We start from the raw sequence: 57,179 nt of genomic DNA on the forward strand, positions 1-57,179 counted from the left end.
CCTGTACGAGGAGTCGCGTGGCCGCGAGACGTGGTTGCAGGCCTCGTCCGAGGTGACCACGAGCCTGCTGTCCGGCGCGGACCCGCGCGAGGTGCTGTCGGTGGTGGCCGCCCGCGCCCGCGAGATGAGCGACGCCGACCTGGTCCAGCTGCTGCTGCCCGACGCGAGCGGGCGGGCGCTGGTGGTGGAGGTGGCCGAGGGCGAGGACGCGGAGAGCATGCTGGGCACCACGCTCGACCTGGCGACCACCCTCGCCGGCGAGGTGTTCACCCATGCGGAGTCGCGGTCCAACCCCGACATGAAGAGCGCCCCCTACCCGGGCTCGCCCCTGCGGCGCCTCGGCTACGGCCCGGGGCTGTTCGTGCCGCTGGGCAACGCGCCGGCCGTGCGCGGGGTGCTGGCGCTGGCCAAACGCAGCGGACGGCTGCCGTTCAGCGGCGCGCACCAGCAGATGCTCCAGGCTTTCGCCGGTCAGGCGGCCATCGCGCTGGAGCTGGCCGAGGCCCGGCGCGACGCCGAACGCCTCGGCCTCCTGGAGGACCGCGACCGGATCGCCAGGGACCTGCACGACGTGGTCATCCAGCGGCTGTTCGCGACCGCCATGACGTTGATGAGCACGCTGCGTCTGGTGGAGCGGCCGGAGGCGGGCAAACGACTGCAACACGCCATCGACGAGCTGGACGGCACGATCAGGCAGATCCGCTCGTCCATCTTCGCCCTGCAAGGCTCGCACGACGACGCCCCGGCCAGCCTGCGCGGCCAGATCGTGGACCTGGTGGAGGGCGCGGGCAGCCACCTGGGGTTCATGCCGGGGCTGCGGATGGAGGGCCAGATCGACACCGTGGTGACCGAGCCCGCCGCCGAGCAGCTGGTGGCGGTGCTGCGGGAGGCGCTGTCCAACGTGGTCCGCCACTCCCACGCGACGCGCGCGGAGGTGTCCGTCGAGGTGTCGGGCGGCGAGCTCACCCTGGTCGTCACGGACGACGGCGTCGGCGTGGGAGAGGCAGGCCGCCGCAGCGGCCTGCGCAACATCGAGGAGCGGGCGGGACGGCTGGGCGGCACCACGGAGCTGGAGTCGCCAGAGGAGGGCGGGACGCGGCTGCGCTGGCAGATCCCCGTGTGAGCCCGTGTGAGCCCTGTGCGAGCTGCGTGTGAGCCGCGTGTGAGCCGCGTGTGAGCCCGCCTTTCAGATCGTCTTGTGCAGCCGGCGCGCCTCCTGAAGCACCCGGCTGGACCCCTTGCGCCCGGCCAGCTCCGCCAGCCCGGGAACCTCCCCTCGCGCTCCCGCCAGGACCGCGGCCCGCACCGCGACGCTCAGGAACTCGCCCAGCCCGGCGCACGCCCTGTCTCCCGTCTTGGGCAGGAGCGGCGGCAAGGCCGTCGCGAACGCCCGCCACACCTCGGCGTGCGCCCCATCGTCGACCAGGTCGGCCAGGGAGGCGGCGATGCGCTTGAGCGACAGGCCCCCGTCCTGGATCAGGTGCGCGATCGCCCAGCCGAAGTCGTCGGCCGGGAACTGGCCGCGTACCGCCAGGACGGCCAGCGCCTGCGCGGCGGCGGCGCGCTGGGCGGGACGGGGATGGCCGAGGAAGGCGGCGATGGCGAGCGCGGTCGCCCGGCCCACCGGGCCGTCGCCGTGGGCCAGGGTCACGAGGGCCTCCGCGCGGGCGCCGCTGCTCTCGCTGAGCCACGACAGGCACTGCACGAGGTACTTGGCCACGACCTCGCGATGGGACGGCATGATCGTCGGCCACCACGCGATCTCGTCCGGGTAGGAACAGCGCGCGTTGTCGAACCGTACCGAGCACAGCTCGCTCAGCCAGCCGGGCAGGCCGCCGGGCGCCGGACCGGGGCCGGCGCCGCAGGGCCGTCCCGGCTCGTTCCGCACCGCGGGGCCGGGCAGGGCGCCGTCGCGCAGCCAGACCGCCAGCCGCCGCCCGGCGTCGGTCGGCAGCTTCTCCGCCCGTACGATCAGGGCCTCGTCCACCTCGCGCGGCAACCGGAGCAGCGCCTGCCAGAAGTCGGCGTCGAGCGGCTCGGCGTCGCCCAGGCGTTCCATCCGGTCGAGCAGGGTCTCGGGATCGACGTGCCCGGTGGCGGCGGTCGGGGTGGCCAGCAGCACGGGGATCGTCTCCTCCCGCTCGAACAGGTGGATGATCTCCCGCAGCCGGCGCAGGACGATCGCCTGAGGCAACACCTCGCGCTGCTCGTAGGGCTCCTGGCGCTCGGCGATCGCCGCGGTCAGGCGGCGGCTGTAGTCGGGGTAGACCAGCGCCAGGACGCAGCGATGCAGCAGGTCGCGGGTGGTGCGGTCGTTGCTCGCGTAGGCGGCGCCCATGGGGTTGTCGGGGTGGCCGTAGAACCCGCGCCAGTGCGGCGCCAGCAGCGTCACGACGGCCTCGCGCTCCCGGTGGCTCAGCTCCACCAGACCGGCCATGATCCGCTCGTACTGGCCGGGCTCCTCCGGCCAGTACAACATGAGGAACTCGGCGGCAAGCTCCGCCGCCGACGCCAGGGGCTGGGCGAGCCGGGGCAGCGAGGGCGCGGTGAGCGCCGCGACGGCGAGCGGCTCCGGCGGCGCCACGTCCGCCAGCGGGCCGTAGGCGGTGGCCAGGCGTTCGCGGGCCTCCTCCGGCAGGCGGGCGGCCGCCTCGCGGACGGCGTCCCTGGCGGCCTCGTCCGCGTGCGGGGCCAGCTTGACCGCCAGCCGCACCGCGCGGTCGCGCAGCGCGGGCAGGTCCGCTTCGAGCACCTGCGCCAGCGCCGCCACCGCCGTTCCGCCTCTGGACGGGGGCGCCGCCGCGAGCCACCGCACGGCCGCCGTGACGTACTTCTTCTCCGGCCGGAACACCAGCGCGCCGATCGCCTCCGCGAACAGCTCGTCGTCCAGCGCCCCGGCGGCCTCGGCGCGGCGCAGCTCGTCCAGGGCGAGCTGCACGAACGGCGAGGCCCCTGACGGCAGCAGGCGCACGAAGTCCAGCACCGGGATCTCCGCCACCGAGGTCTCCAGGAGCCGCCACAACGTGACGAACGGCATGATCCCGGCCGCCTCGCCACCGGCCATGAACCGGCTCGCGCAACCGCCGACCAGCGCCTCACGCGGCACCCGCCCCGCCCCGGCCAGCGCCACCAGCTCGCCGATGATGCTCAGGCCCGTCCCGGACGCCAAGCCGCCCGAGTGGTCGCGCGCCAAGCCGCCCAAGTGGTCGGGCGCCGAGCCGTCCGGTCGGCCGCTCAGCCGGTCGGGCGCTGAGCCGTCCGGTCGGCCGCTCAGCCGGGTCGCCTCCCGCTGCTGCCGTCGGCTCTCCTCCTCGTCGGCGATCAGCGCGTCGGCCACGCCCTGGGCCGAGAACAGCCGGGGCAGCAGCCGATCGAGCAGCGGATCGTCACCGAGCACGGGCCGGCCCCCATCCAGCCGGTGCCGCGCCGCCATCCGCCACGCCCAGCAGGCCACGAACCCGTCGCTCTCCGGCGGCTCGACCCCGGTCTCGATCACCAGGGCGGCGGCCAGCTCCCATCCGGGCGCATCCCGCAACCGCATCCACTCCGGGCCCGCCGGCGGCCGCACCCGCCGCACGAGCCGCGCGGCCAGGTCGCGCCGCCACGCCTCCGGACGATGCCGCAGCACCGACATGACCAGCGCGGCATCGGCCGCCGGGTCGCGCACCTCGCGCAGCTCCCGCCTGCTCAACCAGGCGGCCACCTGCGCCGCCCCGCTCATGCACGCCGCTCCGGCGAGCCGGTAGCCGGTGGCCAGCCCGCCGAGCCGCTCCCTGATCTGCCACCGGGAGGCGCCGTCCAGCCGGGCGGTCAGGTGGCCGGGCACCTGCGCGGCCACGGTCCGCCGGTCGGCGTCGTCCAGGCCGGTCAGGTACTCGGCCAGGCCTGCCTCGTCGCGGGAGGTGATGCGGCCGAGGACCTCGTCCCACGGGTTCACGCGACCGCCACCTCGCTGTCGGAGCAGGTGGGGAGGGGGTGCGCGGGTAAAGAAACGATCATGGGCGGCAGCCTACCGGCGGGCACCGACGATTACGCGGGGCGATCGCCCGAGCGGGCAAACACTCCTTGGCGGGCTCTTCGTGCCGCCGTGACTCCCCGCCCCAAGCATTGCGGCGATCCTAAAGACGTCGGGCATATCCGAACATCGGGGGATTTCTGATGGTCACGCTCGCCGCCCTGCTCCTGGCAGGCACACTCGCCGCGACGAACCCCGCACCCTCTCCGGCCGCCGCCGCACGGCAATTCTCCTGCGGCACCTCCTCCGGAGGGCTGGGCATCGTCGCCACCAGCACCAAGGACCAGGCCGCCGCCTGCTCCACCGCCGCGCAGGTGGCGCACGGCTGGCACCAGCAGGTCGGCCCGGCCGACGGTCAGGTGCCCTTCACCGTCGCCGTGGGCGGGTCCGCCTGGGACTGCCAGGAGACCGTCGTGGACTTCGGCGAAGTGGACGGTCACGGGCAGTGCGTCAAGTCAGGCGATCCGAAGGAGACGATGAAGCTCTTCTCGTAAGGCTTCTGCGCCTCGTGCGCCTCGTGCGCCTCCTGCGCCTCCTGCGCCTCCTGGGCCTCGTGCGCCTCGCGAGGCCTCGCGGTCATGCGTGTCAGGCGGTGCTGGTCTCCGCGCCGCCGCCGCCCGTCTCGCGCAGGTCCGCGAGGCTCAGGCCGAGCGTCTCCAGCAGGTCCGTCAGCTCGTGCAACTGGTAGTAGCCCGGCAACCTGCCCACGGCCGCGCCACGCCGGGTCACCAGGTACCACACCTCGCCCGGCCGCACGTCAGGAGCGATCATGCGGACGAAGATCCAGTGCGGGTTGCCAGGGACGACGTCCACCGGCTGGATGCGCAGGCCGCCCGGAGCCTCGAAGTAGCGCGACACGGGTCATTCCGGCGGTGAGAAGCGCGGCTGACCGGCCAGCTTGATCTCGCGCAGGTCGTCGTCGGCCTGCTCGGTCGCGGTGTGGAGCTTGCGGACGGCCACGCGCAGCTCGTCGAGCGTCAGGCCGTCGTCGAGGGCGCCGAAGGCCTCCCTGACGGGCGTCAGCGCTGCCTCTATCGCCTCGTGCTGCTCATCCATGAGCCGACGTTACGTCACGACGCCCTCTTCGTCACCTGACGCACCCGGCTCGGCGAGGCTGATCGACCAGCCGTGCGGGGCGACGGCGCCGCGGAGTGCGCGTGAGGAGGCGTCGCAGTCCAGCACCACGGCCGCGGGATCGGCGGGCAGCTCGACGTCGTCGAGGTTGAGCGCGAGGTCGAGCGCGGCGCCGTCCGCTTCGAGCGTGATGACGTACTGCCGGTTGCGCAACACCCGGGCGCGGCTGCGGGCGCGGTGCAGCCACGGGTGGCGGCGGCGCAGCCCGAGAAGCCGCCGGTACAGGTCGAAAACCTCCGCGCCGGACGGCGGACGCGGCGCACCGGAGGGTGGGTGCGGGGTGCCGGAGGGTGGATGTGGCAGGTCGGTGGGTGGGTGCGGGGTGCCGGAGGGTGGATGTGGCAGGTCGGTGGGTGGGCGCGGGGGGAACTCGGGCCGGATGGCGTCGTCGCCGCCCATCCGCTCCTCCTTGACGGCGCGGAACCCGAACTCGTCGCCCGCGTAGACGGTGGGCGTGCCGCCGAGCACCGCGAGGAGGGCGACGGCGTGCGGCAGGTGACGGGGGTCGGTGATGCGGCTGGCGATGCGGGTGACGTCGTGGTTGCCGACGAAAATGGCGGGTGCGAAGGTGGCGAGCATGGCGTTGTGCCGCTGCAGCGCCCAGTCCAGCTCGAAGAAGTTCCCGTCCTCGATGCTCGACCAGACGGCCTTCCACAGCTCGTACTGGGTGACCGTGTCGGCGGAGCTCTCGGCGACGAACGCGGCGTAGTCGCCGTGGATGACCTCGGCCTCGAACCAGACGTCCGGATGGCTGCGCCGCACCTGCGCCAGGACGTCCGCCCAGAATCCGGTGGGAACGCTGTAGGCGGCGTCCAGACGCCACGCGTCGGCGCCCCGGTCGAGCCAGTGCCGCATGACCTTGACCACGTACGCCCGCACGGCCGGCTCGTCGTGGTCGAGCGTGACGAGCTGGTCGTGCCCCTCGAACGTGCCGAGCGCGACCCGCCCCCGCCCGTCCGGGACCTGGCGGAACCAGCGCGCCCCGTCGCCGCCGGGGCCCTGCCGCAGCGCGTCCTGGACGAGTGGGTGGTGGCGGCCGAGGTGGTTGAAGACGCCGTCGAGCTGGAGCCGCAGCCCCCGCTCCTTGGCCGCGTCGGCGAGCCGGTCGAAGTCGGAGTCGTCGCCGAGGCGCGGGTCGATGGCGAAGTGGTCGAGGGTGTCGTACCCGTGGCTGCTGGAGGCGAAGATCGGGCCGAGCGCGACGCCCGACGCGCCGAGCGTCACGGCGTGGTCCAGCCAGTCGATCACCCGCAGCAGCCGGTGCTCGCCGGGGCGGGCGGGGCCTTCCGGCGGCTCGGGGAAGGCGCCGACGAAGCCCAGCGGGTAGATCCGCCACCAGATCGTGTGCCCGGCCCAACGCGGCTCAGGCGTCACCGGCCACTCCACTCCGGCTCGGCGCGTTTCAGGCGTCACCGGCTGCTCCACTCCGGCTCGGCGCGTTTCAGGCGTCACCGGCCGCTCCGATCCGGTCGAGGAGCGGGGCGGTGCCGGAGAGGAGGCGCAGCTCGTCCGGGCTGAAGTCGTGGAGGGCGGCGGCCAGCCAGCGGTCGCGCAGCGCCATGTCGTGCTCGAACGCGGCCCGTCCCGCCGCGGTGAGCCGCAGGAGGCTGCGGCGGCCGTCGTCCGGGTCGGCGATCCGCTCGATCAGGCCGTCCCTGGCTAGTTCGGCGAAGACGCGGGTAAGGGACTGCGGGTGCTGGCGGGCGTCCCGGCTGATCCTGGACGGGGTGCTGTCGCCTTCGCGGGAGAGGTGGCTGAGCACCGCGATCTTGTTGTTGCTGAGCGCCGACCGGTCGCGGTCCACGCGCAGGCGGCGGGCGAGCCGCAGCACCGCGGCGCGCAGCCGCGGCGCGACCGCCTCCGCAGTGGGTCCCTGGTCCATACTTATTACGCTATCACTTACTAAATGGCGGAAATCCAGGTGCGGCGGGTCCGTGTCCCGGGGGACGATGGCCGCGCCTGGCTGCGGCAGCCGGCACCCCCTGGGGGAGGAGCGTGCCATGAGCGCCAACGGATCCGCAGGCCCGGAGGTCCGGGTGAGCTCGGGAAGACTGCGCGGGCGGACGGAGGACGGCGTGGCCGTCTTCCGCGGAGTGCCGTTCGCCCGCCCGCCGGTGGGCGCGCTGCGGCTGGCCGCGCCGGCGCCGGCCGAGCCGTGGGACGGGGTGCGCGAGGCCGCCGCGTTCGGCCCGCCGCCGCCCCAGTCCAGGCTGCTGGGCGCCGCCGCCCCGGACGACGACGACGGCGACTGGCTGACCGTCAACGTGTGGTCCCCCGACCCGGGCGCGGCGCGGCTGCCGGTGATGGTGTGGATCCAGGGCGGCGGCTACATGTACGGACGCTCCGGAGACCCGCTCTTCGACGGCCGCGTCCTCGCCCGGGACGGCGTCGTTGTCGTCACCTTCAACTACCGCGTCTCCGCCGAAGGCTTCGGGCACTTCCACGGGGCGCCGGCCAATCGCGGGCTGCTGGACCAGGTGGCCGCCCTGCGCTGGGTGCGCGACAACATCGCGGCCTTCGGCGGCGACCCGGACCGGGTCACCGTCTTCGGCGAGTCCGCGGGCGCGGGCAGCATCGCGGCGCTGATGGCGATGCCCGCGGCGGCGGGGCTGTTCCGCGGGGCGATCGCGCAGAGCGTGCCAGGGCTGTTCTTCTCCGCCGGCCTGGCCGCCGGGATAGGCGCCGCCGTGGCCGCCGAGCTGGGGCTGCCCCCGGTCGCGGGCGACCTGGCGGGACTGTCGCCCGAGCTGCTGCTCGACGCCGGGGACACGGTGGCGGACAAGATGGCCGGCCGTCCTGAGTGGGGACGGGCCGCGTACGTGCAGACGCCGTTCGCGCCGGTCGTGGACGGCGAGGTGTTGCCCGCGACCCCGTGGCAGGCGCTGTCCGGCGGGGCCGCGCGTGACGTGAACCTGGTCGTGGGGCACACCCGCGACGAGTACCGGCTGTTCATGGCCATCAAGGGAGAGCTCGGCCAGATCACCGCCGAACAGGCGGCCACCGCGCTGCGCGAGCTGGCCCCCGACCCGGACGCCTACCGGGCCGCCCACCCCGGGGTGGGGGAGGAGGGGCTGTACGAACTGGTCCACTCCGACTGGATGTTCCGGATGCCTTCCGTCCGGCTGGCCGAGGCGCACGGCAGGGCCTACCTGTACGAGCTGACCTGGCCCGCCCCCGGCATGGGCGGCGAGCTCCTCGGCGCCTGCCACGGGCTGGGCCTGCCGCTGACGTTCGGCAACCTGACCGCCGGCGCGGCCGGGCTGCTCATCGGGCAGGAGCCGCCGCCGGGCGCCGCCGAGCTGTCGGCCCGGGTGCGCGCGGCGTGGACCTCCTTCGCCACCACCGGAGATCCCGGCTGGCCGGTGTACGAGCCGGGGCACGGGAGGGCCTGGATCATCGGGGACGAGCCCGCCACGGCGGCGTACCCGGAGGAGGGCTCCCGCCGGTTGTGGGCGAGGCACGCCTTCGAACCCCTCACTCTGGAGGTGCGCCCGCCTTCGGGAGGAGGGCTCAGGGGTTCCCGTTCTCCAGGATGAGCGGTTCGAGCCACCGCGACATGTCGCTCACGACCGGTGACGCTGATCCTGATGGGCTCGGCCACCACGCTGATCGGCGTGCTGCCGACGTACGAGTCGATCGGCTACGCCGCGCAAGGGCGGTGGCGGCACGTGGGTGCAGCAGGGCTCACCGGCCGGGTCCTGCACCGGCATCTCCGTCGCCTGCCAGCTCTGCGGCACGACCATCGGCGGCTCGACGCCGCTGGTGGCGCAGTGGCTGCTGATCCAGGGCGGCGGCAGCCACCGGAGCGTGGTGCTGCTGCTCACACTGGCGTGCGTCCTGGCGCTCGCCCGCCGCACGGCGCACGATGATCGTGAGAACGCCGCCACGCCGTCCGCAACCGATGAGGCAATCCGTGCAACTCGACGCCATCTTCACCAACGGCCGCTTCACCACCCTCGACCCGCACCGTCCCACGGCGCACACGATCGGCGTCTTCGCCGGCCGTGTCGCCGCGCTCGACGAGGAGGTCGCGCACTGCACCGCGCGGCAGGTCCACGACCTGGGCGGCGCCCCTGCCGTGCCGGGGTTCAACGACGCACACCAGCACCTCAGCATGCGCGGCAGGCGGCTCCTGGAGCTGGACCTGCGCGCCGAGGCCGCCCCCACCCTGGACGCCCTCTACGCGGCCGTCGCCGAGCGCGCCGCCGAGCTGGAGCCGGGCGCCTGGATCCACGGTGCCGGCTACGACCAGAACAAGCTGGGCGCCCACCCGGCCGCCGAGGCCCTGGACGCGGTCGCGGGTGGGCGGCCGGTCTGGCTCGAACACGTCTCCTGCCACATGGGCGTCGCCAGCACCGCCGCGTTCGAGCTGGCCGGCTACCCCGGCCGCCTCGGCGTGCCCGACCCGGACGGCGGCCACGTCGAACGCGACGCCGGCGGCCGGGCCACCGGGCTGCTCCAGGAACGCGCCCAGCCCCTCGTCACCGGCGTCTTCCGGCCCTCGCCCGTCGAGGAGATCGTCACCTGGATCGCCGCCGCCGGCGCCCTGGGGCTGTCGGAGGGCCTGACCAGCTTCACCGAGCCGGGCATCGCCGCCGTGAACGACATCGGGCACGGCCCGGTGGACCTGCACGCCTTCCAGGTGGCGGTCGAGCGCGGGCTGCTGAAGGTCAGGGCCACGGTCATGCCGTACCTGACCGTCCTGCACGACCTCGGCGTGTTCGAGCCCGGTAACACGTGGTTCGGGCTCGACCTGGGGCTGCGCAGCCGGTTCGGCGACGACCGGCTGAAGGTCGGCGCCACCAAGGTCGCCACCGACGGCTCCCTCATCGGGCGGTCCGCGCACATGTGCAGCGGCTACCACGACGAGCCGGACAACTCCGGCTTCCCCCTGTTCGACCCGGACGAGCTGCGGCACATGATCGTCGAGGCGCACCGCTGCGGTTGGCAGGTCGCCGCGCACGCCATCGGCGACGCCGCCATCGACCTCGCGCTCGACGCCTTCGCCGCCGCGCAGGCCGCCCATCCGCGCGATGACCCGCGCCATCGCGTCGAGCACTTCGCCGTCGCCAGTGACGCCCAGGTGGAGCGGCTGGCCGGGCTCGGGGCGGTCGCCGTCCCGCAGGGGCGGTTCCTGACGGAGATCGGTGACGGGATGATCGCGGCGCTCGGGCCCGAGCGGGCCGCGCGCTGCTACCGGATGCGGAGCCTGCTGGACGCCGGAGCGGTCATGCCGGGCAGCAGCGACGCGCCCGTGGCGCACGGGAGCCCGTTGCTGAACATCCACGACATGGTCAACCGGCGGACCGCCTCCGGCGCGCCGCTCGCTCCCGGTGAGGCGCTCACCGCCGAGCAGGCGTTGCGGGCCTACACGATCGGCTCCGCGTACGCCGAGCACGCCGAGGACCGCAAGGGGACCTTGGCGCGCGGCATGCTGGCCGACTTCGCCGTGCTGTCGGACGACCTGCTCGCGGTCGCGCCCGACCGCATCGCGAGCCTGTCGGTGGGGGCCACGGTCATCGGCGGCGAGGTCGTTTTCGACGGCGGCGCGCTCACCTGACCGGCGGGGACGCGCTGCGTGGCGACGGCGGCACGCTCACCTGACCGGCGGGGACGCGCTGCGTGGCGGCGGTGGCGCGCTGCCCGACCGGCGGTGGCGCGCTGCCTGGCCGATGCGCGGGCATCCCCGTTCAAAGGCGGGTGGCGGCCGTCACGAACATCGGCAGCGCCAGGAACAGCCGCCCGAGCCGCCCACGCTCCCGCTGCTCGGCGAGCCACCCTTCGGCCTGCGCGTCGCTGATCGCCCCGGCCGCCCGCGCCTTCCCCGCGAGGTCGGCCAGCACGGGCACCATCGTCGCGTCCGTGGACACCCAGGTGTGCACCTCGACGGTGACGTCCCCGAAGCCCGCGTCGAGAAGCAGGTTACGGCTTCGTCGCACGACACGCGGGCAGGCGACCAGGTCAGCCCGGGCGTGCACGATGGCCCGGGTCAGCGCGGCGTCGCCGGAGTCGATGACGATGGTGTCCCAGTCCTGCCCCGCCAGCACGATGCGTCCGCCGGGCGCGAGCACCCGCCGCGCCTCCGCGACCGCCCGCGCGGGGTCCTGCAGCACGTGAAACACCTTGTCGGCCCGGTAGCCGAGCAGCTCGCCGCCGGCGAAGGGCAGCGCGTCGGCGGTCGCCACCCGGAAGTCCGCGCCGGGCCAGCGTTCGCCCGCCACGCCGATCATCCGTTCGTCGGGGTCGATACCGAACGCCCGCACCCCCCGTTCGGCCATCTCCGCCGCCGCCCGCCCCGACCCGCACCCGACGTCCACCACCGCCGCCCCCGGCGTGAGGCCGAGCAGCTCGTAGGAACGCGCGCGCAGCTCGCCCGCTCCGGGCAGGTTGTCCGCGAGGTCGAGCAGGGCGATGAGGGCGTCCGTATCCGCGCTGGTACGGCCCGTTGTCTGGTTCTTGTCCACACCGGGGATGCTGCTCCTTCAAGTCGGCTTGAAGTCAAGCGCACTCTCGAACTGACCAATCGGACCCATTTGGTCAGAATGTCTCGTAGGCTGGCGGGTGAACCTAGAGAGGGAGTCGTCATGGCAGACACGCGCAGGGGCGGCAGGGCGCTGGTGGTCGGGCTGGGCATCGCGGGCATCGCCACCGCGCTGCGGCTGCGCCAGATCGGCTGGGAGCCGGTGCTGGTGGAGCGGGCGGCCGGCCGCCGCTCGAACGGGTACTTCATCATGTTGTTCGGCACCGGCGTCGCCAGCGCCAGGCGGCTGGGGGTGCTGGACGCGATCGGCGACCGCAGCAACAACGGCCTGACGTCGTACGAGGTCGACCGGGCCGGCCGCCGCCGTCCCGGCATGAGCCCCGCCAACCTGCCCGGCGCCCCCCGCCAGCTCCTGCGCGGCGACGTCGAGCGCGGGTTGTTCTCCGCGCTGCCGGACGACGTGGAGATCCGCTACTCCACGGTGCCCACCCACCTCGCCCAGGACGCCATCGGGGCCGAGGTGACCCTGCACGACAGCGCGGCGGGCACCAGCGTCACCGAGCGGTTCGACCTGGTGGTGGGCGCCGACGGGATGCGCTCCACGGTGCGCAGGCTGGCCTTCGGCCCGGAGGAGTTCCTGCACCCGCTGAACTACATGATCGGCGCCACCGTCCTGGACGGGCCGGTCGAGGGCTTCGCGCAGAACGAGGGGCTGGTGCTCGCCGAGCCCGGCCGCTCGGTGTGGACGTTCCCGTTCTCCGACCACGCGCCAGGACTGCTGTTCTCCTACCGGACGAGCGACATCGACGCCGAGTTCAGCCGCCCGCCGATCGAGTCCATCCGCGCCGCCTTCGGCCCGCAGCCTGCCGGGCCGCTCCTGGAGGAGCTGATGGTGCGCTTCGAACAGGCGCCGGAAGTGCTGTTCGACTCGGTGCACCAGGTCAGGATGCCGCGCTGGCACCGGGGCCGGGTCGTGCTCATGGGCGACGCCGCTTGGTGCCTCACCCTGTACTCCGGCATGGGCGCCTCCAGCGGCATCGCCGGCGGCGAACTGCTCGGCACCATGCTCCAGCGGCACGGCGCCGACCTGCCCGCCGCGCTGCGCGCCTGGGAGGCGCAGATGCGGCCGTTCATCGGCTACCAGCAGGACAACATCCTGTCCATGCGACGGCTGTTCACCCCGGACGACCGCAGGGAGCAGCTCCTGCGGACCGGGATGTTGCGCCTGATGCGCGCTCCGGGCATCGGCAAGGCGATGGGCAGGATCATGGCCAAGGACATGCGGGCCAAGAACGCCGACGTCGCCGCCGCCTGAGCAAGCCGCATCCTGAGTGCGCCGCCTTACGTCGCCTCACGTCGCAGCCTGACACCCGCAGCCCCCCACCGCGGTCGTCTCAGAGGCGGTTGGCCTCGCGGGCGGCGGCGCGGGCCTCGCGGGCCCGGCCGAGATGCCTGAGCTGCCTGGAGACCCACGTCAACGCGTCGCGGAAGCCTTCGCGATAGGCGTCCGGCTCGTGCACGTACAGCGGGCGGAGCACCTCGGCGGCCTCCTCCGCCGAGGTCAGCGCCTCGTCGTGGCGGCCCAGGTGGCCCAGGGCCACGCCGTGGTTGTAGAGGCTGCGGGCGAGCGCGGCGGGCGGGCCGGTGTCCCGGCGGTAGAGGCCGATCGCCTCCTCCAGCGAGGCCACGGCGTCGTCGAACCGTTGGAGGGCCAGTAGCGTCCAGCCGAGGTTGTTGAGCGAGGAGGCGAGCTGGAGGCGGCGGCGGTCGTCCGTTCGCGCCGCGATCCGGTGGAGGTCCGCCGAGCGCTGGAGGGGTTCGACGGCCTCGCCGTACTTGCCGAGCCGGGACAGGACCAGGGCGAGGTTGTGCAGCGCGGAGGCGGTCACCGCGTCGCCGGGCCCGCGCTGCGTCGGCTCGCCTTCTGCGGGGACGATGGCCTGCGCCGCGCCGATGGCTTCCCGGAACCGGGCGGCGGCGGCCTCCAGCCGCCCTTCCCGCATCAGCCGCAGGCCCTCCTCATTGAGCTCATCGGCGCGCGCCTCGGAGACATCGCGCTCGTCGGCCCGCGGCTCCGCGACGCGCTCCGGCGGGTCCGGCTGCGCCTCCGTGGCGCGGCTCGGCGGGTCCGGCTGCGCCTCCGTGCCGTGGTCCGGCGGGTCCGGCTGCGCCTCCGCGACGCGCTCCGACCGGTCCGGCTGCCCCTCGGAGACGCTGCGGAAGCCGGTCTCGGTCACGGTGTAGCCGCGCTCCCGCAGCAGGTCGTCCACGAAGGCGAGGTAGTCGGGCCCGGTCTCGCAGACGTGGCGGTAGTACTGAGCGGCCAGCTCCTCGTACGGCCGGGCGTCGTCGCCGCGCCCCATCTGGTGCAACTGGTGGATGAGCGCCACCAGCCCGGTCCAGTGATCGACGGCGTCCTCCGTGGTGCCCGTCTCGATGAGCGGCCGGCGCAGCTCCATCGCCTCCGTGAGCGCTTCGAGCGCCTCGGTGGCGCGGCCCGTGTCGCCCAGCTCGATGCCGAGGTGCTCCAGGGCGGAGGCGAGCTGGAGGCCGGAGCCGTGCCGGCGGGACAGGGCGACGGCCGCGCGGAGCGACAGGAGGGCCTCGTCGTGCTGGCCTGTCCCGGCGAGCTGGTTGCCGAGGTTGATCAGCGCGGAGGTGAGGCTCATGGTGGGCGGGTCGGGGGCGCGGGCGCTGAGCGCGCGCAGGACGTCCACGGCCTCCTCGGCGATCGGGACGGCGTCGGCCCTCCTGTCCGACAGGCCGAGGAGGAGGGCGTAGCGGTCCAGCGCCGTCCCCAGGCCCGGCAGGTGCGGGCCGGGATCGTCCGCGGCGAGCCGCCGGTACGCGTCCACCGCCTCCTCCGCCTGGGCGAGCTCCTGCGCCAGGAGCTCGGGAGGTTGAGGCACACGGCGACACTAACATCCCGCCCCCGCGAGACCCGACCAGGCCGGACTCGGCGAGGCGCGGCCAAGCCCGGGGCGCCCGTGGGCAGCGGTGGGGTCGTCCCGGCCCGGTGGCTGCTCGGCCGGGGTCCGTCGCGATGACCTCGGAGGCGAACAGCTCCATGGCGCCGAGCCTCCGGTCCTGGGCGGGGCCGGAGGGGTGGCGGAGAAGTCGCGCACCACCACACCGAAGCTCATGTCCGTGCCCGTCGGTGGAAGAAACGCGGGCGTGTGCCGCATCGTCGCACGGATCGGGCGGGCCGGACGGTGCGCACGCGCCGCCCGGCCCGTCTGCCGGGCCGGAGGCGCATGCGTCTCAGGGGGTTAGGAGATCGGGGGTCACGCGTAGAGGAAGTAGTAGCGGTAGCGGCCCTCCCACTCGCAGTGGAAGGAGTCCCACCAGCCCTGCGTGATGCCGTGGTTGCCGATCCGCTGGCACTCCGAGTAGTCCCTGAACACGCCGGCCAGCCGCTCGGCGTGCGCCGGCGTGGCGCCGATCGTCAGGGACACTCCGAGGGCCAAGACGGCCGAGACGAGAACAGCGCGTGCCTTTCGCATTCGTCCTCCTGCTGCTGGGGGGTTCATGACGCTGGACATTATCACTCACCCCGCGCCAGGAAGATTGTCATGGCCGTGTCGGTTCCCGCAAGCCATTCCGCGGTCCGAAAGTTTCACTCCCGCGTTTCCCGCGAGCCGCAATTTTTCCGGGGCGACTTTTGCGCCCGAAACGTACGTTTCATCCCCCTTTTCCGGTTGGCTTGGAACGCTACCAAGAAACCTTTGACCAGCCTCACTTACGTGTCATATCGTCTCCCCGCCATATCGATGTGAGCCGCGACGCTCAAGGCACGGGGGCCATGGCCAGCGGCGACCATCCGACCAACGGAGTCGCACCATGCAAGCTCGAATCCGCAAGGCACTGATCGTCGGCGTGGCGATGTCCATGCTGGCCGCCGTGGGGGTGTCGGCGGCCTTACCGCAGCCGGCGCACGCCGCGCAGGTGATCACCGACATCTCGTACGCGCCCGCACAACCGGCCGGCAGCAGGGGGCATCTGCTGGACCTGTACCTCCCGTCAACGGGCGTCACGCCCCGCCCGCTGCTGATCTGGCACAAGGGGTCCGCCTGGACGAGCGACGACGGCAAGGCCGCCGCGGACGAGATCGCGGCGGTCTTCGGCCCGCTGGGCTTCGCGGTGGCCGGCGTCAGCGTCCGCCCCAGCAGCCAGGCCATCTTCCCGGCCCAGGTGCACGACATCAAGGCCGCCATCCGCTGGCTGCGCGCGAACGCCGCCACCTACGGCCTCGACCCCAACCGCTTCGCGATGATGGGCGACTCCTCGGGCGGCTGGCTGACGGAGATGGCCACCCTGTCCGGCGGCGTCGCGTCGCTGGAGGGCACCATCGGCACCACCGGCGTCTCCAGCGCCGTGCAGGTCGGCCTGGCCTTCTTCTCCCCGACCGACTTCCTGCAGATGAACGCGCAGAACCTGCCGACCGGCGGGCTGGATCACAACTCGCCGGCCTCCCCTGAGTCGCTCCTGGTCGGCTGCCCGATCCAGACCTGCCCGGCCACCGTGGCGCAGGCCAACCCGATGACCTACGTGGACGGCAACGACCCGCCGCTGATGGTGCTGCACGGCCAGGCCGACTTCCTGGTGCCGCACGGGCAGAGCGTCCTGCTCTACAACCGGATCAAGGCCACGTGCGGTGACCTCACCTTCGTCTCGGTGCCCGGCGCGGACCACATGAGAGCCCAGGTCATGGACCCCGCCCACTTCGGCGCGGAGACCGTCTACACCACCACCGACTGCACCGAGACCGTCCGGACCGGCACGCTCAACCCCACCTGGGCCAACTTCGCGACCTTCCTGCGCAGCGGGCTCAAGATGGGCACCTCCTGCGAGGTCACCTACTCCACCGGCGCCTGGAACGGCGCCTTCAACGGCAGCCTGGTCATCAGGAACACCGGCACCACCCCCATCAGCGGCTGGGCCGCGACCTGGACCTGGTCGGGCAACCAGCAGATCACGGGCGCCTGGAACGCCACGGTCACCCAGACCGGCACCCAGGTGACCGCGCGCGACGCCGGCCACAACTCCTACATCGGCCCAGGCTCCAGCCAGAGCTTCGGCTTCTCGGCGACCGCCACCGGGTCGAACCCCATTCCCGCCCAGTTCCAAGTGAACAACCTGCCCTGCACGAGAGTGACCCTCTGACCCGGCGCGCCGGGCCGCCCTGAATGGCGGCGGCCTGGCGCCTTTCCCGATCGAATAATGTTCTACGAAAGCGGAAAGACGTATTTCCGGAATGCATGACGTTCCGTCGGGACCCGATCACCGAATGTCGCCGCCGCGATTTGTGCACGCACATATTGCCTCACTCGGCGAGCCGCCCCTATCCTTGCCCGTGACGGCTCGCCGGCTCATTTCACGTCCTTTTCCCCGACCGGCCGGGAGCCGCGCGATATCCCGCAGCCCGAAATAAATCGGATAAGCCGCCTGCCCACTGTCACAGAAGGCCGTTGTCCGCGTTCGGCGATGAGTTAAGGGGACGTGTGCGTACATCCAACATGTTCGTCAGGAGCCTCGGCGTCCATGTGCCCGAGAGCGTGAGCGTCGAACAGGCGGTCCGCGAAGGCTGGTACCCGGCGGCGGAGGCCGAGCGGTTCCAGCAGATCGGCGCCGCCGTGGCGGGCGACATGCCCGCGCCGGAGATGGCGCGGCTGGCGGTCCTGGACGCCTACGGACGCTGGGGCGAGTCCTCCCCGCGCGACCTCGACCTCCTGCTCTACCCATCGGTCTGGCACCAGGGCCCGAACGGCTGGCAGCCCCAGCACTACCTGCAGATGCACCTGCTCGGCGGGAACGTGCCGGCGTTCGAGATCCGCAGCGGCTGCGTCGGCATGATCAGCTCGCTCGAACTGGCCGCCAGCTACCTGCGCGCCGACGACAGCAGGCAGACCGCCATGGTGGTCTCCTCCGACAACCACGGCACCCCGCTGGTGGACCGCTGGCGGATGACGCCGGGAGCGCTGATCGGCGACGCGGCAGCCGCGCTCGTCCTCGGCAAGGAGTACGGCATGGCCGAGCTCCTCTCGGTGAACGCCACGGTGATCCCCGAGGCGGACGCGGTCAACGACGGCGCCTACCCCCTGTTCCCCCCGGACGCCACCGTCGGTGTCGGCCTGAGCTTCGGCGACCGGCACGAGGAGTTCCGCCAGCGGCTGCTCAAGGCCCAGGGCACCGGCATCCACCTGACGATCCAGAAGACGATGATGCAGCAGGTCGAACAGACCCTGGACGAGGCCGGGATCGGGCTCGCCGACATCACCCGGGTGGCCTTCCCGCACGGCCGCCGCGAGGACCTCGACGGGCAGATGTCCTGGCTCGGCATCGAGGAGGACCAGACCACCTGGGACTACGGGCGGCGCGTCGGCCACTGCGGCGCGGTGGACCAGTTCATCGCCTTCGAGCACCTGCTCGCCACCGGCGGGCTCGTCGCCGGCGACCACCTGCTCATGGTCGGGTTCGGCTCCGGCACGTCCGTCGCCGCGGCGGCGTTCAAGATCCTCTCGCCCACCCCCGTGACGAAGGGGGTGCACCAGTGAGCGACCTCACGCGGCGGCTGGTCGTCTTCATCCAGGACAACCTCGTCCTCGACGGCGACGACATCCAGGTGGACGAGACGACCCCGCTCCTGGTGTCCGGCCTGCTGGACTCCCTGCGGACCGCGCGGCTGCTGAACTTCCTGCGCAAGGACCTCGGCGTCGCGATCCCCGCCGCCAAGCTCGACCCCGACAACTTCAAGGACGTCGTGACCATCGTGGCGATGGTCCGAGAGCTCGAATCCGTCTAGCCGGGGCGAGGGCAGAAGTCATGCGGTACGCGGACACGTACATCAGCGGTGTGGGAGCCTACCTCCCGCGCACCGTCGTCAGCGTCGAGAAGGCCGTCGCCAAGGGCTGGTACCCGGCGGCGGAGGCCGAGCTGCACAACCTGGCCGGGGCGGTGGTGGCCGGCGACGTACCGGCCCCCGAGATGGGCCTGCACGCCGCGCAGAGCGCGCTCAAGCGAGCGGGGCGCGCGCCCGGCGACATCGACCTTCTCCTGTACGCCTCCACCTGGCACCAAGGCCCCGACGGCTGGCCCCCGCACTCCTACCTGCAACGGCACCTCGTCGGCGGCGACGTCCTGGCCACCGAGATCCGGCAGGGCTGCAACGGCATGTTCATCGCCATGGAGCTGGCGGCCGGCTACCTGGACGCCGCCCCGAGCCGGCAGGCCGCCCTGCTGGTCGCCGCCGACAACTACGGCACCCCGCTGATGGACCGGTGGCGGATGGGCCCCGGCTACGTCGGCGGCGACGCCGCCAGCGCGCTCGTGCTCACCAAGGAGCCGGGCTTCGCGCGCCTGACGTCCGTCTGCACCACGACGGTGGCCGAGGCCGAGGAGCTGCACCGGGGCAGCGAGCCGCTGTTCCCGCCCGGCGTCACGGTCGGGCGGCGGATGAGCTTCGCGGCCCGCAACGAGCAGTTCCGGCAGCAGGTCATGCCCAGGGGCGAGGCCACCGCGGCGCTGTTCAACATCCAGCGGGCGCTCATGGAGATCGTCGAGCGGGTGCTGGACGAGAGCGGCATCGCGGCGGGCGACCTCACCCGGGTGGCGTTCATGAACTACTCGGAGGAGATCGTCGAGCAGCGCTGCATGGCCCTGCTCGACCTGCCCATGTCCCGCTCGACCTGGCACTACGGCCGCACCATCGGCCACTGCGGCGCCAGCGACCAGGTGCTCTCCCTCGACCGCCTGCTCGCCGCCGGGGAGCTGGGCCCGGGCGACCACCTGCTGATGCTCGGCACCGGGCCGGGCGTGACCGTCTCCGGCGCCGTCATCAAGATTCTCGACACTCCTCGTTGGGCCTGAACCGAAGGGAACGAACGCTGATGGCCGACAGCCCGCGCGCAGCCCAGGCGGAACCGGTGGCGGTGGTCGGGATCGGATGCCGGCTGCCCGGCGACGTCCACTCGCCGGACGAGTTCTGGGACCTGCTGTGCGCAGGCCGGAACATCACCCGGCCGCTGCCCGCCGACCGCTGGCGCCACTACGAGAACCGCAGCCCGGAGGACGCCGCCGCGCTGCGCGACGCCGTCCGCGAGGGCAGCTTCCTGGACGACATCGAGGGCTTCGACGCGGAGTTCTTCGGCGTGTCGCCGCGCGAGGCCGAGCTGATGGACCCGCAGCAGCGCGTTCTCATGGAGACCGCGTGGGAGGCGCTGGAGCACGCGGGCCTGCCGCCGCACGAGCTGGCCGGCACCGACGCCGGGGTGTTCGTCGGGGTGTGCACCGCCGACTACGGCAGCCGCCTGCTGGAGGACCTGCCCCAGGTCGAGGCGTGGACCGGGATCGGCGCCGCGACCTGCGCCGTGGCCAACCGCATCTCCTACTCCCTGGACCTGCGCGGGCCCAGCATGGCGATCGACACCGCCTGCTCGGCGTCGCTGGTCGCGCTGCACCTGGCCGCGCAGAGCCTGCGGCTGGGCGAGAGCGACGTCGCCCTCGCCGGCGGCGTCAACCTGCTGGTCACCCCCGGCCAGACGCTCACGCTCGGCATCGCGGGAGCGCTGGCCCCCGACGGGCGGTCCAAGTCGTTCGACGCGTCGGCCGACGGCTACGGGCGCGGCGAGGGCTGCGGCGTGGTCGTGCTCAAGCGGCTGTCCGACGCGCGGCGCGACGGCGACCGGATCCTCGCACTCGTCGTCGGCAGCGCCGTCAACCAGGACGGGCACACCAACGGCATCATGGCGCCGTGCGGCCAGGCCCAGGAACACGTGATGGCCCGCGCCTGCCGGCAGGCGGGCATCGCGCCGTCCACCGTCGACTACGTCGAGGCGCACGGCACCGGCACCCGGCTGGGCGACCCGCTCGAAGCGGGCGCGCTGTCCGCCGTGTACGGTGCGGGGCGGCCCCCCGGCGACCCGTGCCTCGTCGGCTCGGTCAAGTCCAACATCGGCCACCTGGAGGGCGCCGCCGGCATCGCCGGCGTCATCAAGGCGGTGCTCGCCCTGCACCGCGGCGAGATCCCGCCGAGCGTGCTGACCACGCTCAACCCGGCCATCCCGTGGGACGCCTCGGGCCTGCGCGTGGTGACGGGCCGCACGCCCTGGCCGCGCCGCGACCACCCGTGCCGGGCGGGCGTCTCCAGCTTCGGGTACGGCGGCACCGTCGCGCACATCGTCCTCGAACAGGCCCCCGCCGCCGCGCAGACCCCGGCGAGCGAGCCGGCGGGGGAGCGGCTTTTCCCCCTGTCCGCCACCTCGGAGAAGGCGCTGCGGCAGTACGCGGGCACCCTGGCCGACCGCCTCGGCGCGCTCGACCTGGCCTCGGTGGGTCACACGCTGGCCCTGCGGCGCACCCACCTGACCCGCCGCGCCGTCGTGATCGGGTCGGATGCCGGCGAGGTGGCGGCCGGCCTGCGCAGGCTCGCCGACGACGTGCCCGCCGAGACCGTACTCACCGGGGACGTGCTGCCCGACCTCGGCCCGGGGCCGGTGTGGGTGTTCGGCGGGCAGGGCTGCCAGTGGCGCGGGATGGGCCGCGAGCTGATGGCCGTGCCGGAGTTCGCGTCCCTGCTCGACGAGCTGGAGCCGATCTTCGCCGAGGAGATCGGCTTCTCGCCCCGCCAGGTGCTGGCCGACGGCGACCTCGACACGATCGACCGCGTCCAGACCATGATCTTCGTGATGCAGCTCGGCCTCGCCAGGCTCTGGAACGCTGCCGGGGTGAGCCTGAAGGCCGTCATCGGGCACTCCGTCGGCGAGATCGCGGCGGCGGTGACGGCCGGCGCGATGACCGTCGCCGACGGCGCCCGCCTCATCTGCCGCCGCTCCCGGCTGCTGCGCCAGGCCGAGGGCAAGGGCGCCATGGTGATGGTGGACCTGCCGTTCGAGGAGGCCGCGGAGCGGCTGGCCGGCCGTGCCGACCTGGTGGCGGCGATCTGGTCGGCGCCCGGCTCCACCGTGCTGTCCGGCGACGTCGCCGCGGTCGAGGAGGTGGTCAGCGAGTGGCCCGCGGAGGGCATCGTGGTGCGGCGGGTGGCCTCGGACGTCGCCTTCCACAGCCCCCAGATGGGGCCGCTGGCCGTCGAGCTGGCCGGCGCCACCGCCGACCTCGCGTTCGGCGCGCCCCGCATCCCCATGTACTCGACCGCGCTGCCCGACCCCCGCGCGACGCCCGTCCTGGACGGCGCGTACTGGGCGGCCAACCTGCGCGACCCGGTGCGCCTCGCCGCCGCCACGACGGCCGCCGCCCAGGACGGCCACCGCGTGTTCCTGGAGATCTCCCCGCACCCCGTGGTCGCGCACTCCCTCGCCGAGACCCTCTCGGAGCACGGGTACGAGGACGTGTTCGTCGGCACGTCCCTGCGCAGGAACCAGCCGGAGCACTCATCCTTCCTCGTCGCAGTGGGCACCGCGCACTGCCACGGCGTCGAGGTCGACTGGCGCCGGCTCCACCCGTCCGGCGGCCTGGCCGACCTGCCGCCGTACGCCTGGCAGCACCGCCGCCACTGGCGGGACGGCTCAGGCGAGGACGGCAACCGCGGCCACGACGTGCACTCCCACACCCTGCTCGGCGCTAGGACCAGCCTCGCCGGCAGCCAGGCCAGGATGTGGCGGACCAGCCTCCAGGACGCCAACCGGCCCTACCCGGGCAGCCACGCCCTCAACGGCGTCGAGATCGTGCCCGCCGCCGTGCTGGTCAACACGTTCCTGCACGCGGCCGAGGACGTCATGCTGACCGGCGTGGAGATGACGCATCCCCTGATGACCGCGCAACGCCGCCAGATCCAGGTGGTGCACGAACCCCCGGCGGTCCGGATCGCCGCCCGCACCCCCGGCGCCGCCGGCGAGCCGGAACCCGCCTGGCTCGTGCACGCCACCGCGGACCTGGCCGCCCCCGGCCGGCCGGCGCTCGACACGCTGCCGGACGACGACGCGCTCACCCTCATCGACCCCGGCTTCGTGCTCAAGCGGCTGGCCGGCGTCGGCGTGCCCTCGACGGGCTTCGACTGGACGATCGAGACGCTGCTGAGCGGCGACGGCGCGCTGCGGGCCACCGTGCGCACGCCGGACGCGCGCGGCTGGGCGCCGGCGCTGGATGCGGCGATGTCCGTCGCGCCCTGCGCCTTCCCCGGCGACCAGGTGCTGCGCATGGTCGTGCACATCGACGAGGTGCTGCTGACCGGCACACCGCCCGCGACCGTGATCATCGACGCGGCCGTGGACCCGGCCGCCGACGACACCGTACGCGTGCTGCTCGCCGACCCGCACGGCCGGGTGCTGGGCCACCTCACCGGCCTGCGCTACCCGGTGATCGACGCGCCCACCCCTGTGGGGGAGGACCTGCACGAGCCCGCCGAGTCGTTCGCCGGGCTGTCACCCGAGGCCCTGCACGAGCGCGTCCTGCCCGACGTCCGCGCGGAGACGGCAGCCGTGATGGGGCTGGCGCCCGAGGACCTGGCGATCCGGCGGCCCCTCGTCGAGCAGGGGCTGGACTCGGTGATGACCGTCATGGTGCGGCGGCGGCTGGAGAAGCGCTTCGGGTGCCGGCTGCCCGCGACCCTGCTGTGGCAGCAGCCCACCATCTCCGCCATCGCCGCCTACCTGGTGGAACTGCTGGCGGCGGCGCGGCCACGGGCGGCGGAGGCGGCGGCCGACAGCGTGCCCGTGGTCGGCGGATGAGCGTCCCTCAGGCCGCCGGGTACGTCGTCCTCGAAGCCCACCCGCCGGATTGAGGGATATACAGCCGGTGACCGCCCGACTAGCCTGTGTCCGTGCGGATGCGGCGTGCGGATGCGGCGTACGGAGGCGGCATGACGGGGCAGTCGCGGATCGGGCTCGCGGAGACCCTCGGCCAATTACGGGCGGAGCTGGCCGAAGCGCAGGCGGGGGGCGCGGACGAGCGCCTGCGCTTCGAGATCGCCGAAGCCGAGGTGGAGTTCCAGGTGGCGGTGTCGCGTGAGGCGACACCCGGCGGGAAGATCAAGTTCGAGGTGGTCGCCGTCGGCGGGGTGGAGTTGGGCGCGGACGGGAAGCTCTCGAAGGAGACGACCCACCGGATCACCCTGAAGCTCGCCGTCAAGGACGGCGCGACCGGCCGCAACGCGGAGGTGACGGACGAGACCGCCCGCCGCTGGGGCGGCTGATGGACCGGGCCTGCCTCGCCGACGTCCGCGCGGGCACGCTCGACGAGGTCGTACGCTCCGGCTCCGGCTACCGGATCGGCCCGAGCCTCATCCTGACCGCGCGGCACAACGTCGTGGCCGACGGCGTCGCGCTGCCGAGGATCGTGGTGCTGCTCGGCCATCCGAGGGACCGGCCGCCCACCCGCCATGACGCGACCCTGCTGGACTGGCACGCCCCGGACGGCGCGGACGTGGCGCTGCTGCGCATCGACGCTCCCGTGTCGCCGGCCGCTCCGGCGCGCTGGGGCCGGATGACCGGCTCCGACCCGGTCGGCTACACCGGCTGGGGATTTCCGCGGTTCGCCGGGTACGGCACCGGCGACCGTCAGGTGGAGCAACTCTCCGGCATGATCAACCCCGACTCGATCGGGGCCGGCGGCGGCCTGCCCGTCGATCAGCACGCCTTCCCCGACACCGGCGGGCACCCGTGGAGCGGGGTGTCCGGGGCCGCGGTGTTCGGCGCGTCCGCCGGGCTGCTCATCGGCGTGATCGTCTACGACGACACCGCGTTCGCCAACCGCCGCCTGCACATGATCCCCGTGACGGCGTTCCTGCACGACCAGGACTTCGGGCGGCTGATCGAGGACGACACCGGCCTGCGCCCCGAGATCGAGCCGGTCGAGCTGCACGACCTGTTACGGGGCCGGCCGATCGAGCCCCGCGCCGGAACCCCCGGCTCGCTGCTCGCCGCCGGCCAGGAGACGGTGCCGTTCCACGGCCGCGGGGAACTGCTCGACGAGCTGGCCCGCTGGCGGGACGACGACCGGCCGTTCTCCATCAAACTGATCACCGGCGAGGGCGGGCAGGGCAAGACCAGGCTCGCCGGAGAGCTGCTCCGCCGCACCCCCGAGCACTGGATCACCGGCTTTCTCGGCTCCGCCGACGACGACGCGGCACGCGTGCTGACCCGCGGCAACCATCCGGCCCTCATCGTGGCCGACTACGCCGAGGCCACCTCGCACCGCGTCGCCGCGCTGCTCGGCACGCTGCTCCACACCCCGCCCAGGCGGAACGTCCGCCTCCTGCTGCTGGCCCGCACCGAGGGCGCCTGGTGGGACAACCTGCGCGCCCGGCTCGAACGCGAGGCGCCGCACGCGCTGACGCCCGCCGTGCGGCTGACACCCCTGGCCGGGAACCGGGAGGAGCGGCAGGCCGAGTACGAGCGGGCGGTGGAGGTCTTCGCGGCCAGGCTCCTGCGCCTGCCCGGCCTGCCGCAGGCCGACTGGCCGGCCCTGGCCGGCCAGGTGCGCGCCGCCCCGCCGCCCGACCTGGACGCGGAGGCGTTCGGCAACGCCCTCACCGTGCACATGGCGGCGATGAACGCCCTGCTCCGCGCGTCCGGAGGGCAGGAACCCGCCGCCGACCCCGAGCACGAGCTGGCCCATCACGAGCGCGCCTACCTCTACCGGCTCGCCGCCCGGCGCAACCTGCTGCGGCCGGGGATCCTGTCCACCCGGCTCGACGACGACGAGCGCAGGGCCGAGTCGCTGCGCGCGCTGGACCGGGCCGTCGCCGGGCTCATCCTGATCGGCCAGTCCGGCTGCGACCCCGGCCGGGCGTCGTCCGTCGCCGCGCTGGCGAGCGAGCCGTACGCGGAGGAGGTGGTGCGCTGGCTGGCCGCCCTCTACCCGCCTTCCGAGCAGGACCGCGGCGAGGGCCTGGTGCTCGGGCCGCTCCTGCCCGACCGCCTGGCCGAACGGCTGCTCGGCCAGATCCTGGCCGAGTCCGAGGACACGCTGCTCACCAGGATCGCCGCACTCGCCCGGGACGGCGACGGCGCGGGGGACGTCCTGCACGTGCTCGCCCGCACCGCCGAACGCCCGCTCTTCCTCGCGGCGACCGACGCCCGCATCCAGCGACTGATCGCGGAGGTGCCCGCGCCCTACGCCGAGGAGGCACAGCTCGTAGCGCTGTACGTCGACCGGCCCGACCCGCTGCTCGAAGGGCTGGCCAGGCTCGGCGCGCAGGACCCCGCCGAGCTGAAGCGCCGCCTGTGGGCGGTCGCCGGCGTCTTCCCGACGGGCGCGGTGAGCACGCTGTGGGGCGGCCTCTACCTCGCGGAGCTGCAGAGCCTGCTCTTCACCGAGCTGGCCGAGGCGGACCGCGACACCTACCTCCCCGACATGGCGCGCTCGCTCATCAACCACGGCTCACGGCTCGCCGACACCGGCCAGTTCGCGCAGGCGCTCGCCGTCAGCGAGCAGGCCGTCCGGCACTGCCGCGAGCTGGTGGCGCGGGACCGCGCCGCCCACCTGCACGACCTGAGCACCGCGCTCGGCAACCACGCCAGCCACCTGTCGAACAACGGCCGCAGGGCCGAGCCGCTCACGGTCAGCGAGGAGGCGGTTCGCCTGCGCCGGGAGCTGGCCGCCGGCGGTCAGGACGCCAACGTGTTCGACCTGACGTTCGCGCTGAACAACCACACGGCCTATCTCGCCGAGCTCGGCCGCTTCGCCGAAGCGCTGCCCGCGGCCGAGGAGGCGCTCCGGCTGCGGCGCGAGCTGGCCGAGCGCGACGCCGACCGCTACCTGCCCGAGCTGGCCGCACTGCTCAGCGACTACTCGATCACCTTGACCGGCATCGGCCGCACCGACGAGGCCTGCTCCGCGAGCGCCGAGTCCATCCGGATGCACCGCGAGCTGGTTCCCGCCGACGCGGACGTCTACCTGTCCGGCCTGGCCAGGGCGCTGAACCGGCACGCGATGGCCCTCATCAGGGCCGGCCGGCCCGGCGAGGCCTTCGCCGGCCTCGACGAGGCCATCGGCCACCTGCGCCACCTGACCGAGCTCAACCGGACCGTCTTCCTCGACGAGCTGGCCGTGGCACTGAGCAACCACGCCATCTGCCTGGCGGAGACCGGCCGCCCGCACGAGGCCGTGACCGCGATCGAGGAGGTCGTCCTCCTGTTCCGCGAGCTGGTCGAGTACCACCGGGAGAGCTACCTGCACCGCCTGGCGGGGGCGTTGATGACGCGGGCCGAGTCGCTGGTGGCGGCCGGACGGGCGGCGGAGGCGCTGCCCGCCGGGCGGGAGGCCGTCGGCCACTACCGTGAGCTGGCCGCCGCCGACAGGGACGGGTTCCTCGCCGACCTGGCCGCCTCCCTGGACACGCAGGCCAGGAACGAGGCCAGGGCCGGACGCCTCGAGGAGGCGGCGGCCTGCGCCGGCGAGGCGATCCGCCTGTTCGAGGAGCTCGCAGGGACGGACCCCGGCGCCTTCCTCGACGATCTCGGCCAGGCGCTCGCCTTCTCCCTGCACGACCTGACCGGCGTGGCCGGGCCGAAGGAGCGGATCTCGATCAGCGAGAGGCTCGTCCGGGTCCGCAGGCAGCAGGCCGGGCACGACCGCGAGACCTACCTGCCGGACCTCGCCGTCGCCCTCGGCAACCACACGGTCGCCCTCGCCGCCGACGGGCGGTACGCCGAGGCCGTGGCGGACGGGGAGGAGGAGGTCAGGCTCTGGCAGGAGCTCGTGGAACGGGATCGGGACGCCAACCTGTACGACCTGGCCCTCACCTACGGCAACCTGTCCGTCGGCTACTCCAAGATCGGCCGGGCCGCCGACGCCGTCGCCGCAGCCGAGCAGGCCGTCCTGCTCCATCGCGAACGGGCCGTGCCGGAGGAGCTGTCCACGGCCCTGCTCAAGCTCGCCAGCCGCCTGACCGAGGCAGGCCGCCACGAAGACGCCATCGACCGGCTGCGGGAGCTGGCCGAGCTCGACCGCGCCGCCAACCTGCCTTATCTGGCCCGCGGGCTGACCGACCACGCGACCCGTCTCGCGGACGCCGGGCGTCCCGCCGACGCCCTGGCCGTGAGCGAGGAGGCGGTGCGGCTCTGCCGCGAGCTGCCGGGTCCCGCCGATCCGGCCGTCGCGGCGGACGACCACGGCAACCGGCTCGCCGACCTGGCCGTCGCGGCGGACGACCACGGCAACCGGCTCGCCGACCTGGCCGTCGCGGTGAACAACCACGGCAACCGGCTCGCCGATCTCGGCCGCTTCGACGAGGCCGTCACGGCGGGCACGGAGGCCGTGCGGCTCAGGCGGGACCTGGACGAGCCCGATCGGGTCACCTACCTGGCCGAGCTGGCGAGCGCGCTGAACAACCTGGCGGGGCACCTGGCGGGCGCGGCGCGTCCCGGCGACGTCGTGCCGGTCAGCGAGGAGGTCGTACGCTGCTACCGCGAGCTGGCCGGGCCCGGCCCCGGCACGCACCTGCCGGACCCGGACCTGCGGAACCCCGGCGCGTACCTGCCAGAACTGGCCACCTCGCTCGGCAATCACGCCAACGCGCTGGCGGAGGCGGGCCACCTCCCCGAGGCCGTCGCCGCGGGCGAGGAGTCCATCCGCCTGCACCGCGCGCTGGCCGCCGGCGACCGTGCCCGCTACGTCCGCGACCTGGCCATGGCCCTGAACGACCAGGGCGGGCGGCTGGCCGACACCGGCCGGATCGACGAGGCGCTGTCCGCCGACGAGGAGGCCGTCCGGCTGCACCGCGAGGCGGCCGGACTCGACCCCGGCGCAGACCCGCTCCATCTGGCGGGCTCCCTGTTCAACCTCTCGGTCCACCTGGCCAGGGCGGGCCGCCCGCACGAGGCCAGGCCCGCGGCGGAGGAGTCCGTGCGCCTGTACGAGACGCTGGTGGAGGCCGACCCCGACGCCTACGTCTTCGAATACGCCCAGAGCCTCGGGGCGTACGGCTCGGTGCTGGTCACGGCCGGGCTGCACCGCGAGGCGGTCATGCCGTTGGTGGCGGCGTTCGGCGTGAGCCAGCAGATCCAGGAGGCCGGCGAGACGCTCCTTCCGCTCCTCGTCCATGATCTGACGGTCGCCTACCGGGGCGATCCCGAGGGCGTCGTCGCCGAGTTCGAGGCGGTCACCGGTGAGGCCTTCCCCGACTGGATCAGGTGACAGCACCGGGCGGCCCGGCAGCCTCCGCCTCACGGCTCCAGCTCGTGAGGCCGGCCGGCTTGGCGGTGGCGCGGGTGAGCGTGGCGTGCACGATGAGCCGCCGGTCGTTGCGGAGCTTGGGATGGCAGGTGGTGAGGGTCATGACGGCCGCCGTGGGCGCGGCGCCCGGCCGGTGCGGGTCGGGGGACAGGACCTCGCTCTGCGTGGGACGCACCACGCGGCTGCCGGTGACGCGGTAGACGTACCAGCCGGTTCTGGTCTCCACGACGACGGGATCTCCGGGGCGGAGCCGGTCGAGGTCCCAGAAGACGCCACGCAGCCGGTGACCCGCGACGGCGAAGTTGCCGGTCTCTCCCGGCTGGGCGGTGCCCGGGTAGTGGGCGGGGCCCTTGCGCAGCTCCCTCTCCGAGACGCCTTCGAGCACCACCCACTTGAGTCCGAGCGTGGGCGTGTGCAGCCGGGAAGCGGGCTGACCGGCGACGGGCGGGAGAGGGGACGGCGTCTGTTCGGCGGGCTGGGCGTCCGGGGGTGGCGCCTGCCACTGGGCTTCGAGCGTTCTGTCCAGCTCCCGTTGTGCTGAGCCGACCTCCAGGGGCTTGCCGTACACGAGGTAGGCGGGCATGCACGTGGACGCCGAGCGCCCCGTCCTCGAAGGCGACGCCGACGACGTCCACGTGGCCCTCGCCGAGCACCACCTAATCGGCGGGCGCGGCCAGGACGACGGCCGTCAGGCCGGTTAACAGGGCAGCACTTACTGACATGTCATGACCTCCATGGGTTTGACCGGATGTAGGAGATCAACGTAGCCGAAAGATAATCGTTTTCATTTTCAAGATGGCCGAATCCAGGATTCGGGGCCGCCGGATGACGACGGCCCGTTGGGGTCTATGATCATCGGCACCCGTCACGAGGAGGAGCCCCCGCATGGATCGCAGACGTTTCCTGGCCCTGGCAGGCGCAGCCGGTCTGGGTGCCGCGACAGGACACGTCACCCCGGCCCAGGCCGCGAGCCATCCCAGCTACGACGGTGGCGTCCCCGCCGAAATGCACACCAAGCTGGCCGAGCTGGCCCCGTACGGCGTCACCGCGCTCGCGTTCACCCCCTCCGGCGGCTGGGTGATCGTCACCCAGGACGGCCGCTACTTCGCCCGCGGCATCCCGGACGCCTGCTTCACCGAGATCGGCAAGCTCTCCGGCGCCGGTCGGAAGATCAACTGCGTGGCCTTCCCGCCCGAGGGCGGCGACCGCTGGGTGATCACGACCGACCGGGGCGTGACGGCGCGCGGCCTCCCCACCGCCTGCAAGCAGCGCATCGACGCCTTCTACACGGCCGGGCAACAGGTCGTGGACGTCGCCTTCCCGCCGGCCGGCGGCGACCGCTGGGTGGTGACCGCCTCCGCCGGCTACTACGCCAAGGGCGTGGACGACGAGTGCTACCAGATGATGCGCAACCTCACCCAGGGCGGGCGCCGCATCACCCGCGTCGCCTTCCCCCGCGCCGGCGGCTGGACGGTCGTGGCCCAGGACGAGTTCTTCGCCCGCGGCATCCCCGACGCCTGCTTCGACCGCATGAACACCCTGGCCGGCGGCGGCTGGCAGGTGCACAACGCGGCCTTCTCCCCGTCCGGCGGCTGGGCGCTGGCCTCGCGCGGCAAGGCCCCGGCGCTGCCCGCCGACAAGGTGCGCCAGGTCGAGAACGCGGTCGGCGGCGCGACGATCTGGCAGCGCATGAGCGCCCACAAGACGCCGGGGGTCGCCGTCGCGGTGGTCACCGGCAACAAGATCGCCTGGTCGACCGGCTACGGGTGGCTGGAGGCCGGCGGCGCGGCGGCGGCCCATCCGGAGACCGCGTTCCAGGCCGCCTCCATCAGCAAGGCCGTCACCGCGGTCGGCGTCCTGCGCCTGCTGCAGACCCGCGAGATCGCGCTCGGCGCCGACATCCGCCCCCACCTCGGCTGGGACCTGCCCCGCCGCTCCTGCGTCACCTCCACGGCGGCGCCCACGATCGACCGGCTGCTGACCCACCGGGCCGGCGTGATCGGCCGCGGCTCCACCAGCCCCGCCGACGCCTGCGCCGGGTTCGCGGCGGGCGGCGGCGGCTTCCCCGGCTACGGCCCGGACGCCACCGTGCCCACGCTGCTGCAGGTCATGAACGGCGCGGGCAACACCCCCAAGATCGAGCTGACCACCGCGCCGGGCGCCGAGTACCACTACTCGGGCGCCGGTTTCGTGCTCCTGCAGCGGATGGTGGAGCAGCAGAGCGGGACGACGCTGGCCGCGTACATGCAGAAGGAGGTCTTCGCCCCGCTCGGCATGACCACCAGCTCGTACGCCCTCACGCCCGCCTTCGAACTGGCCTCGGGCCACACCTCCACCGGCGCGGTGATCCCCGGCGAGCGCAACCGCTACCCGGAGTCGGCCGCCGCCGGCCTCTACACCAACGTGCTGGACCTGTGCCGCCTGATCTCCTACCTCAACCGCGCCTACACCGCCTCCGCCGACCTGGCCGGGCCGCTCACCAGGGCCTCGGCCCGCACCCTGCTCACCCAGGGCCCGCAGCCCGGCATGGGGCGCGGCCTGTTCCTCGCGGGCACGGGCACCGACGGCTTCTCCTACAGCCACGACGGGTCCAACTACGGCTTCAAATCCCTGTTCACCGGCTATCCGAAGCTCGGCGCGGGCTTCGCGATCCTGGCCAACGGCAGCAGCGCGAGCCTGGTCACCGAGATCGCCGCCGCCGTCAAGAAGGTGTACGGCTGGGCCTGAGCCCCAAAGCGTCCGGAGCGTCGCCCGCGCCGGCAGCAGGTGCGGGGCCGGGCGCCGGGGCGGTGGCCGCGGCGTCCGGGCGGCTGGTGCCCGGCACGTTGCGCGAGCAGCCCGAGGTGGTCGTGACCGGCACCAGCTCAAGCCAGGCGTTCCACCCGCGATCAGGGCTGCAGTACGAACCGGTAGCGGGCTCGTCCTTCGCGCAGCCGGCGCACCGCGAGGTCTGCCTGCTCCAGCGGCAGGTGTTCGAGGCGCGGCCGGACGGCGTTGGCGGCGGCGAAGCGCATGGTGTCCTCGATGTCGGCAGGGGTGCCGGTGAGGTGTCCGGTGATGCTCTGCGCGTTCATCACCAGGTGCGCGACCGATACCTGGACGGCGCCGCCGTCCACGCCGATCAGGGTGAGCCGTCCGCGTGGGCGCAGGCCGCTCAGCAACGCGCTGATCGGCTCGGAGGCGGGCGCCGTGCACAGGATCAGGTCGGCGCCGCCGAGCTGCGCCAGCGTCGGGCCCGCGTCGTGTGTCGTGGCGTCGATGTAGTGGCGAGCCCCCAGTTGGTGGGCGTCGTGCTCGCGGCCGGTGCCGCGGGCGATCGCGACGACCTGGTGTCCCATGCGGGCGGCGAACTGCACGGCGAGATGGCCGAGACCGCCGAGGCCGTAGACGGCGACGCGGGAGCCGGGCGGCAGGCATGCCTCGCGCAGCGCGGTGAACGTGGTCACGCCGGCGCATCCCATCGGCGCCGCGTCGGCCGCGTTCAAGCCGTCGGGGATGCGGGCGAGCGCGTCGACGGGAACGGTCACCGTCTCGGCCCAGCCTCCCGGGTAGGCGAGGCCCGGGATGCGGCGTTGCCGGCAGTGCACCTGGTCGCCGGTGCGGCAGGCCTGGCAGTGGCCGCAGCTGCCGCCGGACCAGCCGACCGCGACCCGATCGCCCGGTTCCCAGCCGGCCTCGGCTGCGCCGGTCGCCTCGATCACGCCGGCGATCTCGTGTCCCGGCGTGATCGGGAAGCCGCCGGCGGGATTGGAGGCACTCACGGTGCCGAGGTCGGCGCCGCACACCCCGCTCGCGGCCACCCGCACCCGGGCCCAGCCGGGCTCAGGATCGGTCATCGCCACCTCGACGGGACGCAGCGGGCCGCCGGGTTCGGTGACCGCCATGCGGCGGAACATGAGCGACAACGTTGCTTCCCCTCGTGCGTCCGAACACGTATGCACGAACGGTATGGCCGGCCAGGTGAGCGGCGGTAGGTGAGCGGTGCGAATCGGGTGATAACCTCCGGCTATGACCGGGCGGCTGAACCTGGAGGCGCTGCGGTATGCGCGGTCGGTGGCGCACGCCCGCTCGTTCTCGGCGGCCGCGCGCGCTCACGGGATCACGCAACCGGCGTTGTCGAACGCGGTCGCCCGGCTGGAGGAGCGCCTCGGGGTGCGGTTGTTCGAGCGGTCCACCCGGGGCGTGACCTTGACCGCCGAGGCGGCACGCCTGATCCCGCTCATCGACACCGCCCTGTCGGCGCTGGACGCGATCACCGCCGAGGCGCGCCGGATGGCCGACCCGCAGGCGCCCCGGATCCGGCTGGGCGTGTCCCCGCTGATCAGCCCCGACCTGGTCGCCCGGGCCTTCGCCGCGGTGCGCAGGCTGCCGGTGCCGGGAGAACTGGTGCTGCGGGAGGCGAACATGGCCGACCTGCACGACGCCCTCGCCGCGGACGAGCTCGACATCGTCCTGATCCCGTCGGTGAACCCGCTGCCCCGCTTCGAGCACCGCATCATCCACTCCGAGCCGGTCGTCGTGATCGATGCCCACGCACGGGCGTCCTCGGCGGTGGAGCTGAACGACACCGCTGACGCGCAGTTCATCCTGGTCCCGGACGCGTGCGGGCTGACCCGGTTCACCACCCAGCTGTTCCGCGAGCACGACCTGCCGCTGCGCGCCTACCCGGGCGAGGCCGGCGGATACCAGGTCCTCGAACAGTGGGTCGGCCTCGGCCTGGGGGCGGCGATCCTGCCCGAGTCCAAGCTGTCGGACGCGGGCCTGCCCGCGCGCCCGCTGCTCGACGACGGGCAGCCGGTCGAGCTGTTTTACGAGGCGGTGTGGGATCCCACGTCCCGCTACGCGGCCGACCTGAGCCGGCTCGCCGAATCGCTCGGCGATAACGTCCGCCTATAGCCGTATTCGTATCGCCGGCCTACCGGACTACGCAAAACGGACATAGCTTCGGCGCATGGCCCACGCTGCGGGCCATCACACCTGACGCCGGAACGAGGACACCCATGGCCTACCTGCAGATCACCCTGAGCGTCAACGCGGACGACCGTGCCGCGGCGGCCGGCGTCTACCAGCGCTTCAGGAAGCCGTTCCTGGACACGGTCGCGGGCGCCGAGAGCAAGGAACTGCTCGTTCGAGAGCAGGACGTGCAGGTCCTGCACGGGTTCGCCACCTCCGCCGACGCGCAGGCGTACCTTTCCACGGAGCTGTTCACCCGAGACGTCGTCACCGCCCTGCGGCCCTACCTGAACGCGGCACCGGACGTGCGCATCTACGAGACCGCCTGACGCCGCCGCCCCCAACGGCGGGGCCTCCGCCCGCCAGGCATGCAGCCTGACCAGAAAGCATGTGCTCCGGCGGGCGGAGCGACTGAGCGCCGATCTCACCTCATCTACATCGCGGGGCGCCCGTCCGGGCCGCAGCCGCCCCACGTCACGCAGACAAGGACGCTCGTGTCTGAGCCCGAGAACACGGCCGGCACCGGCCCCACAACCTCCGTCCCAGCGCGGGCGGCCATCGAGGCCGTTCAGCGGCGCACGATGATCGTGCTGGTCATCACACAGATCGTCGGCACCGTAGGGGTGGGCGTCGCCCCCTCGATCGGGATCCTGCTGGCCGGCGCGGTCACCGACAACGAAGCCTGGGCGGGCCTGGCCCGCACCGCGAGCACGCTCGACGCGGCGCTGCTCGGCCTGCCGCTGGGCACCCTGGCCGCCCGCCGCGGACGCCGGGTCGCCGCGGCGCAGTGGAGCCTGGTCGTGCCGCTGTTCGCCGGGCTGCTGCTGATCGGTGTCGGCCTGGCGGTGAGCCTGCAGTCACGCTTCGCCGCCACCGATCTCGCCCGGCCGCACCACAAGGCCCGTTCGCTGGCCCTGATCGTCTGGGTGGGCACCCTCGGCTCCGTGCTCGGCCCGAACCTCGGCGTGCCCGGCGAGCTCATCGGCGCCGCCACCGGCCTGACCGTGTACGCCGCGGCCTTCCTCATCGCCGCGCTCTGCCTGGCCCTGGCCGGGCTGATCGTGTGGGTGTGGCTGCGTCCGGACCCGCTACTGTTCGGCGGACAGGCGGCGGCCCCTGCCGCCGGGAAGCCGGGCCGCATCCGGCAGGTGCTCGCCGAACTGCGCGGCAACCAGCGGGCCCGGGTGGCGGTGCTCGCGATCCTCACCGCCCAGGGGGTGATGGTCGCGATCATGACGATGACTCCGGTCCACCTCACCCACCACGGCGGCTCGATCACCCTCGTCGGCATCACGATCAGCCTGCACATCGTCGGCATGTACGCCCCGGCCCCGCTCGTCGGACTGATCGCCGACCGCTACGGGCACCGGCCGGCGATCAGCGCCGGGCTCACCATCCTGACCGCCTCGCTCCTGATCGGCGCCCTGAAGCCCGACGACACCGGCTGGATCATCACCTCGCTGATCCTGCTGGGCATCGGCTGGTCCTTCGTCAACGTCGCCGGGTCCGCGCTGTTCAACGCCGCCGTCTCCGCCGAGACCCGCGCCTCCTCCCAGGGCGGCGTCGACGCGCTGTCGAACCTGTGCGGAGCCGCCGCGGCCTTCGCGTCCGGACCGCTGCTGGCCGTCAGCAGCTTCTCCCTGCTGGCCGTCCTGGCCCTCATCGCGCTCCTTCCACTCGCCATCCTCATGGCCGGCCGTGCCCTCGCCCGCCAGAGCGCCTGACTCCGCCCGCCGACCACCGCCGTCACCTCGGCCCGAGAAGGGAGGCGCACATGGCGCCATTCACCTGCCAGCACGACGTCGTCGTGGTCGGTGCCGGCCCGGCCGGCCTCACGGCCGCGGCGGCCCCGCACGCGGCCGGGCTCGACACGGTGTGCGTGGAGGCCCGCGATCGCACGGGAGGACGGCCCGCGAGCACCGGCGACGCGCTCGCCCAGCGACCCGCCGGCGTCCAGCGGATCACCGGCAACCCCATCGACGCGCCCGCCTACCGGTACGGGCCGGGCGCCGCGGCACTGACCGCGGCACTGACCGCGGGCCTGGCGGCCCAGCTTCCTGACAACGCGCTGCGCCTGTCCACCCCGGTCACCGGCATCCGCCGCGACGTGGACACGGTCGAGGTGCGAACGGCTGCCGGACGCCTGAACGCCGGCCAGGTCGTCCTGGCGATCGCACCCGCCGGCCAGGACGCCGCACAGCCCGAAGCGTTGCACGTCCAGGACCGGAGCAGCCAACGATGGGCCGCATCGCCCGGGATCCGGCACCTGACAGACTACGACCTGTTCGGCCACCCGCTTCTACCAGCGGCCGGCGCTGGCCGGTTGCACGGGGCATCGACCGAAACCGCCACCGGCTGCGCCGGACACGTCGAAGGCGCCCTCCTGGCCGGCGAACGAGCCGCCCACGCCGTCCTCACCGCCCGAACCGCGTACCGGCCGGTCCGGCACACCACTGCCCGCCCACCGACGATCGGATGTGACCTCGATGTATGAGATCCCGCAACTGCTGACCGAGTACGACCGCGCCCGCGCCTACACCGACGAACTGTGGCGCGACCTGACCACCGACGAGCTTCACTGGCGCCCCGAGCAGAACTTCAGCCCCATCGGCTGGCACCTCGGCCACCAGGCCCACGTGGCCCACTTCATGATCCGCAACCTCACCGCGGCCGAACCGAGCCCCGCCCCCGACCTGGACGACCTCATGGACTCCGCCAACCCCGAAGCCGGCCGGCTGCCCTTGCCCGACCCCCGGCGACTGGCCGGCTTCCGCGCCACTGTCGGCGAACGGGTCCACGCCCGCATGAACGCCATCGGCGCCGGAGACGTCGGCGCCCCCGCCCAACTCAAGATCATCGCTCAGACGCTGCTCATGGCCATCATCAACCACGAGTACCAGCACGACCGCTGGATCGGCGAGGTCCGCAACCGCGACCTCGGCCACGCCCTGCCCGACGACCCTGCCTCCGACCTCCTCACCACCGTCGACGGCTACCTGGTCGTGTGCGGCTGGAACCACTGAAAAGCACACATCCATGCCTGACCCACGTGACATGGCGGCGGGCTTCAAGGCGCCGTGCCGACCGGACCGCCCCCTCCAGACCGCAAGGAGTAGCCGCTCGGGGTGACCTGCCCGCAGTACCTTGTGCTGGTGTTGCCGTGGCAGCACGAGCAGAGCACCGTCCGCGAGCTGGGCGACGCGCTCCGCCTCCACCTCCGCCAGAGCCACCGCCAGAGCCACCGCCACCGCCCGGGGCCGCGTCGCGCCGGCCGCTTCGCCGAACGCCCCGCCCCATCGCGCCGTTCGCGCCGAAAGTCGGGGGCAAAAGTCGCGTGCCAGAGGACCAAAGTCCCTCCGACAGGGGAGAGAGGCCTCTAAGCGGCGGCCCCCCGCCGCGAGAGCGTGAGAGGAACCGGACACGCGGAGGCGGCGATGCGCAGGGACGATCTCGGTGTGCTGGTCGGCTACGACGGCTCGTCCTCGGCGCGGGAAGCCCTGCGCTGGGGTGCCGCCGAGGCCGCCGGCAGACGGCTCCCCCTCACCGTGTGCCACGTGTGGGACCGGCCGCATCCGGAGTGGCCGGACGAGGTGGTGCCGCTCGAACTCGTCCGCCGCCCCGCCCAGCAGCTGGTCAAGGACGCCGCCGCCTGGGCCGTCCGGCAGCATCCCACCGTCCCGGTCAACACGCTGACCGACCGGGGCGCCGCCGCGGCGCTGCTGACCGAGCTGTCCGCGCGGGCCGCGCTGATCGTGCTGGGCACCCGCGGGTTCGGCGAGGTCAGAGGTGTCACGGTGGGCTCGGTCAGCGGTCACGTCGCCGCCCACGCCCGCTGCCCGGTGATCGTCATGCGGGGGAGCCCGGAGGAACGCGCCGCCCGCGAGGTGCTGGTGGGCTTCGACGGCTCGCCGGCGTCCGGGGCCGCGCTCGGCTTCGCCGCCATGGAGGCGGCCCGGCTGGACGCCCGGCTGCGGGTCCTGCTCGCCCGGCGCGAGCGCGATCCTGGCCCGCGAGGGGGAAGCGTCCAGGCCCAGAGCACCGCCTGGCACGAACTCATCAGCAGGCAGCGGGCCTTTCCCCCGCTGGAGGCCGCGGTCGTCGTCGTGGACGAGCCCGCGCGGCGGGCGCTGCTGGAGGCGTCGCGCAAGGCGTGCCTGCTGGTGGTCGGCGCGCGCGGCCTGGGCGAGGGCCTGGGTGAGGGACGCGGGCCGGTGCTCGGCTCCGTCAGCCAGGCCATGGTGCACCACGCGCCGTGCCCGGTCGCCGTGGTCCACCACCAGCCCTGACCCCTCACCACGCGCCGGACGGCCGTTCGGCTCCTGACCGCCGGGACTTACGGCCCTGCACAGCGTCCCTCGCATCGGATCTGATGGCTGTGATGACAGAGGAGGACGCCATGATCGTTGTGGGGGTCGACGGTTCCCTGCCCGCACGTGCCGCGGTGGCCTGGGCCGCCGGCGACGCCTTCCGCAGGCACCAGCCCCTGCTGCTGGTGCACGCGGTGGACCGGCAGCCGTACCAGATCTCGAAGTTCCCCGATCCCGACCGGCCCGACTCGTTGCGGCGCACCGGGCAGCGGGCGCTCAACGAGGCGGTGGCCCTGGTCCACGAGCGCCAGCCCAGCGTCGAGGTCACCACCGTGCTGGAGGACGGGGCGCCCGCGCTGGTTCTGCGCCAGCAGGCGAAGGCGGCCGCCGAGGTGGTGGTGGGCACCAGGGGGCTCGGCGGGATCACCGGCACCCTGCTCGGCTCGGTCAGCGACCACGTCGCCGGTCACGCCGAGGCGCCCGTCGTGGTCGTGCACGCCAAGTCGCGGCCGGTGCACGGGCAGGTCGTCGTGGGCGTCGCTGACACCCCCGAATGCCGGCCCGCCCTGGCCTATGCCTTCGAGCAGGCGGCGTTGCGGGGCAGCACGCTGCGGGCGGTGCACGCCTGGCGGCGGCCCGTGCGGGCGTTCGGGACCGAGCTTCCGCATGAGATGGAGGAGGAGCGGGCCGCGCGTGAGGAGACGGTGCGGGCCTGCTTGCGGCCGTTCACCCAGCGGTATCCGGACGTGAGCGTGGTCGAGGACGTGCGCTACGCCGACGCGGTCGAGGCGCTCACCCGTACCTCGGAGGAGGCGGACCTGCTGATCGTCGGGTCGCACGGGCGGGGCGTCGTCAGCGCGGCGCTGCTGGGGTCGGTCAGCAAGGGCGTGCTGCACCGCGCGCCCTGCACGGTCGCCGTGGTCCGAGGGGCGGGCTGACGTCCCGCCGGAAGAGCGGTGCGTCAACGGACGGCGCCGCCGCGGGCGGCAGGGCCCGCGGCGGCGTCGTCGTGCTTCCACGACAGCTCGTCCCGCACGGCGACGACCCCCTCGACGTTCCCGGCCAGGCTGACGGCGGTGACCGCCTGGCTGTGCTCGGCGCAAGTGCCGGTCAGGGTGCCGACGGCGTCGGGCACGGAGAGTCGGTCACGGAGACCCGGGCCTGGCCGGGCAGCACCTCGCACGCGCTGACGATCCCGACGACCCGTGTCATGGTCCTCTCCTGAGATGCTTGACCCGGACGATGCCGGGCACGGTGCCGGCCAGCAGGTCGGCGATGTGGTCGGCGTGCTCGTGCGGCGGCCCGCTCAGCTCGGCCACGCCGTCGCGCACGGTGACGTCCCAGCTCAGGCCGAACGGGTAGTGCTCGCGCAGCGCCTCGACGACCGCGCGGCGCAGCTCCTCGTCCGGACGGGCCAGCGTCGCCATCAGGTCGCGGCGGCTGACCATGCCGACGACCCGCTCGTCGCGGACCACGGGCAGGCTCTTGATCCGCTTGCCCACCATGAGGTCGATGACGTGGGTGACGTCGGTGGTCTCGGTGACGGTGACGGGCTCGCGGGTCATGACCTCCATGACCCGGCGCGGCGGCGGCTCGGGCGCGGCGCTCGGCGGCAGCATGGTGGCGCGCGGGTCCGCCTCGAACTCGCCGCGCAGCAGGTCCACCTCGCTGACCACGCCGACGAGACGGTCGCTGTCGTCGACGACGGGCGCGGCCGTGATGTCGTTGTCGTACAGGGTCCGGATGGCCCGCCGCACCGGGTCGGTGCGCCGGACCGTGATGGCCGGGCTGCTCATGACCTCGCGCACCAGCATGACTAGTACGTCTCCCACTTGGAGTCGTCCTGCTTCCAGGTGAGCTTGTCCACGACGTCCACCACGCCGTTGACCCGGCCGGCCATGCGGACGGCGATGGCGGTCTCGGTGCGCCGCTCCATCCACCCGGACAGCGTCACGATTCCCTGGTGAACGCCCACCTCGACGCCCTCGGTGTCCACCCACAGGCTCCGGTCGAGTACGTCCTCGCGCACCACGCGGGCGATCTCCTCGTCGGATCGGAGGAACAGCTTGACCAGGTCGCGGCGGCTGACGATGCCGACGAGCCGGCCGTCGCCGTCCACGACCGCCAGGCGCTTGACGTCGTGCGCGTCCATCAGGCGGGCGGCCTCGACCGTGGCGGCCTGGGGGGAGACGCGGACGGCGGGGCTGGTCATCAGCTCGCCGGCGGTGTCGCCCTCCGCCTTCTCCCGCCCCTTGGGGTGGCGCATGCGGGCGCGCAGCGGCGGCCGGTAGCCCTCGCGGTAGAACTGCTCCCTGAACTCCTCCTTGCGCAGCAGGTCCGCCTCGGACACCATGCCCAGCACGTGCCCGTCGTCGTCGACGACGGGGACGGCGCTGATGCCGCCGGCGATGAGCGCCTCGGCGATGTCCTTGAACGGGGTGGGGGCGGTGACGGTGACGACGTCGGTCGTCATGACGTCCGCGACGGTCAGGCGCATCGCGATCAGCTCTTCTCTCTGGCTCGGGGGTCTGTCGCCCTCATCACACCTCGCGAACTGCCCGGCGTTGAGGGGCGAAGGTCCCGAAACGGGACAGCCATCCGTCACAGGGCCGGTGCAACCTTTCGCCCACGGGGTGGCGTTGGGAACGGGCGAGAGGAGATCACATTGGACCGTCACGACGGCTTCCGCGAGTTCGTGCTCGCCCGCCAGCAAGCGCTGATGCGGACGGCGTACCTGCTCACGGGAGACGCCCATCTCGCCGAGGACCTGCTCCAGAGCGTCCTGGTCAAAATAGCCGGGCAGTGGGGCAAGCTGTCCAGGGACGGCAACCCGGAGGCTTACACCCGCAGAGCGCTGGTCAACCAGTACATCTCCTGGCGGCGCAGGCCCAGCCCCGAGCTGCCGAGCGCCGACGTGCCCGAGCGGGGCGTCGTGAGCGACGACGCCGCCCTCGACCGCATCGTGCTGCGGCAGGCGCTCGCCAGGCTGGGCCCCAAGCAGCGCGCCGTGATCGTGCTGCGGTTCTGGGAGGACCTGACGGAGGCGCAGACCGCCGAGGTGCTCGGCTGCTCCGTCGGCAACGTCAAGAGCCAGACCCACCACGCGCTGGCCCGCCTGCGGGCGATCGCGCCCGAACTGGCGCACCTGCTGAACGACCCCGAACTCGCGGAGGTGATCCGATGACCCGGCTGCGTGAGGCCCTCGACGGCATCGCGGCGGAGGCGCCCCAGGCGGACCTGCTCGACGCGGCCATCGCCGGGCACCGGCGCCGGCGGCGGACCACGGCGGCCGTGACGGTGGCGCTGGCCGCCGCCACCACGGCCGCCGTGGTCGCGGCGACCGGCGCCGTCGCGGCGCTGCCCTGGCAGCCGGCCGCCCTGCCTGCCGTGCCGCAGCAGGCGGCCGTGCCGCCCGACCTGCCCGAGGGGGCGGTGGGGGTGCTCAGCCACGCCTACCGGACGCCGTGCACGAGGGCGGGCGACGGCGGGCTCGACTGCGATGACATGGAGTGGCGGGTGGTCACCGCCGCAGGGAAGACGTACCGGATGCCGCAGGCGCTCGTCCGCACCGAGAGTGACCACGACACCCCCGTGGCGCTCAGCCGGGACGGGCGCAAGCTCGCCTACTACAGCAGGCAGTCGCAGGCGCACGTGGTGCGCGACATGGTGACCGGCGCCGAGGTGACCGGGCCGCGGCTGCCGGAGGAGCAGATCGAGATCGGCTCCATGCTGGTGGTGTCCGACGACGGCCGTTACCTGGTCTTCGACCCGAGGGAGGGCACCAAGTACCCGGGCAGGCTCATCGACATGCGGACCGGGAAGCAGACCACGATCAACGGCAAGTACGAGCCGGTCGCCGTCAAGGACGGCGTGGTCGAGCTGGTCCGTTACGTGCGGACGGACCTGTGGTTCATGCCGGTCACCGGAGGCGGCAAGCCGGTGCGGTTCGACGGGAGGTTCATCGGGTTCAGCGAGCTGGCCCCCGACGGGCGTACGGTGCTCGCGCTCAACGGCGAGCACGTCAGGCGCGCGACGCCGACGATCACCGTGCTCGACGTGAAGACGGGACGCGCCGTGCGGGAGATCGCCGTCACCGGGCTGTCCAGGACCCGTGGCGTCGCCTTTCCCACCATCTGGCGTAACGGGGCGGAGGTCGTGGTCAGGTACGACGGCGGGAGCGGCTGGGAGATCTACTCCGTCGACGTCGGAACGGGCAAGGCCCGGCTGCTGACCAGGCACGACAACAAGACCATGAGCCTGGTCCTTCCCGGGGCGGCGGCAGGCGTGTAGCCCTGACCCCGCCGCTGGGCGGCGGGCGTGCGGCCCTGACCCAGCCGCAGCCGCAGCCGCAGCCGCAGCCGCGGTGGCAGCGGCGCGAGGTGGGTCAGCTCGCCCGGTCGCGCATCAGCTCCGTCACGGTGGTGGCGCGCATCAGGTGAGGGTCGAGCTGCTCCGCCCGTTCGCGCGGGACGCCGCCCGCCACGGCCGCGTCGGCGAGCGCCTCCCTGAGCCACCGCACGTCCACCGGACGGCCGTCGGACCGCCTGATCAGCGGCTCCCCGGCCGTCCGCGCGGCCGACAGCGTCCGCAGCAGCGAGCGGGCCAGCGGCGGGACCGGGAACGCCACCAGATCGCCCCGCCCGTCGTGCATGGTCACCACGGCCGGCTCCCCGGCCGTCACCGCCCGCAGGTCCTGCACCGTCAGCCCGGCCAGCGCCGACACGGGCGCCCCCGTGGCGTCCAGCAGCGCGACGGCCGCGGCCTCGGCGGACCTGCCCTCGGCGGCCAGCCTGGCGGCACCCTCGCGCAGCCGCCGCCGCTCCTCGCGGCGCGGCATGCCCTCCTCGCGGGCGGGCGCCGGGCGCGGCACGGTGGTGGCGGGCATGTGCCGGATGACGCCGCTGCGCCAGGCGAAGGTGTAGAACGACGACAGCACCGCGCGCTTCCTGGACACCGTCGCGTTCGACAGCGGCCTGCCGGGGTTGCGCACGCCGATCGTCAGCGTTCCCGCGCGCGCGGCGTCGCAGTAGGTGTCCAGGTGCGCGCCGGTGACCGCGAGCAGCTCGATCCCCTCGGCCGCCCCCTCGCCCGGCCCTTCGCCCGGGGTGCGCAGCCAGCGCAGGAACGCGGCCAGCACCTGCAGCCGCGCCTGCCGGGTGGCCGCGGACTGCTTGTCCAGCAGCCAGGCCGCCACCGTGCGGCGGGTGGCCGGCGCCAGCGAGTCGACCAGGTCCACGTCGGCGCCCGACGCCTCGCCGCCGTCGCCGGGACGGCGGCGCGGGCGCAGCCCGCCGATCCGCCCCACGCTGAGCACCGCAGGGTCCGTCTCGGCCTCCTCCGGAACGGCCCGCGCCACCCCGGTCTCACCTCGCTCCTCCGCCATCGCCGCCAGGCGCCACTCGTCCGCCACCGGCGTCCTGCGCGGCCCGTCCTGCGTCGCGTTCTCGTACCGCCGCACGCCGTCCTGCACCGTGTTCTCGCGCTGCCGCGTGCCGCCCTGCGTGTTCTCGCGCTGCCGCGTGCCGTCCTGCTCGCCGCCCAGCGCGGCGGGGTCCGTCCTGCGCATGCTCAGCACTCGACCGTGCCCGCTCTCACGGCCGCCGCACGGCCGGCCAGCCCCGGCCGCGCCATGGACGTCACGGGCGTGTGGTGGGTGACCGGCGCGCGGAGGGCTCCGCCGGGGCGGCCTGAGCAGGGCAGTGCGTTCATGATCTCGATCTTCTCACGGAGTGACCCTCCGCCGCCTCCGATGTCGGGTTGTGACCGTTGATGTCATGATCTGAGAATTCCGCTGGTCAGCGCTCCCTCGCCCCTGCGCGGGCGAAGACGATCACCCTCTCATGACGAGCCCGGCCAGATGACGCAGCGAGCCGATCAGATGCCCCGGGGCCGAACGGCGGGAAGTCCAGCCGTCGTGACGTATCTTCATCCGGAAGATCTCCCCCACGTGGAGCCCGTGGGGGAGCGGGTAGCCTGGGCCGATGTTCTCGCCTCACGGCCCCTCGCTGCGCGAGCTGGCGATCCAGGCGCTGTCGTCGGTCGAGCACGGCTACGACCTGCTCGCCCCCAAGTTCGAGCACACGCCGTTCCGCACCCCCGGCGCGATCCTCGACGCGACCGCCGGCGCGCTGCGCCCGCTCGGGCCGTTCGAGCGAGGGCTGGACGTGTGCTGCGGCACCGGCGCGGGCATCGGGGTCCTGCGGCCCCTGTGCCGGGGGCCGGTCACGGGCGTCGACTTCAGCTCCGGCATGCTCGCGCAGGCGCGCCGCGCGCACCCGGGCGCCACCTGGGTGCGGGCCGACGTCCGCGCCCTGCCCTTCGACGCGGCCTTCGACCTCGCCGTCAGCTTCGGGGCGCTCGGGCACTTCCTGCCCGCCGAGCGGCCCGCGCTCTTCGCCGGCGTGCACCGCGCCTTACGGCCCGGCGGGCTCTTCGCCTTCCCGATCGGCGCGCCGCCGCCCGTCAACACCGCCCGCTACTGGGCGCTGCAGGGCTTCGACCTGGCCATGCGGGTACGCAACGCCGTCTGGCGCCCGCCGTTCGTCATGTACTACGGGACGAGCTGGCCGCAGGCCGTCCGCGACGATCTGGTCGCGGCCGGGTTCAGCGTGACGGCGGTCCCGCTGACGGCGCTGGGGCGGCGCGAGGACGGCAGCCCGCGCTGCCGCCTCCTCCTCGCCCGCAGAACGTAGTCTCCGAGGTCCGGCACGGCCGATGCCGGCTTCGGCGTCGCGTGGCCGATCAGGGTGACTCCGGCTGGGTGCGGCGGGCGTAGGCGCGGGCGGCGCGGGCGCGGTCGCCGCAGCGCGTGGAGCACCAGTGGCGCCGGCCGTGCCGCAGCAGGTACCGGTTGCACGGGGCGGACCCGCAGTTGGTGAGACGGTCGGCGTCGGGGCCGGTGAGCAGGTCGGCCGTGCTGGCCGCGAGGGTCGCCAGCGCGTGGTCCAGGATCGCGTTGGTGGGGCACGGCGCCGCCCGGTAGGGACCGGTCTTGTCGTCCCAGTACAGCAGGTCGGCCGTGGGTGCCCTGCTCAGCGCGTCGTTGACGGCGGACAGGGCCGCGGGCAGGACGGGCAGCCCCGCGACGCGGGCCGCGAACAGGGCCCTGACGTGCTCGCGCAGCGAGCGCAGTTGCGTCGCGCACATCTCCTGCACCCCGGCGTCGGCCGGCGCGAGGCCGTGCTCGCTGAGCCAGCGGTTCGTCGACGCGGGGGTGCCGAGTGCGTCGACGAACACCCCGCCGGGCAGTGCGATGGCGCTGTTGACGAAGTCGAGGGCGAGGTAGTCCGCCGCGCCCGGCGCGGGCGGCGGCATGGACTCGGCGGTCGACGGCTCGCTCATGACTCTCATGGTACGGGTTGCGCTAGTCCGTGAGACACGGTTACCTTCATCACGGATAAACCGTCTCTCATCCGTGAGGTGTCTCAATGGCCAGCTTCAGCACGTCCACCGAGCAACTCCCCGTCCGCGTCCTCGGCGGCCCGACCGCCCTGTTCGAGTACGGCGGCCTGCGCTTCCTGACCGACCCGACCTTCGACGAGCCCCGCGAGTACCCCGTACCGGGCGGCCGCCTCACCAAGACGGCCCCGCCCGCCGCCAGGCCCGCCGACCTCGGCCGCATCGACGTCGTCCTGCTCTCCCACGACGAACACCCCGACAACCTCGACGACTCCGGCCGGGCGCTGCTCGCCGACGTCCCGCTCACGCTCACCACGCCCGGGGGCGGGCGGCGGCTGGGCGACGGGGCTCGAGGCCTGGCCGACTGGGAGCCGGTCGAGCTGGAGCGGCCGGGAGGCGGCACGGTCACGGTCACGGGCGTGCCCGCCATCCACGGGCCCGGCCCGCGCGAGGAGGTCGAACCGATCACCGGGCAGGTCGTCGGGTTCGTCCTGACGGGGGAGGGGCTGCCCACGGTCTACGTCAGCGGCGACAACGCCTCACTCGACGCGGTCGAGCGGATCGCCGAGCGGTTCGGGCCGGTGGACACCGCGATCCTCTTCGCCGGGGCCCCTCGGTTCACCGTGCTGTTCGACAACGCGCTGATCGTTCTCGACAGCGTTCAGGCCGCTCAGGCCGCCAGGATCCTCGGCGCCCGACGGGTGGTGCCCGTGCATTACAACGGCTGGGCGCACTTCACGGAGGGGCGGGAGCGACTGGTGGCCGCCTTCGCCGACGCCGGGCTGGCCGATCGGCTGGACCTGGGGGAGCAGGGCTGACTCGGCGGCTACCGGCGCCCCGATCGGAAGAACCCTCTCGTGACGACTGACACGCCCACCCGCACCAAGGACGCCCCGCGCCGGCGGGCGCAACGCCGCTCCCTGATCGTCCTGGTCGCCGCCCAGATCCTCAGCGGCGTCGGGCTGGCGGCAGGCGTGACCGTCGGCGCCCTGCTCGCCCAGGACATGCTCACCTCCACCGGCCTCGCGGGCCTGCCCAGCGCCGTCGGCACCGCAGGCTCCGCGCTCGCGGCCGTCGCCGTCGGACGCGTCTCGCAGGCCCGCGGACGCCGCCCCGGCCTCGCCGCCGGATACCTCGCTGGCGCCGTCGGCAGCGCCGGCGTCATCATCGCCGCCGTCCTCGGCAACCCCGCCCTGCTCTTCCTCTCCCTCTTCGTGTACGGCGCCGGCGCCGCCACCACCCTGCAAGCCCGCTACGCCGGAGCCGACCTGGCCGCCCCCGCGCACCGAGCCCGCGCCGTGTCCACCGTGCTGGTCGCCACCACCCTGGGCGGCGTCGTCGGCCCCAACCTCGCCGCCCCCACCGGCGCCCTCGCCCTCGCCCTCGGCATCCCGTACCTGGCCGGGCCCTTCCTGCTGGCCGGCGCCGCCTACGCGCTGGCCGCGCTCGTCCTGGCCGTCTGGCTGCGCCCCGACCCCCTGCTGCTCGCCCGCGACCTCGACCTCCAGCAACGGACAGCCGCCGCCGAAGCCGCCGAAGCCGATAAAGCCGACAGAGCCGCCGGAGCCGACAGAGCGGCGGGCGCGACAGCGGGCGGGCCCGATGCGGCGCCGGTTGGCAGGCGTGGCCCGGGTCTGCTGCTGGGCACGCTGACCATGACACTCACCCAGCTGGTGATGGTCGCCATCATGACGATGACCCCCGTCCACATGCACGAGCACGGCCACGGCACCGCCGCCTCCGGCCTGGTCATCGCCATCCACATCGGCGCCATGTACCTGCCCTCCCTCCTGACCGGCTGGCTGGTGGACCGCTACGGACGCCTCGCCATCGCCACCGCCTCAGGCCTGACCCTCCTGGCCGCGGGCATCGTCGCCGCCGCCGCGCCCGCCGGGTCCGTCTGGCTGCTCGCCCTCGCGCTCGCCCTGCTGGGCCTGGGCTGGAACTTCGGGCTCGTCTCCGGCACCGCGGCGATCACCGACGCCGTGCCCCTGGCCGGCCGCGCCAGGACCCAGGGGCTGATCGACGTGGTCATCGCCGTCGCGGGCGCCGCAGGCGGCCTGGCCTCGGGCCTGGTCGTCACCGCCGCCGGGTTCACCGTTCTCGGGCTGGCCGGAGGACTGCTGTCGCTGTCCATCCTGCCCGCCGTCGCCATGACCACCGCCCGCCGGCGATGAACGGCCGGCCGTCCGCGACCGCGATGCGTCCCGGCAGTTGGAACATCGTTCACCTCCGTTCGGCATTGTGATCGCGGCGAGTATGTTGCAGATATGGCCAACGGAGCGGCACACGGCAGGCCGGTCGGCCGCGACGCCGAGCTCGGACTCCTCGCGGACGCCGTGTCGGGCGCGGCCGGTGGATCGCTGCGGGCCGTGGCGGTGCGCGGCGACCCGGGGATGGGCAAGACGCGGCTGCTGGCCGAGCTGGCGGCGCTGGCGCGGGCCCGCGGCTTCGCCGTCCACCAGGGTCAGGCGACGGAGTTCGAGCGTGACGTGCCGTTCGGCGTCTACCTCAACGCGTTCGAACCCCAGCCGGGCGCTCCGGGCGGTGACGCGCAGAACGCGCTGACCGAGCTGCTGCTGGACGCCACAGGGCCGTCCGAGGCGCGGCGCGCCGGGCTCGACCGCTACCGGCTCTTCCAGCGCGCGCGCCGGCTCATCGAGGACCAGGGCGCCGCGGGCCCGGTCGCCATCGTGCTCGACGACCTGCACTGGGCGGACCAGTCGTCGGTGGAGCTGACCGAGTATCTGCTGCGCCGCCCGCCACGGGCGCCGCTGCTGCTCGCCACCGCCTACCGCGCGGCCCGGGTGCCCGCGGGCATCGCCCACGCCGTCGCCCGGCTCGGCGGCGCGACCGCCGACATCAGCCTCGCGCCGCTGGCCGAAGCCGACGTGGCGGCGCTGCTGCCCGGGGCGGACCGGGCCAGGCGGCGGCTGCTGTACCGTACCACCGGCGGCAACCCGCTCTACCTCCAGGTGCTCGCCGGCGCGGGCGTGGAGACGCTGACCGCCCTCGCGGAGGCCGGGGACGCGGCGACCGGCGCCCCGGAGCGGGCACTGCTGGACGTGCTCAGCACCGACCTGACCGCACTGACGGCGGACGTGCGGCAGGTGGCGTGCGCGGCGGCGGTGGCCGGCGAGCCGATCTCGCTGGACCTCGTCGCGTCCATCACCGAGCTGCCCGAGCCCGTCCTCGACCGTGCCGTGGACCACCTGGTCGGCGTGGGCCTGGTGGTCGAGGCCGACGCCTGCTTCCGGTTCCGGCACCCCCTGGTGCGGGCGGCGGCGTACTGGATGGCCGGCGCGGCGTGGCGGCTGCGCGCGCACGACCGGGCGGCGGAGCATCTGCGCACCGGCGGCGGCCCGCTGCAACTGCTGGCCCACCACACCGCGCGGTCGGCGCGGCACGGCGACGCGCAGGCGGTGCGCACGCTGGAGGCGGCGGCAGCGGCGGCGCTGGACGCCGCCCCGTCCACCGCCGTCCGCCTGTTACGGACCGCGCTGCGGTTGCTGCCTGACGAGGCCGAGCACGCCTCCTGGCGGCTGCGGTTGCAGTGGGCGCTGGGCCGCGCGCTGGGGGTGACCGGCGAGCTGGCGGCCAGCCGGCGCATCCTCCAGGAGGTGATGCGGGGGCCGGACCGGCTGCGGATCGCGGCGGTGAGCTTCTCCTCGATGGTCTACCGCCTGCTCGGCGACTTCGACGAGGCGAAGGCGCTCGTCACCACCGAGCTGACCCGGCCGCACGCCCGCGACCGCTCCACCAGCCTGGCCCAGGTCGGGCTGGCCGCGGTCGAGCTGATGGGGCGCGAACCGGGCAAGGCCGGGCGCACGGCGGCGGACGCGATCCCGTCCCTGGTGAACGCGGGCGACAGGGCGCTCGAAACGGCCGCCCGCACCATTCATGCCCTGGCCGGGTTACGCGAGGGCCACGTGGCGCGCAGCAGGAGCGAGACCGGCAGGGCGGTGTGGCTGACCGACGCCATGACCGACGACGTGCTCGCGCCGCAGCTCGAGATGGTCGCGCCGCTGGCCTGGGTCGAGCTGCACCTCGGGCGCTACGACGACGCGTCGCGGCATCTGCGCCGCGCGCTGGACATCGCCTACCGGGCCGGGCGCAGCCACAGCGTGCCGTACCTGCTCATCGTGTTGTCCGCGCTGAACGAGCGGCAGGGCCGGCTGGCCGAGGCGGTGAGCGCCGCGGAGGAGGCCCGCGAGGCGTCCCGGCTGATCCACAGCCGGGAGACGCTGGCCATGTCCAGCATCCTGCTGCTGCGCCCGCTGCTGTGGCGGGACGGGCCGCGGGCCGCACTGGAGCTGGCCGACCGGATCGAGGGGACCCGGCCCAGGTCGGGCTGGTGGTCCGGGCTGGCGCTGCTCGACCTCGCGCTGCTGCACGCCGAGGCCGGGCAGCCGGGCCAGGCGCTGGCGGCGCTGGCCATGGAGGACCCGGCCGACGAGCTGACCAAAACGTACTGCCTGGCGTTACAGGCCACCGCCACCGCCGCCACTGCCACCGCCGCCGGCGGGCCGGAAGCCGGTCCGCTCGCGGAGCACGCCCTGGCGCGGGCGACCCGGTCGGGCCTGCCCCACCAGCTCGGGTTCGCGTGCCGGGCGCACGCGAAGGTGCTCATGCTCCGCGGGCGGCCGAAGGAGGCGGCCGTCCAGGCGGCGCGCGGCGCCGTCCACTTCGCCGAGGCCGGCGCGCCGGTCGAGGAGGGCCTCACGCGGCAGCTCGCCGCCGAGCTGTACGCGGGGCTGGGCGCGGTCGCGCAGGCCCGCGACGAGCTCGGCCGGGCCAAGTCCCTGTACGCCGCCGCCGGGGCGGCCTGGCTGTCGGCCGCGCTGGCCCGCGACGAACGCCGCCTGGCCGCCAGGGCGCCACGCGGACGGCGGCAACCGGCAGGGCCGCTGTCCGCGCTGACCGCCCGCGAACGGCAGATCGCCGACCTCGCCGTGGGCGGGCTGACGAACCAGCAGATCGCGGAGCGGCTGTACCTGAGCCCCAAGACGGTGGAGGCGCACCTGTCGCGCACCTTCGCCAAGCTGGGCGTCCAGTCGCGCGTCACGCTCACCCGGCACCTGGCCGCCGACGCGCGGGCCGGCGACGACTGAGCGGCTCCCGCCCGATGTAGGGGGTGGGATAGGGAACCGCCCGATGCTAGCGAAGGCCGCGCTGAAGCATGCTGCTGCGGCGAGCCACGCGACCATCGAAGGAGTTTGTCATGTCACCTTCGCATGTCAGAAGGCGGGCCAGGACACGCATCCTGCTGACGGCGTTATGCGCCGGCCTGGGGTTGCTCCTGCCGGCCACCACGGCCGTCGCCGACCAGGTGCCGCTGCCGCCGCGGCCCACGATGTCACCGCCGGTGCCGGTCACGCCCCCGCCCGGCGGCCCGCGGCCGACACTGTCGCCGCCGATCGTGCTGCCGTGCCCGCCGACCTGCCTGGACATGCCGGAACCCGAGCCGTACGACGCGGTCGTCTACGGCGACAGCTACACCAGCGGCGAGGGCGCCAGCCACAACCACAAGTACGTGCCGAAGGCCGACGGCACGGAGGACTTCCGCCACAGGTCAGGCCTGGCGCCCTTCTACGTGGCCTGGGCCGCCCTGGAGATGGGGCGCCACCCGCTGCGCAGGATGGTGCTCAACTCGGAGACGATGCAGCGGACGATCGGGCGCGACAACCTCTACTTCCAGGCCTCGTCCGGCGCGTGGCTCAAGCACCTCGACGAGGACCAGATGGAGAAGAAGGGCGGGACGGTCGTCCGCAACCCGCCGCAGACGCACGACGTCCCGACCATGGCCAAGGTCGTGCACTTCGGGCTCGGCGGCAACGACGCCGGGTTCGCCGACCTGGTCGGCACCGCGGCCACGGCGTTCCTGATCCGGCCCAACGGCGCCCTCATGGGGTCGCTGACCTGGGAGGCGGACCAGGAGAAGTCGGTCGCCATGGAGCTGAGCCGGCTGGACCCGCGGATCGACACGCTGAAGGACAAGGTCGCCCACGGGCTGTGGAGCGTGCGGGAGACCCACCCGGTGGCCGACATCGTGGTCTCGCTCTACCCCTTGGGGGTGAAGGCGTCGGGCAACACCCGCATCCCGGAGATGACCACCACCACGATGGAGATGATCTATCCCTTCGCGGTCCGCGTGAACCAGGCCATCCGTGACGGGGTGGCGCAGTTCCAGGCCAGCTTCCCGCAGACCAGGGTGCACGTCTTCGACCCGAACACCGCCGGGCCGAACGGCACCAGCGTGGTCGCCGGGCACGAGCTGGGCCAGCCCGACTCCTACTTCCAGAGCCTCGTGCACCGCCCCAACCTGCTCCTCGGCAAGCCGTTCCAGTCCTACCAGGAGAGCTTCCACCCCAACGAGCCCGGCTCGGTCGCCATCGGCAAGGCGCTGGCCACCTTCCTGGCGGAGAAACTCCCGGAGCTCTTCCCGAACGGGCCCGACTTCAGCGCCCTCAGCATGAACCCGCAGCCGCTGGCCGCGTCGCCGGACGACGCCCAGGCGGTGCTCGAATGGGCGGTCACCAACGGGGCGCAGCTCTGCGAGGACACCGACATCGACAGCCTGTGCCGCTCCATCACGCCCACCGGCATCGTCCTGTCGAAGGACCTGTGGTTCGACCCCGACAGGGTTAAACCGTTCCCCGGCCCGCCGGTTCCCGGCGGCCCCGACCAGGGCACGCCGGGCGGCGGTGGCGGGGGAGGGTCCCCCGGGATCCCGGCCGAGTACATCCCCAAGGATCCGTGCGACATCTTCCGGCCGGTCCGGTACGAGTACTACGCGGGGGTGAAGGTGCAGGGCGGTCCCTACCAGACGCCGGTGACCATCGAGGAGATCGTCATGGCGCCGCGCAAGCCCAAGTGCGTCCCGGGCGTGGGGCTGATCTTCGAGTGACCCGTGGACAGGGGCCGCCGGGACGGGCGGCCCCTGGTCACAGCACGACCGGCAGTTTGTCGTAGCCGCGTACGGTGCTGCTGTGCAGCCGCACCGCGCGCTCGTGATCGACGTCCCAGACGGGGAAGCGGCGCAGCGTCTCCGCCAGGCCGACCCGCCCTTCGAGGCGGGCCAGGGCCGCGCCGAGACAGAAGTGGATGCCGAGGCCGAACGCGAGGTGCCCGTCGAACCGGCGGCGCACGTCGAACCGATCGGCGCCCGGGAAGACGCGTTCGTCCCGGTCGGCCGCCCCGGTGAGCAGCAGGACCTTGGCGCCGGCCGGGATGGTCGTGCCGTGCAGCCGGACGTCGCGGGTGAGGGTGCGCCCCTGCACGGGGGACGGGGACTCGTACCGCAGGATCTCCTCGACGGCGTTCCGCAGCAGCGAGGGGTCGGCGGCCAGCGCGGCACGCTGACCGGGATGCGCGGCGAGCAGCGCGCACGCCCAGCCGAGCAGCCGGGCCACCGTCTCCGTGCCGCCGCTGACCAGCAGGCCGGCGAAGTCGGCCGCCTCGCCGGTGGTGAGCCGCCGGACGCCTTCCCCGGTGGATACCTCGGCCTCGACCAGCGCGGTCATCAGGTCGTCGCGCGGGCTCCTGCGGCGGGCCTCGATCTGGTCGCAGAAGTACGCGTGCAGCCGCATCATGGCGGCGAAGGAGACCTCGTTGACGACCCCTCTGCCCTCCTCGATGTGGAAGGCCCTGTCGATCTCCTCGCGCACCTCCTCGCGGTCCGCCGGGTCGACGCCGATCAGCTCGGAGATGACCCTCGACGGGAGCTGGACGGCGAAGTCCTGAACGTAGTCGAACCCGTCGCCGCCGAGGTGCGGATCGAGCAGCTCGGCGCAGAGCGCGCGGACGTACTCCTCCAGCAGCGCGATCCGGCGGGGCGTGAAGGCACGGGAGACGAGCGTGCGCAGCGTCGTGTGCGCGGGCGGGTCCGTGAAGAGCATCATGCCGCCGCCCATCGGCTCGCTCGTCATGAGCTCCAGCACGGTGCCGTACGCGGAGCTGTAGGTGCGCGGGTCCCGGCAGGCGGCCTCGACGTCCGCGTAGCGGGACAGGGCGTGGAAGCCGAGCTTGTCGTTGTGGTAGACGGGCCGCTCGTCGCGCATCCTGCGCCACAGCGGATACGGGTCGAGGTCGATCGTCTGGTCGAACGGGTCCCAGTACAGTTCGGTCACGGCGGACCACCCCTCAGCCGCTGAGTCTCACCATGTCAACGAGTCTGCGGGGGTGACGCCTCCGGCGCCACCCCCGGTCACGTCCGCCCGTCAGGCGTTCATGTCGATCTTGTGCGAGCAGAGCTCCCTGCCCAGCCTGGCCGGGTTGCTGTCGGCCTTGCCGAAGTGGGCGGCGGCGGCGTCGAACCGCGCGGCCAGCGCGCTGCCGTCGGCCACCTCGACCAGCCCGCCGCTCTCGGTGGCCCAGGAGGAGTAGGTGTCGGAACGGTACTCCTGGCCGTAGAGCTGCGAGACGATGTCCCTCAGCCCGCCCTTGCCGTTGAACATGGCGTGCGAGCCCCAGCCGACGTAGGCGCGCGGATGCGCCAGCCCCCGGCCGACCGTGGTGCGGTCGTCCCCGCTGATGCTCTCCGCCCGGTCCCAGGACAGGCCGCGATGCTTGCCGTGGGTGCTCATCAGGAACCAGGACCTGTCCCAGGTCCCGTTCGCGTCCTTGTTCCAGACGACCTCCACGTACTCGAAGTCGTGCGGGTGGCCGCCGCCCGCGAAGTAGCTCCTGGCCAGGTAGAGCGAGTAGACGACGCGGATCTCGTTCGGGTTGCAGTGCTTGGCGGTGTAGTAGGTCGGGAACGGCGTGCCGACTCGCGGGCAGCCGCTGTCGCTGTCGGGCCACGCGGTGACCTTCGCGCCGGCGGCGGGAGCGCCGTCGGAGCCGAAGGCCGGCTGGGGCCAGCAGGGGTCGTTGTTGTGAGCCCGGGCGAACAGCCAGAGGGGCGCCGACCAGTTGGCGAAGTCCCTCATCGACCAGCCGCCCGACGCGGTGTCCGACGCCGTGTCCGACGCGGTGCCCGCCGAGGCGGGCGCCGAGACGGGCGCCAGGAACGCCAGGCAGGCCAGGGACGTCAGGACAAGGGTTGCGATGCGCCGCAACATGTGATGCTCCTTTCCGTGCAGCCGATCGGCGGCTGCACACGGGAGCTTGTACGGGGTGCGGCGCACGGCGAGTTCAGCGCTGAACTGCGTCCTTTTCCTCATTCGCCTCCCGCGCCAGGACACAGTGGGTGCCGGTGAAGATCGTCGGCATGCACTTGTTGCAGTGGACGCACAACGAGCGGGTGCCCGGCCGCTCGCGCAGCCGGTTGATCAGGTCGGGCTCGCGCAGCAGCGCGCGGGCCATGGCGACGAACTCGAAGCCCTCGGCCATCGCCAGATCCATGGTGGCGCGCTCGCTGATGCCGCCGAGCAGCACGAGGGGCAGCTTCAGCGCGGCGCGGAACTGGCGGGCGGACTCCAGCAGGTACGCCTCCCGGTAGGGGTAGGCGCGGATGAACCGGCCGCCGGCCAGCCGGAGGCCCAGCCGTACGGGCTGCTTGAACGTGGCGGCGAACTCCGCGACCGGCGCGTCGCCGCGGAACAGGTACATCGGGTTCAGCAGGGAGCTGCCGGCGGTCAGTTCCAGGGCGTCGAGGCTGCCGTCGCGTTCGAGCCACCGGGCGACCTGGAGGCTCTCGTCCAGCCACAGGCCGCCGGGCACGCCGTCGTCCATGTTGAGCTTGGCCAGGATCGCGATGCGGTCGCCGACGGCGCCGCGGACGGCGCGGGCCGCGCCGAGCGCGACCTTGGCGCGGTTGGCGAGCGAGCCGCCGTACTCGTCCCTGCGCTTGTTGAGCCTGGGGGAGAGGAACGAGCTGGCGAAGTAGTTGTGGCCGAGATGAATTTCCACGGCGTCGAAGCCCGCCTCGACGGCCAGCCTGGCGGCGCTCGCGTGGGCGGCGGTGATGCGCTCGATGTCGGCGACGGTGGCGCGGCGGGTCAGCCGCATCGCCTGCGGGTTGAACGACGCCGTCGGGGCCAGCGCGGGCAGCCGGGTGGACCTCGCGTTGGCGACCGGCCCCGCGTGGCCGAGCTGGGCGGAGGCGGCGGCGCCCGCGGCGTGCACGGCGTCGGTGAGGCGGCGCAGCCCCGGCAGGGCGTCCGGGCGCATCCAGAGCTGGTGGCGCTGGGTGCGGCCCTCGGGCGCGACGGCACAGTAGGCGACGGTGGTCATGCCCACCCCGCCGGCGGCGTGGGCGCGGTGGAAGGCGATGAGGTCGTCGCTGACGAGGGCGCCTGTGGCCATGCCCTCGAAGGTGGCGGCCTTGATGACGCGGTTGCGCAGCGTGAGGGGGCCCAGTGCGGCCCGGTCGAACACGTCCATGGCAACCTCCCGGGTTGCGGTGTCCCTGCCGGTCGATGGAGGTACGCCTATCAAAGCAGGCCCGGGCCGAGATCCCAGGGCATCCCGTCGTGGTGGCCGCGGTGGTGCTGGGCGCTGATCCGGACGAGGTCAGCTGAGCGGGCGCATGACGCTCAGGGCCTCTTCGATCAGTTCGCCGGGGAACGGGGTGGTCCGGCTGGTGCCGTACAGGTGCCAGTAGAAGTCGTTCATGGCCGCGGCCACGGGCGCGTACCGGCGGATGGCCGAGGCCACGGCCGGCGGGGCGCCCGCCGGCTCCGCGCCCTCCGCGCACGCCCGCACGTACGCGTTGCGCCGGATCGGCAGGCCGCCCACCGGCACCCCCACCCCGCACACGTCGGTGACGAGCCAGTTGACCAGCCGCATCATCGCGTAGGCGAGATCGTGGGCGCGGTTGCGGTGCAGGAACTCGGCCTCCTCCTCCGACAGGTCGAAGCGGGAGGAGGTCGCCAGCCCGAAGTCCGTGATGTAGAGGCGCTCGCCGTCGGTGAGCATGTTGCCGAAGTGGCCGTCGAAGTGCGTCAGCTCCTGGCCGTTCATGAACGCCACGTCGGCCAGCATGCGCGACTCCAGCAGGGCGCCCGCCGCGGCGGCGGCGTCCGGGCCGGCGGCGCGGCGGGTGGCGAGCCAGCCGCCGAGGTCGCGGGGGATGAACTCCTGGAACAGCACGACGGAGGCCGACGCGCCGGCCAGGGCGTGCAGCCGGTCGCGCACCCCCGGCGACCCGTCCCAGTACCGGACGACCGCCTCCACGTCGGCGTGCTCGCCGAAGGGCGGCGGCGCGCCCGGCAGCACCCGCCAGTGATACAGCAGCGGGAAGGACGCCGTGCGCCCGGCCAGCACCCAGCCGGTCGTCATCTCGCAGGCCGCCAGCTCACGCCACGCGCCGAAGCCCGGCGAGGGGAAGGCGGCGATCCCGTACTGGCAGACCGGCGGGATCCCGAACAGGTTCGCCGTGGACAACTCGTTGCCGGGGCGGCGCTCCAGGTCGGTCAGGGGGATGCGCTTGGCGAAGACCGGCACGTCCTCGACGGTCAGCAGGGCCGAGGCGCCGCCGACCCCCGAGCCCAGCGGGCGCGCCCGCTCCAGCGACTCGGCGAGCCGCCGGTCGCTGCGGGACGCCAGCGCGCTCGCGACGCCGGCGTGGCGGCGGGCGCGCGCTTCGTGTGACATGTCCGTGTACGGGGGCAAAGTGTGATCATTCTACGGTGCGGCCTTCGCCGGCCGGTAGACGCCCTTCGTCAGGTCACGGCCACGCGGTCGGTCAGCGGGTAGGCGCGCTTCATCAGGTCACGGCCACGCGTTCGGTCAGCCGGTGGGCTCGGTGCCCGGGTCCGCGTCGCCCTCGGCCGTCTCGTCGCCGTCCTCGGCCACCTCGCGCCGCTCCTCCTCCGCC

Annotated in this window: 48 protein-coding genes (1 of these 48 running past the window's edge); 27 read left to right on the forward strand and 21 right to left on the reverse strand. The window is 73.6% G+C overall.

Annotated features, from left to right (window positions below):
* On the forward strand, positions 1 to 1,123 hold a 1,123-nt coding region (locus tag FXF51_RS53995), incomplete at its 5' end, for a GAF domain-containing sensor histidine kinase (protein WP_148442658.1).
* Positions 1,124 to 1,186: 63 nt separating this feature from the next.
* On the opposite strand, the gene FXF51_RS54000 is transcribed toward FXF51_RS53995, so the two are convergent.
* Positions 1,187 to 3,937: a DUF6493 family protein gene (locus FXF51_RS54000; protein WP_148442660.1), complete on the reverse strand. Its 2,751-nt coding sequence runs from the start codon at positions 3,935 to 3,937 to the stop codon at positions 1,187 to 1,189.
* A gap of 221 nt (positions 3,938 to 4,158) precedes the next feature.
* On the opposite strand from FXF51_RS54000, the gene FXF51_RS54005 reads away from it, so the two are divergent.
* The gene (locus FXF51_RS54005) at positions 4,159 to 4,509 is read left to right on the forward strand and encodes a hypothetical protein (RefSeq protein ID WP_148442662.1); all 351 of its coding nucleotides are present in this window, start codon (positions 4,159 to 4,161) and stop codon (positions 4,507 to 4,509) included.
* A 91-nt stretch (positions 4,510 to 4,600) separates the two neighbouring features.
* Here the strand turns inward: FXF51_RS54005 and FXF51_RS54010 are convergent, their stop codons facing one another.
* The 4 genes from FXF51_RS54010 to FXF51_RS54025 all read right to left on the reverse strand — a co-directional run bounded on the left by FXF51_RS54010 (position 4,601) and on the right by FXF51_RS54025 (position 7,031).
* The gene (locus FXF51_RS54010) at positions 4,601 to 4,873 is read right to left on the reverse strand and encodes a hypothetical protein (RefSeq protein ID WP_148442663.1); all 273 of its coding nucleotides are present in this window, start codon (positions 4,871 to 4,873) and stop codon (positions 4,601 to 4,603) included.
* Between the two features lie 3 nt (positions 4,874 to 4,876).
* Positions 4,877 to 5,071, reverse strand: a complete 195-nt coding sequence (locus FXF51_RS54015; protein WP_148442664.1) for a hypothetical protein — start codon at positions 5,069 to 5,071, stop codon at positions 4,877 to 4,879.
* 9 nt (positions 5,072 to 5,080) lie between these two features.
* Positions 5,081 to 6,523 carry an alpha-amylase family glycosyl hydrolase gene (locus FXF51_RS54020; RefSeq protein WP_148442666.1) on the reverse strand — a complete coding sequence of 481 codons (1,443 nt, stop codon included), beginning with the start codon at positions 6,521 to 6,523 and terminating at the stop codon, positions 5,081 to 5,083.
* Between the two features lie 67 nt (positions 6,524 to 6,590).
* Complete coding sequence (locus FXF51_RS54025) at positions 6,591 to 7,031, reverse strand: MarR family winged helix-turn-helix transcriptional regulator (RefSeq protein ID WP_148442668.1); 441 nt, start codon at positions 7,029 to 7,031, stop codon at positions 6,591 to 6,593.
* 118 nt (positions 7,032 to 7,149) lie between these two features.
* Between FXF51_RS54025 and FXF51_RS54030 the strand changes: the two genes are divergently transcribed.
* Positions 7,150 to 8,685 (forward strand): carboxylesterase/lipase family protein, encoded by a 1,536-nt coding sequence (locus FXF51_RS54030; RefSeq protein WP_148442669.1) that lies wholly within the window; start codon positions 7,150 to 7,152, stop codon positions 8,683 to 8,685.
* A gap of 377 nt (positions 8,686 to 9,062) precedes the next feature.
* The gene (locus FXF51_RS54040; RefSeq protein WP_148442671.1) at positions 9,063 to 10,709 is read left to right on the forward strand and encodes an amidohydrolase; all 1,647 of its coding nucleotides are present in this window, start codon (positions 9,063 to 9,065) and stop codon (positions 10,707 to 10,709) included.
* 130 nt (positions 10,710 to 10,839) lie between these two features.
* On the opposite strand, the gene FXF51_RS54045 is transcribed toward FXF51_RS54040, so the two are convergent.
* Entirely contained in the window at positions 10,840 to 11,613 is a 774-nt protein-coding gene (locus tag FXF51_RS54045) for a methyltransferase domain-containing protein (protein ID WP_148442673.1), read from the reverse strand.
* Positions 11,614 to 11,733: 120 nt separating this feature from the next.
* Between FXF51_RS54045 and FXF51_RS54050 the strand changes: the two genes are divergently transcribed.
* Positions 11,734 to 12,945, forward strand: a complete 1,212-nt coding sequence (locus tag FXF51_RS54050; protein ID WP_148442674.1) for an FAD-dependent monooxygenase — start codon at positions 11,734 to 11,736, stop codon at positions 12,943 to 12,945.
* A 79-nt stretch (positions 12,946 to 13,024) separates the two neighbouring features.
* On the opposite strand, the gene FXF51_RS54055 is transcribed toward FXF51_RS54050, so the two are convergent.
* Positions 13,025 to 14,539, reverse strand: coding sequence for a tetratricopeptide repeat protein (locus tag FXF51_RS54055; protein ID WP_148442676.1), 1,515 nt, complete (start codon positions 14,537 to 14,539; stop codon positions 13,025 to 13,027).
* Between the two features lie 375 nt (positions 14,540 to 14,914).
* Entirely contained in the window at positions 14,915 to 15,133 is a 219-nt protein-coding gene (locus tag FXF51_RS54060; protein WP_148442677.1) for a hypothetical protein, read from the reverse strand.
* A 337-nt stretch (positions 15,134 to 15,470) separates the two neighbouring features.
* Here FXF51_RS54060 and FXF51_RS63600 point away from each other — a divergent pair, with 337 nt between their 5' ends.
* From FXF51_RS63600 to FXF51_RS54095, 7 genes are all read left to right on the forward strand, one after another.
* Positions 15,471 to 16,793, forward strand: coding sequence for a cellulose binding domain-containing protein (locus tag FXF51_RS63600; protein WP_148442679.1), 1,323 nt, complete (start codon positions 15,471 to 15,473; stop codon positions 16,791 to 16,793).
* A gap of 338 nt (positions 16,794 to 17,131) precedes the next feature.
* Positions 17,132 to 18,184: a ketoacyl-ACP synthase III family protein gene (locus FXF51_RS54070; protein WP_262380501.1), complete on the forward strand. Its 1,053-nt coding sequence runs from the start codon at positions 17,132 to 17,134 to the stop codon at positions 18,182 to 18,184.
* Positions 18,181 to 18,432: an acyl carrier protein gene (locus tag FXF51_RS54075; RefSeq protein WP_148442681.1), complete on the forward strand. Its 252-nt coding sequence runs from the start codon at positions 18,181 to 18,183 to the stop codon at positions 18,430 to 18,432. The genes FXF51_RS54070 and FXF51_RS54075 overlap by 4 nt, the downstream gene beginning before the upstream one ends.
* 20 nt (positions 18,433 to 18,452) lie before the next feature.
* Complete coding sequence (locus FXF51_RS54080) at positions 18,453 to 19,496, forward strand: ketoacyl-ACP synthase III family protein (RefSeq protein ID WP_148442683.1); 1,044 nt, start codon at positions 18,453 to 18,455, stop codon at positions 19,494 to 19,496.
* A 20-nt stretch (positions 19,497 to 19,516) separates the two neighbouring features.
* On the forward strand, positions 19,517 to 23,311 hold the full coding sequence (locus tag FXF51_RS54085) for a type I polyketide synthase (RefSeq protein WP_148442684.1): 3,795 nt from the start codon (positions 19,517 to 19,519) through the stop codon (positions 23,309 to 23,311).
* A 131-nt stretch (positions 23,312 to 23,442) separates the two neighbouring features.
* A complete protein-coding gene (locus FXF51_RS54090) occupies positions 23,443 to 23,775 on the forward strand; it encodes a trypco2 family protein (RefSeq protein WP_148442686.1) in 333 nt (110 codons plus the stop codon).
* Positions 23,775 to 28,721: a tetratricopeptide repeat protein gene (locus tag FXF51_RS54095; protein WP_148442688.1), complete on the forward strand. Its 4,947-nt coding sequence runs from the start codon at positions 23,775 to 23,777 to the stop codon at positions 28,719 to 28,721. Before FXF51_RS54090 ends, FXF51_RS54095 begins: the two co-directional genes overlap by 1 nt.
* On the opposite strand, the gene FXF51_RS54100 is transcribed toward FXF51_RS54095, so the two are convergent.
* Complete coding sequence (locus tag FXF51_RS54100; protein ID WP_148442690.1) at positions 28,714 to 29,343, reverse strand: class E sortase; 630 nt, start codon at positions 29,341 to 29,343, stop codon at positions 28,714 to 28,716. The genes FXF51_RS54095 and FXF51_RS54100 overlap by 8 nt on opposite strands.
* Before the next feature lie 302 nt (positions 29,344 to 29,645).
* Here FXF51_RS54100 and FXF51_RS54105 point away from each other — a divergent pair, with 302 nt between their 5' ends.
* Complete coding sequence (locus FXF51_RS54105; RefSeq protein WP_148442691.1) at positions 29,646 to 31,487, forward strand: serine hydrolase domain-containing protein; 1,842 nt, start codon at positions 29,646 to 29,648, stop codon at positions 31,485 to 31,487.
* Positions 31,488 to 31,648: 161 nt separating this feature from the next.
* Here FXF51_RS54105 and FXF51_RS54110 read toward each other — a convergent pair whose 3' ends face one another.
* Positions 31,649 to 32,644, reverse strand: coding sequence for an alcohol dehydrogenase catalytic domain-containing protein (locus FXF51_RS54110; protein ID WP_222871891.1), 996 nt, complete (start codon positions 32,642 to 32,644; stop codon positions 31,649 to 31,651).
* A gap of 124 nt (positions 32,645 to 32,768) precedes the next feature.
* Here FXF51_RS54110 and FXF51_RS54115 point away from each other — a divergent pair, with 124 nt between their 5' ends.
* The 7 genes from FXF51_RS54115 (at position 32,769) to FXF51_RS54145 (ending at position 38,958) form a co-directional block, all read left to right on the forward strand.
* A complete protein-coding gene (locus FXF51_RS54115; protein ID WP_148442695.1) occupies positions 32,769 to 33,656 on the forward strand; it encodes a LysR family transcriptional regulator in 888 nt (295 codons plus the stop codon).
* Between the two features lie 104 nt (positions 33,657 to 33,760).
* The gene (locus tag FXF51_RS54120) at positions 33,761 to 34,042 is read left to right on the forward strand and encodes a hypothetical protein (protein WP_148442696.1); all 282 of its coding nucleotides are present in this window, start codon (positions 33,761 to 33,763) and stop codon (positions 34,040 to 34,042) included.
* A 165-nt stretch (positions 34,043 to 34,207) separates the two neighbouring features.
* Complete coding sequence (locus FXF51_RS54125; protein ID WP_262380502.1) at positions 34,208 to 35,437, forward strand: MFS transporter; 1,230 nt, start codon at positions 34,208 to 34,210, stop codon at positions 35,435 to 35,437.
* Between the two features lie 50 nt (positions 35,438 to 35,487).
* On the forward strand, positions 35,488 to 36,207 hold the full coding sequence (locus FXF51_RS54130; protein ID WP_148442697.1) for an FAD-dependent oxidoreductase: 720 nt from the start codon (positions 35,488 to 35,490) through the stop codon (positions 36,205 to 36,207).
* Positions 36,200 to 36,736, forward strand: coding sequence for a DinB family protein (locus FXF51_RS54135; RefSeq protein ID WP_148442699.1), 537 nt, complete (start codon positions 36,200 to 36,202; stop codon positions 36,734 to 36,736). Before FXF51_RS54130 ends, FXF51_RS54135 begins: the two co-directional genes overlap by 8 nt.
* 411 nt (positions 36,737 to 37,147) lie before the next feature.
* Entirely contained in the window at positions 37,148 to 37,999 is an 852-nt protein-coding gene (locus FXF51_RS54140; protein WP_148442702.1) for a universal stress protein, read from the forward strand.
* 110 nt (positions 38,000 to 38,109) lie between these two features.
* Complete coding sequence (locus tag FXF51_RS54145; RefSeq protein WP_148442703.1) at positions 38,110 to 38,958, forward strand: universal stress protein; 849 nt, start codon at positions 38,110 to 38,112, stop codon at positions 38,956 to 38,958.
* A gap of 23 nt (positions 38,959 to 38,981) precedes the next feature.
* Here the strand turns inward: FXF51_RS54145 and FXF51_RS54150 are convergent, their stop codons facing one another.
* The 3 genes from FXF51_RS54150 to FXF51_RS54160 all read right to left on the reverse strand — a co-directional run bounded on the left by FXF51_RS54150 (position 38,982) and on the right by FXF51_RS54160 (position 40,517).
* Entirely contained in the window at positions 38,982 to 39,155 is a 174-nt protein-coding gene (locus tag FXF51_RS54150; protein WP_148442705.1) for a BON domain-containing protein, read from the reverse strand.
* Between the two features lie 73 nt (positions 39,156 to 39,228).
* Complete coding sequence (locus tag FXF51_RS54155) at positions 39,229 to 39,852, reverse strand: HPP family protein (RefSeq protein WP_148442707.1); 624 nt, start codon at positions 39,850 to 39,852, stop codon at positions 39,229 to 39,231.
* Positions 39,837 to 40,517 carry a CBS domain-containing protein gene (locus FXF51_RS54160; RefSeq protein WP_187415075.1) on the reverse strand — a complete coding sequence of 227 codons (681 nt, stop codon included), beginning with the start codon at positions 40,515 to 40,517 and terminating at the stop codon, positions 39,837 to 39,839. Before FXF51_RS54160 ends, FXF51_RS54155 begins: the two co-directional genes overlap by 16 nt.
* Positions 40,518 to 40,685: 168 nt before the next feature.
* Here FXF51_RS54160 and FXF51_RS54165 point away from each other — a divergent pair, with 168 nt between their 5' ends.
* Positions 40,686 to 41,204: a SigE family RNA polymerase sigma factor gene (locus FXF51_RS54165; RefSeq protein WP_148442708.1), complete on the forward strand. Its 519-nt coding sequence runs from the start codon at positions 40,686 to 40,688 to the stop codon at positions 41,202 to 41,204.
* Positions 41,201 to 42,310 carry a hypothetical protein gene (locus FXF51_RS54170; protein WP_148442710.1) on the forward strand — a complete coding sequence of 370 codons (1,110 nt, stop codon included), beginning with the start codon at positions 41,201 to 41,203 and terminating at the stop codon, positions 42,308 to 42,310. Before FXF51_RS54165 ends, FXF51_RS54170 begins: the two co-directional genes overlap by 4 nt.
* Before the next feature lie 94 nt (positions 42,311 to 42,404).
* Here FXF51_RS54170 and FXF51_RS54175 read toward each other — a convergent pair whose 3' ends face one another.
* Together FXF51_RS54175 and FXF51_RS61470 are read right to left on the reverse strand one after the other, a co-directional pair.
* A complete protein-coding gene (locus FXF51_RS54175; RefSeq protein WP_148442711.1) occupies positions 42,405 to 43,586 on the reverse strand; it encodes a tyrosine-type recombinase/integrase in 1,182 nt (393 codons plus the stop codon).
* Positions 43,587 to 43,588: 2 nt separating this feature from the next.
* The gene (locus FXF51_RS61470; protein ID WP_187415076.1) at positions 43,589 to 43,729 is read right to left on the reverse strand and encodes a hypothetical protein; all 141 of its coding nucleotides are present in this window, start codon (positions 43,727 to 43,729) and stop codon (positions 43,589 to 43,591) included.
* Between the two features lie 272 nt (positions 43,730 to 44,001).
* On the opposite strand from FXF51_RS61470, the gene FXF51_RS54180 reads away from it, so the two are divergent.
* The gene (locus tag FXF51_RS54180) at positions 44,002 to 44,712 is read left to right on the forward strand and encodes a class I SAM-dependent DNA methyltransferase (protein WP_148442713.1); all 711 of its coding nucleotides are present in this window, start codon (positions 44,002 to 44,004) and stop codon (positions 44,710 to 44,712) included.
* Between the two features lie 49 nt (positions 44,713 to 44,761).
* Here FXF51_RS54180 and FXF51_RS54185 read toward each other — a convergent pair whose 3' ends face one another.
* Entirely contained in the window at positions 44,762 to 45,361 is a 600-nt protein-coding gene (locus FXF51_RS54185; protein ID WP_148442715.1) for a CGNR zinc finger domain-containing protein, read from the reverse strand.
* Positions 45,362 to 45,447: 86 nt separating this feature from the next.
* Between FXF51_RS54185 and FXF51_RS54190 the strand changes: the two genes are divergently transcribed.
* From FXF51_RS54190 to FXF51_RS54205, 4 genes are all read left to right on the forward strand, one after another.
* A complete protein-coding gene (locus tag FXF51_RS54190) occupies positions 45,448 to 46,236 on the forward strand; it encodes an MBL fold metallo-hydrolase (RefSeq protein WP_148442717.1) in 789 nt (262 codons plus the stop codon).
* Positions 46,237 to 46,275: 39 nt separating this feature from the next.
* Positions 46,276 to 47,595 (forward strand): MFS transporter, encoded by a 1,320-nt coding sequence (locus tag FXF51_RS54195; protein WP_148442719.1) that lies wholly within the window; start codon positions 46,276 to 46,278, stop codon positions 47,593 to 47,595.
* Between the two features lie 93 nt (positions 47,596 to 47,688).
* Positions 47,689 to 50,529: a helix-turn-helix transcriptional regulator gene (locus FXF51_RS54200; protein ID WP_148442721.1), complete on the forward strand. Its 2,841-nt coding sequence runs from the start codon at positions 47,689 to 47,691 to the stop codon at positions 50,527 to 50,529.
* 110 nt (positions 50,530 to 50,639) lie between these two features.
* Positions 50,640 to 52,325, forward strand: coding sequence for a hypothetical protein (locus FXF51_RS54205; protein ID WP_148442723.1), 1,686 nt, complete (start codon positions 50,640 to 50,642; stop codon positions 52,323 to 52,325).
* 37 nt (positions 52,326 to 52,362) lie between these two features.
* Here the strand turns inward: FXF51_RS54205 and FXF51_RS54210 are convergent, their stop codons facing one another.
* The 5 genes from FXF51_RS54210 to FXF51_RS54230 all read right to left on the reverse strand — a co-directional run.
* Positions 52,363 to 53,547: a cytochrome P450 gene (locus FXF51_RS54210; RefSeq protein WP_222871892.1), complete on the reverse strand. Its 1,185-nt coding sequence runs from the start codon at positions 53,545 to 53,547 to the stop codon at positions 52,363 to 52,365.
* A 90-nt stretch (positions 53,548 to 53,637) separates the two neighbouring features.
* Positions 53,638 to 54,480, reverse strand: a complete 843-nt coding sequence (locus FXF51_RS54215) for an NPP1 family protein (RefSeq protein WP_187415078.1) — start codon at positions 54,478 to 54,480, stop codon at positions 53,638 to 53,640.
* Between the two features lie 73 nt (positions 54,481 to 54,553).
* Positions 54,554 to 55,744 carry an NADH:flavin oxidoreductase gene (locus FXF51_RS54220; RefSeq protein WP_148442725.1) on the reverse strand — a complete coding sequence of 397 codons (1,191 nt, stop codon included), beginning with the start codon at positions 55,742 to 55,744 and terminating at the stop codon, positions 54,554 to 54,556.
* A gap of 129 nt (positions 55,745 to 55,873) precedes the next feature.
* On the reverse strand, positions 55,874 to 56,956 hold the full coding sequence (locus FXF51_RS54225) for a serine/threonine protein phosphatase (RefSeq protein ID WP_148442726.1): 1,083 nt from the start codon (positions 56,954 to 56,956) through the stop codon (positions 55,874 to 55,876).
* 135 nt (positions 56,957 to 57,091) lie between these two features.
* A protein-coding gene (locus FXF51_RS54230; RefSeq protein WP_148442727.1) for a hypothetical protein crosses the window boundary here: on the reverse strand, positions 57,092 to 57,179 show its 3' end. 155 nt of this gene lie beyond the right edge of the window; 88 of the gene's 243 nt are visible here — the last part of the coding sequence; the start codon falls outside the window, past its right edge; it ends in the stop codon at positions 57,092 to 57,094.

Origin of the sequence: Nonomuraea sp. PA05, from assembly GCF_008086045.1 — a bacterium.
Taxonomy (GTDB): domain Bacteria; phylum Actinomycetota; class Actinomycetes; order Streptosporangiales; family Streptosporangiaceae; genus Nonomuraea; species Nonomuraea monospora.

Coding starts and splice junctions, on each gene's coding strand:
- FXF51_RS54105 (WP_148442691.1), top strand. CDS start 29,646: ATGGATCGCAGACGTTTCCTGGCCCTGGCAGGCGCAGCCGGTCTGGGT.
- FXF51_RS54025 (WP_148442668.1), bottom strand. CDS start 7,031: ATGGACCAGGGACCCACTGCGGAGGCGGTCGCGCCGCGGCTGCGCGCC.
- FXF51_RS54205 (WP_148442723.1), top strand. CDS start 50,640: ATGTCACCTTCGCATGTCAGAAGGCGGGCCAGGACACGCATCCTGCTG.
- FXF51_RS54170 (WP_148442710.1), top strand. CDS start 41,201: ATGACCCGGCTGCGTGAGGCCCTCGACGGCATCGCGGCGGAGGCGCCC.
- FXF51_RS54215 (WP_187415078.1), bottom strand. CDS start 54,480: ATGTTGCGGCGCATCGCAACCCTTGTCCTGACGTCCCTGGCCTGCCTG.
- FXF51_RS54080 (WP_148442683.1), top strand. CDS start 18,453: ATGCGGTACGCGGACACGTACATCAGCGGTGTGGGAGCCTACCTCCCG.
- FXF51_RS54225 (WP_148442726.1), bottom strand. CDS start 56,956: ATGTCACACGAAGCGCGCGCCCGCCGCCACGCCGGCGTCGCGAGCGCG.
- FXF51_RS54090 (WP_148442686.1), top strand. CDS start 23,443: ATGACGGGGCAGTCGCGGATCGGGCTCGCGGAGACCCTCGGCCAATTA.
- FXF51_RS54180 (WP_148442713.1), top strand. CDS start 44,002: ATGTTCTCGCCTCACGGCCCCTCGCTGCGCGAGCTGGCGATCCAGGCG.
- FXF51_RS54050 (WP_148442674.1), top strand. CDS start 11,734: ATGGCAGACACGCGCAGGGGCGGCAGGGCGCTGGTGGTCGGGCTGGGC.
- FXF51_RS54030 (WP_148442669.1), top strand. CDS start 7,150: ATGAGCGCCAACGGATCCGCAGGCCCGGAGGTCCGGGTGAGCTCGGGA.
- FXF51_RS54175 (WP_148442711.1), bottom strand. CDS start 43,586: ATGCGCAGGACGGACCCCGCCGCGCTGGGCGGCGAGCAGGACGGCACG.
- FXF51_RS54145 (WP_148442703.1), top strand. CDS start 38,110: ATGATCGTTGTGGGGGTCGACGGTTCCCTGCCCGCACGTGCCGCGGTG.
- FXF51_RS54140 (WP_148442702.1), top strand. CDS start 37,148: ATGCGCAGGGACGATCTCGGTGTGCTGGTCGGCTACGACGGCTCGTCC.
- FXF51_RS54060 (WP_148442677.1), bottom strand. CDS start 15,133: ATGCGAAAGGCACGCGCTGTTCTCGTCTCGGCCGTCTTGGCCCTCGGA.
- FXF51_RS54120 (WP_148442696.1), top strand. CDS start 33,761: ATGGCCTACCTGCAGATCACCCTGAGCGTCAACGCGGACGACCGTGCC.
- FXF51_RS54185 (WP_148442715.1), bottom strand. CDS start 45,361: ATGAGCGAGCCGTCGACCGCCGAGTCCATGCCGCCGCCCGCGCCGGGC.
- FXF51_RS61470 (WP_187415076.1), bottom strand. CDS start 43,729: ATGAACGCACTGCCCTGCTCAGGCCGCCCCGGCGGAGCCCTCCGCGCG.
- FXF51_RS54100 (WP_148442690.1), bottom strand. CDS start 29,343: ATGCCCGCCTACCTCGTGTACGGCAAGCCCCTGGAGGTCGGCTCAGCA.
- FXF51_RS54005 (WP_148442662.1), top strand. CDS start 4,159: ATGGTCACGCTCGCCGCCCTGCTCCTGGCAGGCACACTCGCCGCGACG.
- FXF51_RS63600 (WP_148442679.1), top strand. CDS start 15,471: ATGCAAGCTCGAATCCGCAAGGCACTGATCGTCGGCGTGGCGATGTCC.
- FXF51_RS54190 (WP_148442717.1), top strand. CDS start 45,448: ATGGCCAGCTTCAGCACGTCCACCGAGCAACTCCCCGTCCGCGTCCTC.
- FXF51_RS54085 (WP_148442684.1), top strand. CDS start 19,517: ATGGCCGACAGCCCGCGCGCAGCCCAGGCGGAACCGGTGGCGGTGGTC.
- FXF51_RS54110 (WP_222871891.1), bottom strand. CDS start 32,644: ATGGCGGTCACCGAACCCGGCGGCCCGCTGCGTCCCGTCGAGGTGGCG.
- FXF51_RS54130 (WP_148442697.1), top strand. CDS start 35,488: ATGGCGCCATTCACCTGCCAGCACGACGTCGTCGTGGTCGGTGCCGGC.
- FXF51_RS54160 (WP_187415075.1), bottom strand. CDS start 40,517: ATGCGCCTGACCGTCGCGGACGTCATGACGACCGACGTCGTCACCGTC.
- FXF51_RS54200 (WP_148442721.1), top strand. CDS start 47,689: ATGGCCAACGGAGCGGCACACGGCAGGCCGGTCGGCCGCGACGCCGAG.
- FXF51_RS54095 (WP_148442688.1), top strand. CDS start 23,775: ATGGACCGGGCCTGCCTCGCCGACGTCCGCGCGGGCACGCTCGACGAG.
- FXF51_RS54220 (WP_148442725.1), bottom strand. CDS start 55,744: ATGGACGTGTTCGACCGGGCCGCACTGGGCCCCCTCACGCTGCGCAAC.
- FXF51_RS54135 (WP_148442699.1), top strand. CDS start 36,200: ATGTATGAGATCCCGCAACTGCTGACCGAGTACGACCGCGCCCGCGCC.
- FXF51_RS54115 (WP_148442695.1), top strand. CDS start 32,769: ATGACCGGGCGGCTGAACCTGGAGGCGCTGCGGTATGCGCGGTCGGTG.
- FXF51_RS54015 (WP_148442664.1), bottom strand. CDS start 5,071: ATGGATGAGCAGCACGAGGCGATAGAGGCAGCGCTGACGCCCGTCAGG.